The organism is Chryseobacterium sp. 1B4 (assembly GCF_036631475.1).
Taxonomy (GTDB): domain Bacteria; phylum Bacteroidota; class Bacteroidia; order Flavobacteriales; family Weeksellaceae; genus Chryseobacterium.
The window spans coordinates 230563-286188 of the sequence record NZ_JAPNUF010000009.1; the positions used below are offsets into that span (position 1 = coordinate 230563).

Below are 55626 nucleotides of genomic sequence, written 5' to 3' on the forward strand. Positions count from 1 at the left end.
CTCCTCAAAAAGATGCCCAAGGGAAAATCATAAAGGACAGCGAAGGTAATCCAATTATGGAAACCACCAGATTCTTAAGGTATATCAGAACCAATTATGGTAAAAACAGGGAAATTGCTCTCACTCTTGGAATGAACAAATCCTGGTTCAAAGACATATGGACAACCAATTATTCTGTCAATTTAGGATATATTACCTACAAAGGCGGAGTATTTGAAGATCCTACTGCCATGCCTGCCCCGGGAGAAACTGAAGTGATAGATCCTTATATCATTGATGTTAAAAACTATAATATGTCTGTAACCATCAATAATGTTATAAGACTCTCTTCTAAAAAAGACTGGTTCCTGGGAGTGAATTACTTCTTTGCCAGCCAGACCGCTATGGAAGCCGGGATGATAGGTGCAAGACAGAGCTTTGACTTCAGCCTGAAAAAAATTGCAGGGGACTGGACTATCGTAGCAGAAGTGAGTGACTTATTTAACCAAAGCTTCTACAGAGTTAAAGGAGTACAGCCCAACGGAAAATTTAACAATATCACCAACTTCAATTATCCAAGGTTGATGAGCATCGGGGTTACTTACAATTTCGGAAATCAGAAACTGAAAAAAGCAAGGGAAATGAAATCAGCTAATGATGCTGTAAAATCAAGAACCTAAACTATACAACTTATTTCACTAAATCCACTCTTAAATAAAACAAACATGAAACGTATAATTTTGTCAATGGCTATTGTATTCGGTACTTGTGCATTTGCTCAGGAGAAGAAATCTGATACGGCAAAAACAAAAAATATAGAAGGTGTAACCATCACAAAACAGGTTTTTAAAAAGCAAAGCGACCGTTTTGTATACGATGTGGCAGCATCCCCTGTTGCCAAAGGAAATACCACTTTTGACCTTCTGAAGCAGACGCCTTTATTATCTTCTACGGATGATAAAACATTGAAAATCGCAGGGAAAAATAATGCGCTGATCTATATCAACGGAAGAAAAAGCAATATGGATTCTGAATCTCTGGCTCAGTTCCTGAAAAATACTCCGGCTGAAAATATCCAGAAAATTGAAGTGATCACTGTTCCCGGAAGTGAATATCAGGTTGAATCTTCAGATGGAATCATCAATATCGTTTTAAAGAAAAAATGAGCGACGGTCTCAACGGAAATATGAGAATGTCTAATACAACCAATAAGTATAACGGAAGCCAGGCGAGTTTCTCGGCCAACTACAGAAAGGACAAGCTGGGAGTAAGCGCCAGTCTTAGTGGCGGTGAAAATATTGAAGCACAAACGTATACCCTCAGAAACGGTACAGCCAAAACATCCAATGAATCTACAGGTGATATTGATGATCCGAACAAAAATATCGGAGGGTATCTCAATATTGATTATCAGCTTAATGATAAAAGCAACCTTGCACTATCATGGAATACCTGGGCCAATAAAAGCTATAACTCAACGGTAGACTTATTTAATACCATAAAAAAAACAGATACGGAATATACATGGTCCAAAAACAGAGAAGATGCAAGGTCCTACAATAATTCTGTGAATTTAAATTATGAACTGAAAACAGATTCATTAGGCAGTAAACTGAATGTAAATGCAGCTTACCTCAACTATAGAAGATTCCAGTTTACAGATAATCAAACCTTTGCTTCAGACATCAACAGAAATGTGGGAGCAAGAACAACACAGGTGCTTCAGGATCTTCCGCAGATCATTAATAATTTCTCCGGAATGGTAGATTACAATCAGAAATTTAAAAATGATCTTACCGTTTCAGTTGGAGGAAATTATAATAAAACCAAAACAGACAACGATTCTAAAAACATTACTTACTCTTTTAATCCCCTGACATCCCCGGATTCAAGACCCAACCATTTTATTTATGATGAAAACATCTACGGAATGTATCTTACCGTTGAAAAAGATTTCTGACAAACTTTCAGGAAAAATAGGAGCCCGATATGAGATCACAAACAGTTTGGGAACTTCTGACAATGCCCCTACAGAAGCGCTTAAAAGGATTGAAAGAAACTACAATAACTTACTTCCTTATCTGAGCCTGAATTATGCGATTAATGATAAAAATAATATTTCATACTCTTTTTCAAGCAGAATGAGAAGACCGAGCTTCTGGGAACTTAATCCTGTAAGAAATATCCTGACAGAAGATAATTACACTCAGAATGACCCGTTTGTAAAAGCTTCCTCCACCTACAATCAGGAACTTACATACATGTACAGAAATTCATATTTCCTGATTTTAAACCATTCTTATATTCAGGACGTTATTACACAGGTTCCACTTCAGGGATATCCGGTATCACCGGATGGTAAGATCGGAGATAATCCGGCATTGAGATATATCAGAACCAATTTTGGGAACAAGCAGGAAATGTCTGCCATGGTAGGTATTCAGAAGTCGTTTTTCAAACAATACTGGACGACCAACTTTAATATCGGGGTGCAGCATAACATCAACAATGGAAGTCTTGATACCGATCCTACTACCGGAGACCGGTTTAAGAATGATAAAGGACCTAACGGAAATTTTATTACCTACACCAATAAAACGAATTCTACCAGCCTTCTGATTCAGACCAACAACACCATTCGTCTTGATAAAAAGAAAACATGGTTCTTCAGGAGTTAATTATTTCTTTGTAGACAAGCAGCAGATTGAGCTTGGTTCACTGAAAAACTTAATGAGCTTAGACCTCAGCCTTAAGAAAATGTGGAATGACTGGACTTTTGCAGTGAATGTAAACGATGTCCTGAATACCAACATCGTGAAAATTGAAGATTTTCAGGAAAACGGAAATTACAATTATATCCACCAAAACCGTTACAACAGAAGTTTAATTGTAAGCCTTACCTACAATTTCGGAAACCAGAAAGTGAAAAAGGTAAGAGACATCGAAGGGGCCTCAGATGCCATCAAAAGCAGAACAAGATAAAGATTATCTTTCTTCATATTTAATTATTCTTACGGTATCCGCTGATTCTTTTCAGCGGATTTTTTATATTTAATCATTATGAAAAGATATAAAAATATTTTGATATCCCTCAGTCTCCTTTTTCTATGGACAGGCTGCAAGAAAAAAAGATAAAGCTCAGAGATGATATCAATTTTGATAAAGAAGAAAATATTCATTATGGGAATAATGCTGACCAGGTTATGGATCTCTATATTCCATCTACACGAACAAATAAAGAAAAGGATGTTTTTATTATAATTCATGGCGGAGGCTGGAGAGCTGGGAATAAATCGCAATTAACCTTTTTCACGCTCTCTGTGATGCAGAAATTTCCCGATCATATTTTTGTTAATATGAACTACAGACTGGCTTCATCTACTGACTTTGGGCTTCCAAATCAAACTGATGACATTAAAAAAGTAACTGAATTATTAAAAATAAACTGGGCTACAATCCCGGTGTGATTTTATTAGGTAACAGCGCCGGAGGTCATTTATCTATGTTTTATGCTTATAAATTTGACGCTGATAAAAGAGTTAAAGCTGTGATTAATATTGTGGGCCCGGCAGATCTGTCTGATCCAGGTTTCAAAAATTATCAGGAATATTCTTTTGTGGAAAGCAGACTTGTGGATCCTGAAACAATTGAAACCGGAATATCAAAGATAGGTTTTGCCAGCCCTGTGAAATGGATAAAAAGTGATTCCCCTCCTACTTTATCTTATTACGGAAGTTTGGACCGTGTCATTCCGTCTACACAGGAAAAAGACTGGATTCAGCTTTGACAGCCAACCATGTTATCCATGAGTCTTATCAATTCAATGGAGGACATCTGGATTGGGACAAACAGCCACATGATGTATTTCTTATTGATAAAATTGAAACCTTCATTAAAAAAATTGACAAAAAATAACACGCTCTGATTCTTCAAAACGTGTTATTTTCTATTTTAAAATTGAATTTTATTCAGATTTTGCAACGGCTGTCCTTTCTGAGATCCCATTGGCATTGAAAGCTTCAATCTGAAAATAATAGGCATCCGTTCTGTCTGCTCCTGTAAAGAAATATTCATTCTTTCCGTATACCATAATGCTTCCGTACAATTTATCCGGAGACTTTCCAAAATAGATTACATAGCCGTCTGCTTCAGGATTCTGCTGCCATTTCATCCAGATACTTCTTCTTTCCCCATATTTTTTAGGGTCAGCTCTTAATGGCACAAAACCTTCCACTTTAGCAGGCTGTTTTCCTGCTCCTTTTCCAAATACCCTGAAACCGCTCAATGCAAATTTTCCGGTAGGCATTTTCAGGTTTTCCATTTTAAGGAAACGGGCTTTCGCTGGTTTTTCCATCTCAATATAATCATGAGGAACATCCTTTGTATTTTTACTTTTATCCACAATCACATTCCATTTCTTGCCATCATTAGAGCCATAGATTTTATACTGATGCATTTTCCCCAGTGTTTTCCCCATAAATTCTGCATCCTGATCCGCATAATTGATCTGAATGGCATTGATGGTAGAAACTTCCCCAAGATCCGTCTGGAACCATTCCCCGGAATTTCCGGTCTTAGCACTCCAATACGTTTTGATATCCTCATCTACCGCATAGTTAGGCTGATATCCACCTAAAGTAGATGAAACCTGAACCGGTTTATTATAATTCAACAGCATCCATCCGGCAAAAAGACCTTTCGTAAAATCTTTGCCCTGTGCATATTGCGGAAGGTAAGTAGGATAATCGCCATATGCCGTATTACAGTACATCACATCATCTTTATCAAAGCCTGCCGGCCATATTCCCAGCCTTCTTTCAAAATTATTTTTAGTAGAAATAAAAATTGTGGAAACGTGCCACCAGTTCTTGTAATTGTCTTCAAACGTTGCCCCGTGGCCTGCGCCTCTGGCAAAACCGCCCGGTTTATAAGAAAAAGGATTATGCTGCTGATATTCGAAGCCTTCCAAAGGATTTTTACTCACATATACTCCATCGGAATACCCACTGAATTCTGTTGCCGGAGCACCATACTGCATATAATATTTCCCGTTATGCTTTGTCATCCACGCTCCTTCTACAAAAGGCTGAAGAAAGACATTGTCATTGTATTCCCCGAAACGTTCCCATCCGTGATCTTCAGGTTTTAACTTAATAATAGGTTTTACGAAACCCTCGGACTGAAGGTTTTCACTTTTACTTCGGTCCCCAGCAACGGCCATTCGTTACTTGAGCCCCAGTACAGATACAGTTTATTCTTGTCTTCATCATAATGGAATGCCGGATCCCACGCTCCTACTTTTAAAGTATCCACAGCAATTTTCCAGTCATCTTTGGTAGGGTTGGTACTTTTCCAGATCGGAAAATCCTGTTCCCAGGTAGAGCCATACACGTATAAAGTATCTTTCATGGCCCAAACTGCCGGAGCATTAAGATCGTGGATATATTTGTTATCTCTTAGAAATTTCCTTTTTACAAACTTCCAGTCCAGCATATCGTCACTGTACCAGTACCCTTCCTGGTTGGTGGAAAAAAGGAAGAGTTTATTTTAAAGTTAACAATCACCGGATCTGCTGTAGCACGGTGCTTTCCCTGTTTGGAAAAAGCTTCGAAGGGAGTATAGCCATAATCAATATTAATAGGATTACAGAATGTTTTCTGCTGGGCCCCCGCAATCATTCCAAGAAAGATTGCTAATGACAGAAAATATTGTCTCATTTTCAGATTTTAAACGTTCCGGACAAAGTTAATTAACTTTTTTCGGTTTTCTCCAAATAAAACCGTCCAGAAGATAATGAGTAAGCTGCGGAACAACCAATAAGGGAACCAGAAATTGAAACAGATTTTCTGAGAGCATTACATTCAGGGAAAAGTGCTCATTCCAAACCAAAGTTTCCCATAAAATTCTTCCAGAAAAGCGAACAATAAAATAACGCCGATAAATAGAAATATTCGGAAAAAGATTTAAAAATCTGCAACCGGTTCAGCTGGTGATTTTCTTTTTGCTGTATTTCCCGGATATAAATCAATGCGATATAGGGAACCCCATGAGAAACCACGTTCAGAAAAGTAAATAAAAGATCATTATTGAAATGAACAATCCCGAAATACCAGGAAAGAAAAGTTCCGGTGATCAGTGCTGTTTTGGGAATGTTAATGTTTTTTGTTTTAAAAGTTCCAACAATTGTTTTAATAAACCAGATGATCAGAATTGTAAAATAGAATACAGTAAGTAACGGAACGTAATCCGGGAGATTCTGAAGCCAGTCAAACTCATTGTTTACAAACCATGTAAAAGCCCGGGGAGTTTTAAACCAATACAGCATCGGATAAATAGTTGCGGAGTAAACAGCAATCTCATCTATTTTTTTACTCCAGTTGTCCGGTTCAAAACGGGCATAGATTCTCATAAAGCCGTACTGCTGTCTTATAAAATGAAAAACGGCAATCAATGCCAGTACTGACCAGAAGGTCAGACTTCCAAACTGGAACAGGATCATTCCCAATATCCAGCTCAGAACAGGAATTCCCAGATAAAGCAGCTTATTTTTCTGTACTTCTCCTTTTACAAAATAGGTTTTAAACAGTGTGGAATAAACATGGGCAACATCCACAAAAACAATCAGGAAAAGCCATGTGTAAAAGGAATAATGATTTTCCAGTGCCTGAATCTGCTTCTGAAAAAGAAAGATAATCAGCAGCACCAAAAAAGGCGGAGATAAAATAAACCACCAGTCTGTTTTTGCATTATGTATCCACGGCTGTTTCATAATATTATTTTACATCATTTGTTCTGCAGTCCGGAGTCCCTGATAAAAGGCCTCTTCAAAAATAGATATTCCTGAAAGATCGGAATGGGCAAAGAAAATTTTACCTCCTATCGGTTCTTTTGCTTTTCCGGTTTCTTCTCCAAAAATCTGGTTGGGAACCGGAGCGATCATCGCATGCCCTATTTTATGAAACTGCATTTCCAGAATGAAATCTTCTATTAACGGATGTGCTTTCTTCAGATCATCTAAAACTAAATCTTTCAGTTCAGCCTCTTTCATGGCGTAAAGCTTTTTCCTTGCTTTTCTACAGTCTGAAGTTGAAAAGCTCTTATAGTGAGTAATCACCTTTTCACCAATAATCTGGTTGAGATTCTGATGTTGGTCAAAAATATAACCCAATCCCGAAGAACCATAGATCACATTATCCCAGGCCGGCGCTTCATCTCCCCCGAATTCATTTTTCAGCGTAATGGTGGTTAAAAGCCAGGGCACGTAATGAAAGGAAGATGCTTTTTTATGATTAAAAATTCTTTCATTCACAAATTGAGGTGTTGCAAATAACACTTTATCTGCAATAACCTTTTTGGTTTTCTTTTGAATATTGTCAAAACTTAATACCTCAACTTTATCATTGATTTTTATATCAAAAACCAGATTTCCCGGCATATGTTTTCCCTCCGTGTATTTTGAAAGATGTTTTGCCAGTCTTGCATTTCCTTCCGGCCATGTGAATACCTGATCTTTATATATTGTACTCCAGTTATTCTTTCTTCCGGCAAAATAATGAATTCCTGCCCATGCAGAAACATAATCTATTCCTAATCCGAAATCGTCCCTGCAGGAATAATCCAAAAGCCAGAGAAGTTCTTCCGAGTGGTAATTATTTTCTTTCAGCCAGTCTTTAAAAATGATTTTTTCAAGCTTTACTACCTCTTCTTCTCTGCTGGAATCATGTAACGGAATGGCAAACCAGTATTTTCCCCCGCATCTTTCTTTACACGGAACTCATCCATCAGTTTAAAAAAGCGGGTAAGCTCTTGCTGAGTTTGTGCTGAAATTCCTCTTTGCGGAACAATATCATTCTGCCAGGAATTTTTATAAAATAATCTTTCCTGCTGAGGAAATGTCATTTGGTATTCATCAAGGATGGGTTCTCCGTTTTCTTCTGTTCCAAGGCAGATTTTACATTCTTTCAGGAATTCGATGATTTCTGTATTCTCTTTGTTCGGTAACGGTAAATAATGAGCTCCTAAAGGAAATTTTGAAAAAGGGGTCTCTCCGTTGGAAGAATTGCCACCAAGATGGTTTTCCATTTCCAGAAGAAGATAATCATTTTCATGATGCTGACTGAAGGACCTACAAGCCGACAGTCCGGAAATTCCACCCCCGACAATAAGATACTTAGTGTGGATAACTTCTGAAAACTGTGGAAAATCTTTTGCCCACAGCTTATGCCCGAGAATGTGATCGGTACCTGTAATTTTCAGCAGCAATGATTTTACTTTCTTTCCGCAATACTGCAAAAAGGGAAGCATAAGACTACCTAAAAATATAGTTGTAAGAAAATCTTTTCTACTGTACTTTCCCCCACTCTTCATCAAAATAACGGACTAATATCTGGTTATCCAGACGGTTAACTTCTACGTCTTTCACCTTCATATCTTTATTGAAATAAGACATCTGTGAAAAATTGTAATCATAATATTTTAATCCAGGCAGCTTTCTGTAGATCCTGTTGTTGATGGGTTCAAATGAAGCCATAGAAAATCCCCATTCCCCAAAAGACGGAACATAGGTGTGATATGCTGCTGTGAAAGGAAAAATCTGATGGATTGTTTTTTCAATACACCAGAAAGATTTCGGAGCAAAATACGGAGAGGTAGTCTGAACTACAATCTTTGTATCAAGAGTTGTTAACCTTTCCAGTTCTTTATAAAACTGTAAAGAATAGAGTTTCCCCAGGCTGTAATTGGACGGATCCGGAAAGTCTATGATAATGACATCAAACTTCTTTTTGTTCTCTTTTACCCAAATGTAAGCATCTTTATTGATCACTTCCACTTTAGGATTGGAAAAAGAACTTTGATTAAGTCTGCGCATGGTTTCATTGGTTTTAAAAACCGGGTCATCTCGCCGTCAAGATCCACAAGCGTTATTTTTTTAACGTCTTTATATTTTAATACTTCCCTTGCTGCAAAACCATCACCGCCTCCAAGAATCAGGACATTATCTATATTTTTTGCCATGGACATCGCAGGGTGCACCAAAGCCTCATGATAACGGTATTCGTCTGTGGATGAAAACTGTAAGTTATTGTTTAAATATAAACGGAATTCGTGCGTATTTCTCGTTAACACAATTCTTTGGTACGGTGAGCTTTTGGTATACACTACATTTTCACCATATAATTTTTCTTCTGAATAGGATAAAATAGTATCTGAGAAAATGAAAAGCCCTAAAAGAAATGCAAATGCTGCAAGAGATTTTACTTTGAGCGATAGGGGTTTTGATAATTCCTTTGTAAGATAATAGCACAGGAATATCGCAATGGAGATATTAATCAATCCGAAAAACAAAGGGGTTTTGACAATTCCTAATTTTGGAATCAAAACCAACGGGAAAAGAATCGACGCCAGCAAAGCCCCGATATAGTCGAATGCAAAAACGTTTGAAACTAAATCTTTAAACTGTACCCTGTCTTTTAAAATATTCATCAGAAGTGGGATTTCCACTCCTACAAGACATCCGGTGAAGAAGACAAAGAGATAGAGAACACTTTCAAAATGGGCGAGTGTATTAAACAGAATAAAAAGCACAACAGAGCTGATTCCGCCTACGATTCCCACAAGGATTTCGATCTCAATGAACTTATCAATAAGATTTCCTTTGATGAATTTTGCAAGGTAGGAACCCACTCCCATTGAAAAGAGATACACTCCGATAATGAAAGAAAACTGCTTTACAGAGTCTCCTAAAAGATAGCTTGCCAGTGCTCCGGCCACCAGCTCATAAATCAGTCCACATGTAGCAATGACGAATACTGAAAACAATAAAAGCAGCTCAAGAGGAATCCTCTTCTTATCCATGAATTGCCGCGCTTATAATCATTGAAATTCCGATGATAAATGCCCCGAAGACAATAGCAATTGCTATATTTTTATTCTGGGCGATCTCATGCCATGTTTTTTCAGGAGTCAGTTTTTCAATAATGAAATAACATGCAAGCAAAATGGCGATTCCTAAAAATGAATAAAGAACCGAGTTTAATATGGGTAAGAAATTGATGTTGTCCATAGTTTTTATATTTTTATTTGTGATAGTATCTGTAGAATCCTACTCTGGAATGGCTTCTTGTGGTTCCGTCGCGGTATGTTTCCGTCTTGGCACAGTCGCATACCTGATTTCCCTGGTACGTAAGGTATACAAACCAGGTCAGGCAGAATCCTCCGATCAGGCAGAGTATCCAGTTTTTTCTTATGTAATTGGTTATATTAGTTATCATCATTTGCAGGATAAGGTGAGTTTGAACTATTCTTCCATTTATTTACATTAAAGTAATGTTTTCCTATCCACATTGCCACAAACACAGCAATCATTATGAATAAAATAATCCCAAAGTTCCAGAATGAAACGGGAAGCCAGGTTGCTTTGAGCTGTACATAGGTATTGCTTGAAATGGGATCTGTAGTAAGTCTAAGTGCTTCAGTATTAATCAGGGAGTCCAGCTTTTGAGTTCCGAACGATGCTTTGGCAAGTCTGGTTACTTCCGATGTATCTTTTTCCAGCGCCTGTCCGTCTGTAAAAGTTTTGGTCTGCACCTTGAATATATCAGTAACCTCAATTGTTCCTGATTTATCCCGTGATACCATGACCTTTGAATCAGGCGATGTAAGGCCTGAAAATGACGGCAAGCCTCCTTCTTTTTCAGCTGAAATAATGAAATGATATTTTCCGGAGCCTACTCCACACAGGTTAAAATCTTCAGACTGACTTCCTTCTGTCCAGCTTTCCCCTCCTTCGTAACCATGATACTGCTCGATATCTTTGGAAGTGTAGATAATTTCATTGGTATTCTCATTCACAAGGCTTAGCTGAACATTAGCCCAGGAATTATCAACACCTGAAAATGCACTCACTTTTAATGGGGCCGAACCTCCGGAAAGGGTAAAGCTTTTGCTGACCAATTCCTTATCTTTTACATCTGCAAAATTGATGGTTTCTGCAAAAACGGTTTCGTTGGTTCTTGAAGTGTAGACATACATCTGAAGCAGGCAAATCATTAATGCCGCCACACAAAAGATGTTCACAGCCTGTCTGATATCGAAATAATAAGGCTGAACGATCCCTATTCCTGTATAATACGGCAGATTAGCTATTTTAAAAGCTTTCTTTACTTCATATTTTGAAATGTGGACTCCATAGAAATACTGGCTTTTCCTGCTGGTCTTCTCCTGAGAGATCATACGGGTTCCGTTGACATATTCTTTGTAAGTAGCAATACTGAAATCCAGATGCTCATCAAAAAACCGGCTGCGGCTTCAATACTGCACTGAGAGTTTTCGTACCATCGATAGGTGCGCCCGAGATAGGTTGGGAATGCTGAATCTTTACTTTTAAAATCATCAGGATGTATAGGAATCAGGAAAACCCAATGCCCGTCACTTTCACTCAGGAAAGCATCATTTCCTTTACTGTCTTTTAAATAATATTCGCGCCAGAAAATACTGGAACCATATTTCCTGACGATAATGGCAGCAACAGTATATTCTACCTCTCCGATTTTTCCTTTTTGTCCGACATCTAAAACAACATTTTCCGTAGGGACTTTCAGATGTTTAATTTTTTTGTTTCCGGCAACATCAATGAGATAAGAGCAGGTACTGCAAACATATTCTTCAACAGGAAAGGTGAGATCTAATGTATTTTCTGATTCGCATGCTGGGCAGACATAGTGCATTTTTATCTGTAAATTTTGTGTTTCTGAATGGTATTAGCTTTAAAATACTGAACCACCTCATCTGCTATCTGCTCTACTTTCTCGGTATTGTCCTGAGTATAATTACAAAGGAATACATCAAAGGTAAGCTGTTTAAATTCCGGCCACGTGTGGATACAAAGGTGAGATTCTTTAAGGATCACTGCGGAAGTAAAGCTGTCATTTTCAAAAATATGATTGGTTACTCCTACAATTTCCACCTCTCTGGTTTTCAGAATTTCTTCTGTAAACATCAGAAACCCTTTGCTGTCTAATAACAAATCTTCTGACTCTGTTTGCAAAGTCAGAAGAATATGTAAACCTTTACTTGATAATGGGTTCAATTAATTTTTTTGGTAAATATATTATTTTTTTGGAAGAAAAACCTCAGCAAGCATACATCTTGCACTTCCTCCACCATTTACTTCAATGGTATTCAGGTCTGAATAGATAATTTCGCAGTATTTTTCAATAGCTGCCACCTGTTCTGGAGTGAGAGACTGATAAGCGGTCTGGCTCATCACCAAAAATTTCTCACCCTCTTTATTCTGAACCTGAAGCATGTTTCCCGCAAACTGCTGCATCTGTTCTTCTGAGATTTCGATGATTTCTTTTCCTGAGCCTTTAATGGTTTCCATTACTTTTTCCCTTTCCAGCTCGTCGTCAATACAATCAAGGCAGATTACGACAAATTTATCCGCCACACACATCATTACGTTGGTGTGATAGATCGGAAGCCTTTCTGTTCCTACGGTCTGGAATGAATGGAATACAACGGGAGTGAATCCATATTTTGTGCAGAATTCTCTGAACAGTTTTTCATCCAGCCTCAAAGAAACAGAACCATACGCAATTCTATGATCATGATCAAAAATCATACTTCCCGTTCCTTCCAGGAAATGTCCCTGGGTTTCAGGAAAAGACCAGTCATCAATTTCAGTAACTTCAAATCCCTGATCTTTGATACTTTCAATAATATCTTCCCTTCTTTCCACTCTTCTGTTGGAAGCGAACATCGGGTACAAAACCACTTTTCCGTCTTTATGGAAACTTACCCAGTTATTGGGGAAAATAGAATCCGGAGTATGCGGATCCGGAGTATCTTTTATGGTAATTACATTGATTCCTTTTCCTCTCAGCTTTCCTACAAAGGTATTGAACTCTGCCAAAGCTTTTGACTGGATGTCAGATCCCGTCTGTTCTACCTGAAAATAATTGTTTTTAGCTGTCTCTGCGTTGTAACCGAATGCAATCGGCTCTATCATTAATACTGTATCTGTTGTTTGCATTTTTTAAGTTTGAGGGTGTTAGTGTATGAGAGTTTGAGTGTCTGAACAGCGTTTTACAAATTATTATCTTCTTTATTCACCGAAGAAAAATGAACACCACTTTTCTGACTGGCTCATCATGTTAACTAACATCCCTATTATTTGGTTATACTTGTTGTGCAAATTATTATATTGCTCGTCATTCATATAATGGCAGGCAAAAGCAAACTAGAGCCATGTTTGGGTTTCTCTTGCTTCACCCTCTGAGTCTGTAAGCTTAGCAATGAAGGATTTTTCATATTTTCTTTTGCCCCAAGCCTCACTAATATTTGCCGTTACAGATCTTGATGATCTTCTTATCTGATCTGTAAGTGAGTAAAGTTCTTCTTTTGGAAAGGATTTTGAGAGTTCATAAATCAGCTGTGCTGTTTCAAATGATTGTTGATAAACTTTTAAGTCCTGATGAAATTTAATTGTCGACATACCCAAATATTTTTTTAAAATTAAAAAAATATTCAAACCCACCAACACTCTAACGCTCAGACTCTAAAACTCTCCCACTCAATTATTCTCTCACAAGCGGCATTGTAGAGCATCTCAATAAACCACCCATTTTGGAGATTTCTCTGTAAGGGATTTCTTCTACTGTCATTCCCCACTCGTTTCTAAGGTGGTTATTCATTCTTGTGAATGCTTTGTCTGAAACCACTACATCAGGAGAAATGGAGAAAATATTCGGGAACATTTCAAACATCTCTTCATCATTGATATGGAAACAGTTTTCTTCTCCGAAAATATCAATGATTAATCGGTAATCGCTTTCATCTACAAATCCGTTTTTATAAATGATACATTTGTCTTCTCCTACCGGATTAAATGTACAATCCAGATGCAGAATGCCTTCAAAAGGAACTTTATCATTTTTCTTCAGTTCCAGATCGATGATTCTTTTCTTCGGAAAATATTCTTTTAAGATTTCAATGGCATATTCATTGGTTCTTGCCGTCTTATAGTTTCGGTAATCTTCGCTGAAGCAGGTTCCAATGAAAAGGAAATCATTCCATACGATCACATCTCCTCCTTCAATATGTGCAGTTTCGGGAAGGTTGATGATCTTTCTCCATGCTACTTTTTCAAAAACACTTTTGTATGCCTCCTGTTCATCTGCCCTGTCAGCAATCACATTGGAAATGATCATCTTGTCATCAATTACAAAAGCTACATCTCTGGAAAAAACCTGGTTGTAGTCTTTGATGATGCTTGGGCGCAGTACTTCAACATCATACTTTTTAAAACCGCTTCAAAAGCGTTCATTTCTTTAATAATATCCTCTTCTTTAGGATAAATGTTGTGTTCGATTGAGTAATATGACTTTGCGTCATAACTTTCCTCTAGTGTGGGAACCGGCCCCAATGAATTAGGCTGGCCTAGAACTACTGACTTCAGCCTACCCGTTTCGTTTTTAATGTTTAGTCTCATAAAGATTTATGCAATACTACAAATATAAGTAAAGGTCTCTACCTGTAAAACTTTTGGATTATTTTATGCATTAAATTTGGTTCCCAAAACCAGCACCCTTCCACAAAATTTCCTTGCATTTTAGCCAACTGTAGTGAATAGTTCCAAAAACATCTACAACTTACTATTTTCCATCTGCATAAGAAAAGAAAAACAGATAATCATATTATTTAATTTCCTATATTAGTGATATAATTTTCGCGAAATTATAAACAATAAAAACTTAACTATTAACACCAAAAATCAAAGTCATGAACAAGAACAATCCGGTGCTGAAAAACGCACAAAAATTAGGAAGAGATCAACAAAAATCCGTAATGGGAGGCGCTCCCATCTCAACAGGCAGAAGATGCTGCGAATGGGATGATGCAGGAAATTGCTATATCTGGACATGTGACAGATGTGTATGTCCATAATAAAAAACGAAGACCTGCTTTTCAAGCAGGTCTTCTTATCTTGTTCTGTTTTCTTCTTCCGTCTTCTGGGTTTCTCTCACCTGATATTTTGAACTTCCTAGGGTATAACTGAGCGAAAATACAAGCCTGCTGCTGTCCCACCAATGTGTAAAACGGTTATCCATAATCTGTTTATGCCGGAATTCCAGTCGCTGATCATAAGAATCAAACAGATTATTAATCCCGATTTTTGTGTTCAGTTTATTATCAAACCATGCCTTTTGCAATGATACATCTACAGTGTATCGTGGTTTAATAGTATAGAGGCTGTTTCCTGTTTTGGATTCATAAGCACCAAATACATTTACAGTAAATCCTTTCGGAAGCGAAAATACCTGATTGATCCTCACTTCGTAATTATAAATGCTCAATGCAAAAACCTCATCCAGATAAGGTCTGAATTCATAATTATAATATCCGGCAATCTGAGTGGTGATATTCCACCATTTTGTAATTCGTACCGGAAAGCTTGTTTCCAGCATAGCAAAGTTCCGGTAGGGAAGATTCGTTCCTAAATATTCCAATACATTTGTTTCCGGATTGTAAAGGGGATACCGTGTCATCACATCTTTTTCTTTTCCGGCGGTAAAGCTTGTGACCCAGTTTTTATACCGATACATTGCTTTAATCTGGCTGGTAAAGGAAGGTAAGAGGTATGGATTCCCTATCCAGTAATTTAACGGACTGAAATAAAATCTGAACGGATTAAGCTGCGAAAATGCCGGCCTCGTTATTTTTCTGCTATAGGAAAGAGAAAATTCACTGGATTTATTAAAAGTATAGCTTACACTTAAAGACGGCAGCCATTTCAGATAGTTTCTAGAAACCAAGGAGTCCACAGTAATGGCGTTGGAAATACTGTTAGTGTTCTCGAATCTTAATCCTGCATTGATCTGAAAGTCCCCTATCTTTTGCCTGTACACAAGATAACCTGCCCAGATCTTTTCTTTGTATGAAAATATATTGCTTCTCGAAGGATCAAAAACGAATTGACTGCCAACAGATAATGTATCATACCTGATATTGTTATTCGTATCTGAATGACTGTATTTAAGCCCTGCTTCAATATCGGTCTCTTTTATTTTCTGAGATGCATCTATCTGTGCCGTATAAATGCCGATTTTGTTCACCAGATCAGATTTCCAGTATGACAAAACCTCAGCATTTGTCTGGTCTCTATTGATAAAATCATCATTCTGTTTATTTTTGACTGAAAGATAATTCCCTAAAAAAGCAAGCTTAAACCCCTTATTCTGAAAAGAATAATCGGCTGTCACCCCATAGTTACCCTGAGAATAATCTGTGGGATTTTCACTGGATGTATTGAATACCACCTGGGCTTCGCTTTTATCAGTTGTATAAAGAGATCCGCTGCGTATACGGTCATTATTCCGGAAATTACTTCTCAGATTAATACCAAGCCGGTTTTTATCATTCAGCTTAAAATCTGCACCCGCCTGAAAATTGTAAACTTTTCCAGCATCTTCCTGATAGGTTTGGGTACGCATGATATTGGTATTGCCCAATCGCTGCAGGGCGTGATAACGATAGGTTGAAATTCCTTCATTATAACCCGTCTGCAGATTGTATGTCACGCTCCCTGTATGATAAGATATATTGAATGCATTTTCCCGATAGCTGAATTTATTAACATAAATATTACCATTATAGCTTGCTTTCAAGCCAAGGCTGATATTCTTTTTTAGTTTGATATCAATAATTCCTTTAAATTCTGCATCATATTTAGAAGATGGATTGGTATTCACTTCCACCGATTCTACCATTTCGGGAGATAAAGACCGCAAATAGGCCTGCAGCTCCTGATTGCTCATAACAACGGGTTTCCCATCAATAAAAACAGCGGGAGTGATTCTACCTCCAATAAAAATTCCATCTTCCTGATCTACTGTAACCCCGGGTGTTTTTCTTAAAACATCAAGGAGATGCGTGGAAGTTTTAAAGTCTTTATTTCCGGCAACAGACAGTATAAGATTACCATCATTCAGTTTCATTTTTCGTGGCGCTGACTGAATAATAACTTCTGAAATATTCGTTGTTGAAGTTTTTGCCTCAGCCAGAGAATCCGTGGTTTTTCCTTTGACAGCTTCCTGAGCTTTTCCAAAATTGACAGGAACAGCAGAAGCAGCAAGAGCCATAATTTGAAGATCATAGATTTTAAATTTTATGACATCAAAAGTATTGGCCTGGGGCAGAAAAGCGGTTTTGAAATTAAAATTCCGCAGTACTGAATTATAAATTTGAACTCTGAAACCTTGATTCAGTAAGGGTTTGAGACTGCTTATACAAAAGAGGTGTTGTATTTTTAATTTTCTTGAACGTAGAAAAGAAAGTTGATTTGGAATTAAAACCTACTTCATATCCTATCTCTTCAATTTTTAAATAGGAGCCATTTTCTATCTTTTCACAGGCTTCATTAATACGATATTCATTGATATAGGTAGAAAAGCTTTTACCAAGATTATCATTGAGCAACTGGGAAAGCTGATGGGCAGAAATATTCATTCTGAATGCCACATCACTTAATTTAAGATTGGGATTTTTATAAAGCTCTTCAGTATTCATAAGGCGCTCCAATCTGACGAAAAGCTGTCTGCCTGTTTTTCAGAAATCTTTTTATTGGAATATCTTTCCGTTTCCTTTACCGGAAGCTGCTGATATTTTGTATTGAATAAAATCAAAAAATTGGCATACAGCACAAATGAAAATACAAGACTCCTCCCGCACAGTAGATCTGCACCCAACCTGTTGAGATCAGCTGATAGGTCAGAAAGATAATTATATTACTGATCAGAACCGGAAGAACAAATTGGTTTGGACTTTTAAGGTTCTGCCTGGAAAAGTAGTACTGATACACCGCAAGGAATACAAATGCAGACCAGACCGTATAAATAAAGGTTCCGAAATAATGTTCCCAGGTAACAGGGAAAAGCAGATACAATAAACCGACAGCCCCTAAAATTAATGTTAATATTCCGAACCATTTCCGGCAGTTCTTCCAATCAAACTGCTCCTGTTGAAAGGAAGATTTCACGTAATAATAAAGTGCCGGACCTGTAAAAAATAAAGCAGAGAGTCCTAAATGCGGAATAATTCTCGGCAGATCCGGGTAAAAGTAAATGCATACAGCAATGCCCACTCTGGTGCTCAGCATCAGCAAGAGAAGTCCGAGAAAAAATCCGGAGGTATTTCAGTTTCTTAACAAACAGCAGATAAATACCCAGCAGAAGTCCGTTGAATGCTCCTACTGCGCTGAAGAAAATAACATCTGTTGTCCGAAAGTCATAATAATTTATTTATTGTTTTATAACGATCCACCATTCGGCTTTGATTATATCAATAATTTCCTAAAAGTAAAATTAATAAATTATTGAATTCAATTTCAGCAACATATACATTTTTTCTAAGAAATATTGCAGATCATGATCTCTTTGCCATCCGCATATTCTTTGCCCCATTCACATAAGTTTTTCAGAATCGGAATAAGGTCCTGCCCTTTGTTAGTCAGTATATATTCTATCCCCACAGGAATGGTATCAGGAATTTCTTTAATGATAAGTTTGTGAGTTTCCAGTTCTTTAAGTTGCCTTCCCAAAACCTGTTCGGAAATATTAGGCAGTTCTTTCTTCAAAAGATGAAACCGGTTATTTCCCTCCGAAATTGAATAAATAATTTGTGATTTCCAGCGCCCGCTGATGATACTTACTGCCGAATTCAGTTCACAGATACCGAACAGAAACTGTTCGTTTGCCGCATTGGTTGAAGTTTCTTTTCTCATAATAATCACTCACAATTTTGTTCGTTATTGTAATTCACAGACAGCTTGCAGAAATTTACATTAAAATTACAAAATTATGTACACAAAAAACATTCTGTCGATTATTGGTCTTGTAATAAGCCTGCAGCTGTTCCAGGCACAGGAAAGATGGATTTTAAAATCCGGGTTTATGTCAAAACCGGATACGGTATTTATTTTTAAACCCCAAACCTATAAGAAGACAGAGAAATATCCATTAGTCTATTTATTACACGGGTATAGTGAAAATTACGGTCAATGGTCCCGGACAACAGACCTTCAGAAGTTCTCTGATCAATATAAAATGATTATTGTATGCCCGGACGGATTTACAACATGGTATGTAAACAGTCCTTATGATAAAGGGGCAAGAGCTGAAAATTTCTTTTTTAAGGAGCTGGTTCCCAAGGTTCATAAAAATTTCAGTATTGACAAAAAGAATATTTTCATCAGCGGACTGAGCATGGGAGGATATGGTGCTATCCGATATTTTTTACTTCATCAGGATTATTTTAATACTGCAGGAAGTACAAGCGGCGCATTTTCCCTGGATCCTGATATTATGAGGAATGCGAGCTTGCAATTCTTTAATACAGAAAGGATTACTGATGACCTGAACAAAATACTCGGTTCACCGGACGAATGGAAGCAGTATAATATTTCAACACTGTTAAAAACCTATAATAAAGGAAATCCTTTTTTAATAGACTGTGGTTCGGACGATATACTTTATCCTTCCACCATTGAAATCAGAGATATTGCCGATAGCCTGAAATTCCCATTACCTTTATTTCCCAACCCGGAAATCATAATACAGAATACTGGAGAAATTCCATTGAACATCATTTTATTTTTTCAGACAACATTTTAAATAAAAAAATCCCAAAGCGTGCTTTGGGATTTTTTATGATGTAAGCAAATATTATCTGCTTGCAATATCGATGTAATTTCTTTGCTGAGCACCTTGGTAAACCTGTCTTGGTCTTCCGATCGGATCTCCTTTCAATCTCATTTCTTTCCATTGAGAAATCCATCCGGAAGTCTTCCTAATGCAAACATTACGGTGAACATTTCTGTAGGAATTCCTAATGCTCTGTAGATGATACCTGAATAGAAGTCTACGTTTGGATATAGTTTTCTTTCTACGAAGTACTCATCTTCCAGCGCTACTCTTTCTAACTGCATTGCAATGTCAAGAGCTTTATCCTGGATTCCTAATGCTTTAAGGATATCGTCAGCAGCTTTTTTGATAATTTTTGCTCTTGGGTCGAAGTTTTTGTACACTCTGTGTCCGAATCCCATTAGACGGAAATTATCATTCTTATCTTTAGCTTTAGCAACATATTTAGCTACGTCACCACCATCTTTCTCGATAAGCTCAAGCATTTCGATTACAGCCTGGTTAGCACCACCGTGAAGTGGTCCCCAAAGTGCAGATACCCTTGCAGAGATAGAAGCGAAAAGACCTGTGTGAGCAGAACCTACCATTCTTACTGTAGAAGTAGAACAGTTTTGCTCGTGGTCTGCGTGAAGGATTAATAATTTATCTAAAGCATTTACCACAACCGGATCGATTTCGAAATCAGCGTTTGGTAATCTGAATGCCATTTTGTAGAAGTTCTCTACGTAGTTTAAGTTGTTATCCCCGTGGTTTAATGGTAAACCTTGAGTTTTTCTGTAAGTCCATGCACAAAGGTGAGAGAACTTCGCGATCATAAGCTCAGCAGCATGATCCATTTCTTCTTTAGAGTTTACATTAACGGCTTTCGGGTTGAAGGCTGTCAAAGCAGAAGTTAAAGAAGATAAAACTCCCATAGGGTGAGCAGAACGAGGGAAAACGTCGATGATTTTTTTCATCTCGTCTGCAATAAAGTTATATTTTTTAATGTTGTTTTCGAAAGAAGTATACTGATCCTGAGTAGGCAATTCTCCATGTAATAAAAGATACATTACTTCAGTGAAGTTAGATTTTTCAGCAATCTGCTCGATTGGATAACCTCTGTAGAATAATTCTCCTTTATCTCCGTCTAGTAAGTGATGTCGCTAATGGTAGCTCCTGTATTTTTGTAACCTAAATCCAGAGTGATCAAACCTGTCTGGTCTCTTAATTTTGAAATATCAATCCCTCTGTCTCCGATAGTACTATCCACAATTGATATTCATATGAATTACCTGCGTAATTCAATATTACTTTGTTGTCTGACATTATTTATTTTTTTAAATATACTACTTTCCATAAAATACGGCAAACAAAAATTATCGCTTGCCGTTATTTATAAATTCGATTATCTTTTGATTTTAAATGCGCCTAAACCAGGGAAAATGGCAGTCTCACCAAGAGCTTCTTCAATTCTTAACAGCTGGTTGTATTTTGCCATTCTGTCTGATCTTGAAGCTGAACCTGTTTTGATCTGTCCGCAGTTCATTGCTACTGCTAAATCAGCAATGGTAGAATCCTCAGTTTCTCCTGATCTGTGAGACATTACTGAAGTAAACTTGTTGTTCTGAGCCATCTGTACAGCAGCCATTGTTTCAGAAAGGGAACCGATCTGGTTTACTTTTACAAGGATTGAGTTGGCAATACCTTCTGTTACTCCTCTTGACAATCTGTCTACATTGGTTACGAATAAATCGTCACCTACCAGCTGTACTCTGTCACCGATTTTGTCTGTTAACATTTTCCATCCTTCCCAGTCATCTTCCTGCATACCGTCCTCGATAGAAATGATCGGATATTTAGCAGCCAGCTCAGCAAGGTAAGAAACCTGCTCTTCTCTTGATCTGTGAGCTCCTTTATCTCCTTCAAATTTTCTGTAATCGTAAGTTCCGTCTTTGTAAAACTCTGAAGCAGCGCAGTCTAATGCCAGCATAATATCATCTCCAGGCTTATATCCTGCTTTTTCGATCGCCTGAAGCAATGTATCCAAAGCATCTTCAGTTCCGTTGAAAGTAGGAGCAAAACCTCCTTCATCTCCTACTGCTGTAGAAAGACCTCTTCCTTTAAGAATTGATTTCAGGTTGTGGAAAATTTCAGTTCCTTTTCTCAATGCATGAGAGAAAGAGTCTGCTTTTACCGGCATAATCATGAATTCCTGAATGCGATAGGAGCATCTGAATGAGATCCACCGTTGATTACATTCATCATTGGAACAGGAAGCGTGTTGGCATTCACCCCACCAACATATTTATAAAGTGGCATCCCCAATTCTGCAGCTGCAGCTTTTGCCACCGCCAGAGAAACACCAAGAATAGCATTAGCACCAAGATTTCCTTTGTTAGCCGTTCCGTCAAGATCAATCATAATCTGATCGATATAATTTTGTTCGAAAACCGGCTGTCCAACCAAATTCTCTGCAATTACTTCTTTTACATTTTCAACAGCTTTCAGGACTCCTTTCCCCTGATATTCTGAACCGCCATCACGTAATTCTACCGCTTCGTGTTCTCCTGTAGATGCTCCTGAAGGAACTGCTGCACGGCCCATTGCCCCGCTTTCTGTAAATACATCTACTTCAATGGTAGGATTTCCTCTGGAATCTAAAATCTGTCTTGCTTCTATGTAAGAAATTGCACTCATTTTTATTTTTTTTAGTTTAGACAAATTTAATCAAAATTTAACTTTTAGGGGTATTTCACGGGATTTTTTTGAGATAATTCCAAGTTAAATTTTAGTTAATTTATATTATGATAATTGGTCAATTTCTTTGTGGGAATTCAATGGGTTAAAACGGGAGAATGCTGATATGAGAAAGTGCCGCACCTTAAAATGCCGGAGCTTTACGATTGATTTTAGGGCTGTCTGGTTTTCAGAATAATGTAAAAACCATTATTTTCTGGGTGAAGGTGACAGCAGCCCGGCTAAAGCACCTATTGCTCCCGAGGAAATGGTTGCAAAAATAGTGACCAGCTGGCTATCGGAGTTTTCCCATTACCCAGGAAAGATATAAGAATAAGACCGGTTATAATGGCAATAATGGCAAAGCCTAGCATAAGCACTATAATTCTGTAGATCCAGCAATCGGTGTCCTTCGGGCTTCTTATTTCTACCTCTTTAATAGCTTCTATGGGATTGGTCCTGAATTTTTCCTGAAGATCAGTGTCGTTTTTTAAAGCGGCTTCCAAATCTCCAATACTGTCATTAATAAGAGTTTTCATGGCTTTAATTTTATACACCAAATTTCCTTCTAAAAAGCAGAGCAGTCAATTACACAAAAGGGGTATTTACAGTATTATGTCTGAAAAGCAGGCAGGTTCCATGGTGTTCGTGTATCACGCTAAATTCATCGGACAATTCATTCATTCTTCTTCTCATATTTCTAAGTCCGTTACCTTCTTTCTGATCATCAGAAATACCGGTTCCATTGTCGGATATTTTCATTGAGAAGCTATTTTTTTCCTGTAAGAAAGAAAGTTTCAAAGTATCTGCATGGCTGTGTTTGTATACATTATTGACGGCTTCTTTTAAACAGAGAAAAAGATTACGCCTCATTTCTGTGGAAATGGGTGTTTCCGCTATGATATCTTCGCTTTCTGAGTACACCATTATTTTTGTTTTCTTTAAAAAATTTGTGGTATAAAGAATAGCATAGTCGATAAAGCTTCCCAGGGTATCATTTCCGGCATTCAGGCTCCAGAGCATTTCGCGCATGGAGATATTCATTTCTTCAGAAGTCTTCAGAAGCTCTTCGATATCGCTTTGCAGATCATCATTTTCTGCTTTCTGCTTCAAAAATTCTGCCTGAAGCTTCAATGCGGAGATTCCTGCCCCAAGGTCATCATGCATATCGTGGGAGATACGCTCCCGTTCCTGTTCAAGAATTTTTTGTTTTTCCAGTTCTTTCTGAAGGAGCTGATTCTGATGTTCTGCTTCTTTAAGCTGTTTCTCTTTCAGGTATAAAAGCTGTTTTCTATTGTACATCAATACAATGAAAACTGTAAAGGCAGCTAAAAGCACGACTAAAAGTAATGCAATTAAAAAAATAAGTTTTATTTCCGGAGGTAAAGACTTCATTTTTTATTCAGCAAATTATATTTATTCAAAGCAACATAGAATAAACCGCAGCTTATTATATTGATAATGTTCAAGAGTTGTTTCAAAAGCTTTAGGAACGGTTTATCTATTTCGTCCAGCAGATACATAGGAGTTATTCTAAATAAGAAAAAACAGCTCCATAAAAGTATCGATGTTGAAATCCAAAAGACGGGATCATCTGTAATTTTTGATTGATTGATATTGTTTAATTTATAGCTGCACCAGTACAGCACCTGCAATATATTGATGACGCAATACGTAATAGCAAGATTTAAGTTATATTTATCAACATAAAAAAGCTCAATATCCAATATTATTACTATTAAAACGATTGCTGACAGCGCAACAGCTATATTCCTGTTTTTAATGTATCTGAAATAAAAGATAATAAAATAAAAACTGTTGAAAACATTCAAATAATTATATTGAATGGATTTAGTTGCAATAAGATTAATCTCTGAAAAAGTCTACCGTAAAATTTACGAATAAATACAACAAAAAATAGTCTTGAGAGGACACTGTTCTTCCTCTCAAAACTATTATTCCTTTTATTAAAACAATAAAAGAAATTATATAGTAAACTGTAATAAGCATTTTATGGCTCCAAACTTCCCTGATCGTAATATGGAAAATCTGCGCTAAATAATTGTTTATTAGAATCTGCCGGCATAGTTGCAAGATATACGGATTCTTTTCCTGCTCCAAAACTTACCGTTTTCTTCTTTCCTATACACGGGATAAAATCGATTCTGATTACATTTTTTCCGAGGCAGCCTTCCAAATACATGTGTATCCTATCGATATATTGTTTCACCAGAATCAAATCATATCGTATAGAGTTGGCTACATAAGCATCACTGGATGCATCAGTAAGGGTTCTGCCTAAATTGGTCCCGTTGAAATCCCCAAGTTGATTAACATTAACCTCATAATAGGTATCCAGATTAAAAACAAAATAATGTTTATCCAATCTGGTTGTATCTGCTGCCTCATGAAAAGAAAGAGTTGCATATAAATATCCTTTTATACTTTTCAACAACAATTGGTTTTCTTCAGGCATCATTCTGGAAAAGTCACTAATTGTACTGTCTGTAATTTCTCTAAAAGATACCTTCATTATTGTATAGCCATCATTCAAATGACCTCGGACAAGCGTTTCAAATAAGCGGAAATCAATATACAATTCCTGGCTGAGGCCTGGAGCCCGCTGTTGAAATAACCCATTATTTACCCGGAATTCTTCATCACCTATAGGCTGGTTTACAAGAAAATCCACACCTGTTTTTGTGATATAGTCTTTTATCCATTGGTCCTTCTCGGTAAACTCTGTCATTTCATAGAAACTTTTAATCGTTCCAGCTTTTTGCATTGCAATGATGGTTGCTTCCAATGCACATTTAAAATCATACAGTTCTTTTTCCATGGTTCTTAGTTTTTTGATTGGTTAAATTTATTGACAGCCTCCACTTTGTTGTTCACGTGAAGTTTTCTGTAGATATTTCCGACATGCTTTTTCACAGTATCGATGCTGATGAATTTTTTGTCTGCGATTTCTTTGTACAGAAGCCCCTGCGAAAGAAGTTCAAGAATTTCCTTTTCACGTTCTGTAAGTTCATCAAAGCCTTTGATTTCCGGGAGTTTATTTTCGAAATGTTTCAGCACTCTTCTCGCAATAGAAAAACTCATCGGAGCACCGCCGCTATATACATCCCGTATCGAAGAAAGAATCTTATCCATGCTTTCCCCTTTTACAAGATATCCCATAGCACCAGCTTTCAAAGAATTGAAAATCTTTTCGTCATCATCAAAGCTGGTACACATAATAAACTGTGTCTCGGGCATTTCTTTTCGCAGTTTTTCTATGATCTCGATTCCAAGCATATCCTGTAACTGGATATCCATCATGACAACGTCAGGAGAAATGCCGGGCAGATGCATCATTGCGTCATTTCCATCAAAGAACTGAGCGATCACCTTCATATCCTTCTGATAATTGATGACCTTCTTCAACGCATTGTTGTAGTTTTTCTCGTCTTCTACTATGGCTATGGAAATGCTCATGTCTTTGTTTGTTTGAAGCAAATTTCAACAGAAAACAATTTGAAATCAATTACACCTTTGGGTAATATTAGGGGCTGAGTTTGTGGTTATGGTTCAGTTTTTTAGCTGCTATTAAATTTAATCAAATTTTCATTTTAAAAACAATATTTATATGAGTATTTTACAACAAATCAAAATAAATTCAAAAAAGTTGTTATAAATATTACAATATCAATTATTATTTCACAAGCTGATCAAGAATTGGATGGTCGATACCACTTATCTTATTATGAAATTTGATCTGTTCGAAGATCTGAATCTTGTTTCTGCCTTTTTCAACCATACACCGGGAATATAAAGTGTTTGCTGGGGGCCTGCTGTACTCCAGTATCGTCCTGCATTTCTTCCGTTGATGAAAACAATTCCTTTTCCAAAATTTCTCATATCAAGAAAAGTATCTCCCGTTTCATTAAGGGTAAATTCTGCTTCCTGAATTACAGCTGAGTGGTCTTCAATATCTTTATTTTTAAAATGATGTTTTGGAAAGGTATCAAAAGGCAGCGGAAGCATTTCCCAGCTTCCGGAAACTTCAGTTCCGTTTATTTTCACAGGGCTGATAATTCCTTTCAGATTATGAACGATCTCTGCTCCATAATTGATTCTCCCCATATTTTCAACCAGAATTTCCAGGCGGTCTCCGGATTTGATTTCAATATCCAGATCATACTTCTTATTTACCCTGTTCAGCTCCCCTTTCCATCTTCCGTTGATATAAACATTCGCGTAGTCACGCAATCCTTTTATCTCCAGTAATCCCTTCTGGTCTGTATCGAACTTTTTTCTGTAGAGTATATAGCCGTTTCCGGTATTCAGATCTTCGAACGTAAGTGGCTTATCATTCTTAACAGGTTTCATACGATCAGTAAGATCAAAAAGGCTGCTTACTTTTGAGAATTCAATTTCAGGAATTGTGATAACTTTTACCGGCTTTGGAACCTCCGGAAGCTTATTTTTACTTATTTTCTGAAAAATTGCTCTCAACGCATTATATTTTGGGGTAGCCCATCCTGCCTCACTGATGGGAGCGTCATAATCATAACTTGTAAGATCCGGCTGAATGTCATGGTCTTTATCGTAATTGGCACCGCTTGTAAATCCGAAGTTGGTTCCTCCATGGATCATATAGTAATTGAAAGAAACTCCATTTTCTACATACAGATTCGTTTGCTTTACGACTTCTTCCGTAGACACCTTAACAAAAGGTTCTGCCCAGTGATCAAGCCATCCCGGGTAATATTCTGCAACCATGTAGGGACCTTTGCCTCCATTATATTCATTGATACTTTTCTTTAAGACATTAATATCACTTTCTCCGTTTGCTGTTGGTAAAGCACCTTCAACAGAACCTCCTTTAAAAAGTGAACTTCCATCTGAAGTAAATAACGGCACCGAAATTCCGCTTTTCAGAAGCATTTCTTTGATCTTATGGCTGTATTTCCTGTGCTCTTCGAGAGAAATATCTTTTCTCTGAGCTACATAAGAACCAAATTCATTTTCCGCCTGTACCATAATCACCGGACCGCCGTCCGTGATCTGCATGGGTTTAATCTGTTTTGCCAGTTGATTGATATATTTCCTGCATTCTTCTAAGAAGGCTGTATTATATCTTCTTATTTCAAGCTCTTTATTTTTGAAGCCACCACGGATATCCGCCAAATTCCCACTCTGCACAAACATAAGGCCCGGGACGGATAATAACATATAAGCCTGTTTCCTGTGCTGTTTTTATAAACTTCTGCAGGTCTTTTTCACCAGAAAAATTCCACATGTCCGGAGCTTCTTCATGATAATTCCAGAAAACGTAAGTTGTAACCGTATTTAAACCCATTGCTTTCATCATCTCCAAACGATGCTTCCAGTATGCTGACGGAACTCTCGGGTAATGCATTTCTCCTGAATATATGGTAAAAGGTTTTCCATTTAAGAAGAAATGTCCATCTCTGATTTCAAATTTTCCTTTTGAGAAAACACAGTATTCAAAGAGAAAAATAAAAGGATTATGCTAAAATAACGGCTGAAATTTCTCATATTGTAAGGCATGATTTTTGTAAAATTTAAAATATAAAAATCAATTGAATATCAAATAATATAATCATGAAAAAGTCTTTTAGCACTAGGTGCTGTATTGGCACTGACATTAATCAGCTGCAAAAAAAGTGAAAGCGGGAACAAAAGTGTTATTAAAACAGACAGTTCAGAAACTGTAATTACAGACAACAACGGAAAGATAGATTCGGTAACACAAAGCTCTTCTACTGTAGACATCAACGGACAAAAAACAGAGAAAACAGATTTTGTTTATAAAGCTACTGACGGAACACTGGTGAAAGTAGTATTTAAAAACGATCCGAAAGAAAGTACGGTAGCCATCACCAGCAACAAAAAAACATTCACCTTGCCTAAATCAGAAACCAAAGGTGATGAAACCATTTACAAGAAAGATGATATGACTGCAAGGGTAAAAGGAGACAGCCTTCACCTGGAACAAGGAAACAATATTATTGAGCTGAAAAGAACTAAAATCTAAAATAAAAATGTCCCTCCAATGTTGAGGGAAGTGAATATGCATTAAATAAAAAACCATCCGGGATCCGGATGGTTTTTTTTTATCTATCTGAATGAATATTATTCTTCAGTTTTTTCTTCAGTAGTATCAGCTTTAGCTTCTTCTACTTTCTCTTCTACTGCCGGAGCTTCAGCAACTACTGCTTCAGCTTTTTTAGCCGTTGTAGATCTTCTGCTTCTTCTTGTAGCTTTTTCTCTTCAGCATTAGGGTTGTAAAGCTCATTGAAATCTACTAGTTCGATAAGAGCAGTATCAGCAGCATCACCTGGTCTGAATCCTGTCTTGATGATTCTTGTATAACCACCGTTTCTTTCAGCGATTTTAGGAGCTACAGTTCTGAATAATTCAGCAACCGCATATTTATTTTGAAGGTAAGAGAATACTACTCTTCTGTTGTGTGTAGTATCTTCTTTTGCTTTTGTTAATAGAGGCTCAACATATACTCTTAAAGCTTTAGCTTTAGCTACAGTAGTGTTGATTCTTTTATGCTCAATTAGAGAACAAGCCATATTAGAAAGTAAAGCACTTCTGTGAGAAGCTGTTCTTCCTAAGTGATTGAATTTTTTACCGTGTCTCATTATTAATTATTTATCAGCGTCTAACTTATATTTTGCAACGTCGAAACCGAAGTTAAGACCTTTTGAATGCACTAATTCTTCTAGTTCTGTCAAAGATTTTTTACCAAAATTTCTGAATTTCATCAAATCAGACTTACTGTAAGAAACCAATTCTCCAAGAGTTTCTACTTCAGCTGCTTTCAGACAGTTAAGGGCTCTTACAGAAAGATCCATATCTGCTAATTTAGACTTAAGAAGTTGTCTTGTGTGAAGAGTTTCTTCATCGTACTGGATAGATGCTTTTACAGCTTCAGTTTCAAGAGTGATTCTCTCATCAGAGAATAACATGAAGTGATAAATTAATATCTTAGAAGCTTCTGTTAAAGCATTCTGAGGGCTTATAGACCCGTCAGTTTCTATATCTAATACAAGTTTTTCGTAGTCTGTTTTTTGCTCTACACGATAATTTTCAATGCTGTATTGTACTTTCTTGATTGGCGTGAAAATAGAGTCAATAGCAATAGTACCTACAGGTGCATTGTTTGACTTATTTTGTTCTGAAGGAACATATCCTCTACCTTTTTCAATATTGAAAGTAATTTCGAAAGTTACATCAGTGTTTAGGTTGCAGATCACCAAATCCGGGTTCAGAACCTCAAATCCGTTGATAGACTTTCCTAAATCACCAGCAGTAATAACCGTTTGACCTGAAACTTTAGCAACAACCTGCTCGTTAGCCTGGCCTTCTGCTGCAGCTTTTAATCTTACCTGCTTAAGGTTAAGAATAATTTCGGTAACGTCTTCGATTACTCCTGGAATAGTTGAAAATTCGTGCTCTACACCTTCTATTTTGATAGATGAAATAGCGTATCCTTCCAGAGAAGAAAGCAACACTCTTCTCAAAGCATTACCGATTGTAAGCCCGAAACCTGGTTCTAAAGGTCTGAATTCAAATTGACCTTTAAATTCATCAGAGTTAAGTAAAATTACTTTATCGGGTTTTATGAATTGTAAAATTGCCATATTATTGGGTTGAGCAAAAATTTGATTAAAAAATTATTTAGAGTAAAGTTCGACGATAAGGTTTTCCTTAATGTCCTCCGGAATCTGGATTCTTTCAGGAGCAGAAACGAAAGTTCCTTCTTTTTTCTCATCGTTGAATTGTAACCACTCATAGTTTGACTTAGAAGCCAATGCATTGGTAACAACTTCAAGAGACTTAGACTTTTCTCTTACAGCGATTACATCACCAGCTTTTACCAAGTAAGAAGGGATATTAAGAATCTCTCCGTTCACAGTGATGTGTCTGTGAGAAACCAATTGTCTAGCAGCAGATCTTGTTTTAGCAAAACCGAATCTGTATACTACGTTATCCAATCTTGATTCACAAAGTTGTAATAGAACTTCCCCTGTTACACCTTTACTTCTGTGTGCTTTGTCAAATAAGTTAGCAAACTGTCTTTCTAAAATACCGTAAGTATATTTAGCTTTTTGTTTTTCAGCTAACTGAACTGCATATTCTGATTTTTTAGCACCTCTTCTTTTGTTAGGACCGTGTTGTCCTGGCGGTTGGTTTTTTCTTTTTCGAAGTTTTTATCATCTCCGTAGATTGCAGCACCAAACTTTCTAGCAATCTTAGTTTTAGGTCCAATATATCTTGCCATAATGGGTAAATTCTAAAAATTAAACTCTTCTTCTTTTTGGTGGTCTACATCCATTGTGTGGCATAGGAGTCACATCAATGATTTCGCTAACTTCAATTCCTGAATTGTGGATAGATCTGATAGCAGATTCTCTACCTGCACCTGGACCTTTCACAAACACCTTTACTCTTCTTAAACCAGCTTCGTGAGCTACAGCAGAGCAATTTTCAGCTGCCATCTGAGCAGCAAATGGAGTATTCTTTTTAGAACCTCTGAATCCCATTTTACCGGCAGAAGCCCAAGAGATAACCTCTCCGTTTTTATTTGTTAAAGAAATGATGATGTTATTGAAAGAAGCCTGAATATGAGCTTCACCAATAGCTTCAACTTTTACTTTTCTTTTCTTAACTACTTTAGTTTGTTTTGCCATAATTCCTAACGATTATTTACTAGCTTTTTTCTTGTTAGCAACAGTTTTTCTCTTCCCTTTACGTGTTCTAGAGTTGTTTTTCGTTCTCTGGCCTCTTAAAGGTAATCCAAGTCTGTGACGTATTCCTCGTTGGCATCCTATGTCCATCAATCTCTTGATGTTCAATTGCACTTCAGATCTCAATTCTCCTTCTACTTTTACGTTTTCAGAGATATATGTTCTGATTGCAGCCAATTCATCGTCATTCCATTCGTTGACTTTCTTGTCTTCGCTGATACCGGCAGCTTTAAGGATTTCAGAAGAAGTACTTCTTCCTACTCCATAGATGTAAGTTAAACCGATAACACCTCTTTTGTTTTTTGGTAAATCAATACCTGCAATTCTCGCCATAATTTAATGTTAACCTTGTCTTTGTTTAAATTTTGGGTTCTTCTTGTTGATTACGAACAGTACACCTTTTCTGCGTACGATTTTGCAATCAGCGCTTCTTTTTTAATTGATGCTCTTACTTTCATTTTGATAGTATTTATTTTTTACAAATGCCAAATGGAATGGGTATTCCATTTGGCTAATTGTTTTAATATCTAAATGTGATCCTCCCTTTTGTCAAATCATAGGGAGACATTTCTAGTTTTACCTTATCTCCAGGTAAAAGTTTAATATAATGCATTCTCATTTTGCCGGAGATATGAGCAATAAGGATATGCCCGTTTTCCAGCTCTACACGGAACATGGCGTTAGAAAGTGCTTCCACGATCACGCCATCTTGTTCAATATGTTTTTGTTTTGCCATAAATTAATATCCAGTCGTTCTTGATAATTTAGACTGCATTAAGCCATCATAATGATGGTTCAGCAGATAAGTATTAATCTGTTGAACTGTATCTAAAATTACACCCACCATAATTAATAGGGACGTTCCCCCGAAAAATAGGGCAAACGCATCTGTCTGAACAAAGCTTCCATGCACAATTGCCGGAAGGACTGCAAAGATAGATAAAAAAATTGCACCTGGCAAGGTAATTTTTGATAAAATATCATCTAAATAATCAGCGGTCTCTTTACCGGGTCTTACTTTCGGTACTAAACCTCCATTTCTCTTCAAGTCATCAGCCATCTGGTTTACCGGAATTGTAATCGCAGTATAGAAAAATGAGAAGATAATAATTAATAGCGCAAACAATACGTTGTACTGCCAGCTAAAAACATTCTTGAAACCTGCAAGAAAAGTATTAGACTCATCGAATTTTGTTAATAATCCTGGTACGAACATCAATGCCTGGGCAAAGATAATCGGCATTACACCAGCAGCATTTACTTTCAATGGGATCCATTGTCTTGCTCCCTGCATAAGATTTCTGTTTACACCTCCTCTTGCTTGAGCTCTGCTTACATACTGAATCGGAATTTTTCTAACAGCTACTGATAAGATTACTGCTAAAAGAACTACCAACATCCAGAATAATACTTCAATAAGGATCATGATAGATCCCATTCCTCCTTTACCGTTCTGCACGGCCATCTCCTGTACGAATGCTTCAGGTAATCTTGAAAGGATCCCCACCATAATAAGGATAGAGATACCGTTTCCGATACCTTTGTCAGTGATTTTTTCACCTAACCACATTGCGAATACTGAACCGGCAACCAGGATAACAATACTTGGCAGCCAGAACATGATAGAATTTGGCTCTACATAATATGCAGACTGGAACTGAGCATACGGTAAGAATAATTGAGTAATAGAAGTTAAGTAAGAAGGTGCCTGTACCAGACAAACTCCAATCGTTAACCATCTTGTAATTTGGTTCAATGTATTTCTACCTGACTCTCCATCTTTCTGAAGCTTCTGAAGATAAGGAATAGCCATCCCCATCAACTGAACAATAATAGAAGCAGAAATATAAGGCATGATTCCTAACGCCATTACGGAAGCGTGGCTGAAAGCTCCCCCGTAAACGACGAAAGCAAGCCAAGGAGACCTGCTCCTTGCTTGTTACCGCCTTGATTTTTATAATGCTCTAAGAGATCTCCCACCTCTGCAAGGTTAATTGCCGGAAGTGAGATATAAGATGCGAATCTATACACAAGGATAATACCTAAAGTAAAGAGAATTTTATCTCTAAGTTCTTTAAGACTCCAAATATTTTTAAGTGTTTGTATAAATTCTTTCATTAGTAAGTATTATAAGGTAATTGCTTTTCCACCTGCCTTAGCAATAAGCTCTTCAGCAGATTTAGTGAATTTGTCAGCAGAGATTGAAACCGCAGATTTCAATTCTCCTCTACCCATAATTTTCACTAATTCGTTTTTAGAAACTAAACCGTTTTCTACTAAAACTTCTTTCGTGATATCTCCGGTGATGGATTTGTTCTCGATTAAAGTTTGGATTGTATCAAGGTTTACTCCTCTAAACTCTTTTCTGTTTACGTTTTTGAATCCGAATTTAGGTAATCTTCTTTGTAAAGGCATTTGTCCACCTTCGAAACCGATTTTCTGAGAATAACCAGCTCTAGACTTCTGACCTTTGTGTCCTTTTGTTGAAGTACCTCCTTTTCCACTACCTTGACCTCTACCAATTCTCTTTGAGTTGAAAGTAGATCCTGCAGCAGGTTTTATGTTATTTAAATTCATTTTAATTTCTCTTTTATAAAATTATTTTTGAACTTCAAGTAAGTGGTTTACTGCAGCGATCATTCCTAAGATAGAAGGAGTAGCTTCATGTTCTACAACTTGGTGAAGTTTTTTTAATCCTAATGCTTCAAGCGTTCTCTTTTGGGTTTTTGTTCTACCAATAGCGCTTCTTACTTGCTTTACTTTAATTGTTGCCATTGTTTTAATTATTAACCGTTAAACACTTTACTTAGAGAAATTCCTCTCATTCTAGCGATTTCTTCAGGTCTTCTGATGTCTAATAACGCTTTGAAAGTAGCTTTCACCACGTTGTGAGGGTTAGAAGATCCTTTAGATTTTGAAAGGATATCGTGAATACCAGCAGATTCCAATACCGCTCTTACCGCACCTCCGGCGATAAGTCCTGTACCGTGAGAAGCAGGTCTTAGGAAGATATCTGCACCACCGTATCTAGCAGTAGTTTGGTGAGGAATAGTATGGTTCATTACAGGAACTTTCACAAGGTTTTTCTTAGCGTCTTCAACTGCTTTAGCAATTGCAGAAGCAACCTCTTTAGATTTTCCTAAACCGAAACCGATAACACCTTCTTCGTTTCCTACTACAACGATAGCAGAAAATCCGAAAGCTCTACCCCTTTTGTTACTTTTGTTACTCTGTTAACAGCTACGAGACGATCTTTTAATTCTAATCCTCCCGGTTTTACTCTTTCTATATTATCTAGTCCTAACATATTTTCCGAAATTTAATGATTAGAATTTAAGTCCACCTTCTCTTGCACCATCAGCTAGAGCTTTTACTCTACCGTGGTATACGAATCCGTTTCTGTCAAATACAATACTTTCGATTCCTGCAGCGATAGCTTTAGCAGCGATAGCTTTACCAACAGCAGCAGAAACTTCAGTCTTAGTACCTTTAGCGTCTACACCTTTCTCTCTTGAAGAAGCAGATACTAAAGTTTTACCATTTTTATCGTCGATTAACTGAGCGTAAATTTCCTTATTACTTTTATATACAGATAATCTTGGCAATTCAGAAGATCCAGAGATTTTCCCTCTTACTCTTCTTTTGATTCTTATTCTTTTTTCTAATTTACTTAATGCCATAATACTTATAATTTATTAAGCAGATTTACCAGCTTTACGTCTAACATTTTCACCAACGAATCTTACACCTTTTCCTTTGTATGGCTCAGGCTTTCTGAAAGAACGGATCTTTGCAGTAACCATTCCTAGAAGTTGCTTGTCATGAGACGTTAAAGTAATAATTGGGTTTTTACCTTTTTCAGTCAATGTATCAACTTTTACTTCATTTGGAAGTTCTAATACGATACCGTGAGAGAATCCTAAAGCTAATTCAAGTTTTTGACCTGAGTGAGAAGCTCTGTATCCTACCCCTACTAGTTCTAGTTTCTTTTCGAAACCTTCTGATACACCAACGATCATGTTAGCGATCAACGCTCTGTATAAACCGTGAAGCGCTTTGTGTTGTTTAGAATCAGATGGTCTGTTTACGTTAAGTTCACCATCTTTTTGTTCTAAAGTAATTCCTGCTGTAAGCTCCTGAGAAAGTTCTCCTTTAGCTCCTTTTACAGTTACTACACCATTGTTTTCAGTGATTGTAACTCCTGCTGGAATTGTTATAATTGCTTTACCAATTCTTGACATTTTCCTGTGATTAAAAATTAATAAACATAGCAGATTACTTCACCGCCTACTTTCTCTTCTCTAGCTTTCTTGTCAGTCATTACTCCTTTTGAAGTAGAGATGATAGAAATACCCAAACCGTTTAGTACTCTTGGAAGCTCAGCTGAACCTTTGTACTGTCTCAAACCTGGTCTAGAAGCTCTTTGGATAGACTTGATAGCTGGTTTGTTAGTTTGCTTATCGTACTTTAAAGCGATTTTGATCACTCCTTGAACAGCGTTATCTTCAAACTTGTAGTTTAAGATATAGCCCTGATCAAATAAGATCTTAGTAATCTCCTTTTTGATTTTCGATGCAGGAATTTCCACCACTTTGTGGCCTGCGCTTTGTGCGTTCCTTACTCTTGTTAGGAAATCTGAAATTGGATCTGTTACCATTTTTCTTTTATAAATTATTGGTTAAAGAACAATCAGTTTTGAAAAGACTTGAAGAGTAAAATATCAGACTTCAGAAATCTTCAGTCTGATATTTATTCTTTAGTATCTTGACAACTTAATTGTCCCGAGTTTTAATTAGTAATTATTACCAACTAGCTTTTCTTACACCTGGGATAAGACCGTTGTTTGCCATTTCTCTGAAAGTTACTCTGGAAATTCCGAACGTTCTCATGTATCCTCTTGGTCTACCTGTCAGTTTACATCTGTTGTGTAATCTTACAGGAGAAGCATTTTTAGGCAATTTTTGAAGTCCTTCGTAATCACCAGCTTCTTTAAGAGCCTGTCTTTTAGCAGCGTATTTAGCAACTAGTGCTTCTCTTTTGCGCTCACGCGCTTTCATTGATTCTTTAGCCATTTCTTAGTTCTTTTTAAATGGTAAACCGAAGTGAGTTAATAATGCTTTAGCTTCTTTATCTGTTTTCGCAGTAGTAACGAAAGTGATGTCCATCCCTTGGATTTTTTTCACTTTGTCAATTACGATTTCAGGGAAGATAATCTGCTCAGTAATACCTAAGTTGTAGTTACCTCTACCATCGAAACCATCAGCTTTGATTCCAGAGAAATCTCTGATACGAGGCAAAGCAGAAGAAGTAAGTCTGTCTAAGAATTCATACATCTGATTTCCTCTTAGGGTAACTTTTGCACCTACTGGCATCCCTTTTCTCAATTTGAAAGCAGCTTCGTCTTTCTTAGAGATCGTACCAACAGCCTTTTGACCAGTGATATTCGTAAGCTCTTCTACAGCATAATCAATGATTTTTTTGTCTGCAGTAGCATCACCTAAACCTTGTGATACAACGATTTTCTCTAATTTAGGTACTTGCATTACTGACTTATACCCGAATTCTTCCATCATTGCAGGAACAATTGTCTCTTTATATGCTTTTTTGGGTCTTGCTATATATTCCATGTGTTATTTAAAATTATAAAGTTTCACCCGTTTTTTTGTTGATTCTTACTTTCTTATCTCCTTCGATTTTATAACCTACTTTGATAGCTTTTCCGTCTTTACCAACTAAAGCTACGTTTGAGATATGAATAGAAGCTTCTCTTTCAACGATTCCTCCTTGAGGATTTGAAGCTGAAGGCTTAACGTGCTTTTTGATGATGTTAAGTCCTGCAACAACTACTCTAGGGTCTCTTCCTTCTTTCTTGATCACTTCAATAACTTCACCAGTCTTACCTTTGATATCTTTCTTACCAGTAGTAATGATTACGTTATCTCCTCTTTTTATTTTTAACTTTGACATTTCTTTAAAAAATTTTAAAAATTAAAGTACTTCAGGAGCTAATGAAATGATTTTCATATATTCTTTGTCTCTCAACTCACGAGCAACTGGTCCGAAAACACGGGTTCCTCTCATTTCTCCTGCTGCGTTTAGTAATACACAAGCATTGTCGTCGAACTTGATGTATGAACCATCTTTTCTTCTTACTGCTTTTTTAGTTCTTACTACTACAGCTTTAGATACCTGACCTTTTTTAGCGTTTCCTGATGGTGTAGAATCCTTGATAGTAACAACGATTTTATCACCAACTGAAGCATATCTTCTTCTGGTTCCTCCCAGAACTCTGATAACTAGTACTTCTTTTGCACCTGTGTTATCAGCAACTTTTAATCTTGATTCTGTTTGTAACATTATTACTTAGCTTTTTCAATGATTCTTACTAATCTCCATCTCTTGTTCTTGCTCAAAGGTCTAGTTTCCTGGATTAAAACTGTATCTCCCTCGTTGCATTCGTTGTTCTCGTCGTGTGCAGTATATTTTTTCGTTTTTAATACGAATTTACCATACATCGGGTGCTTCATTCTCATCGTTTCACTAACAACAATGGTCTTTTCCATTTTATTGCTGGAAACAACTCCGATTCTTTCTTTTCTTAAATTTCTTTCCATTGTAAAATGAAATTATTGTTTGTTAGTTAACTCAGTGTTTAGTCTTGCGATTGTTTTTCTCAAATCTCTGATTTGAATCGGGTTTTCAATTGGGCTGATAGCATGAGCCAATTTCAATTTAGAATATTGAGCTTTTGCTTCAGTTAATTGAGCTTGAATATCACCCGCGCTTAAATTTTTAATATCAGCTTTTTTCATTGTATTCAAAGATTATAGAGGTTTAACAAAATCGTTAGCAACGATGAATTTAGTAACTACCGGTAATTTTTGTGCAGCAAGTCTAAGAGCTTCTTTCGCTACTTCGTAAGGAACACCTCCCACTTCGAACATAATTTTACCTGGTTTTACTACAGCTACCCAATATTCAACAGCACCCTTACCTTTACCCATACGTACTTCCGCTGGTTTTTTAGTAATTGGCTTATCTGGGAAGATTTTGATCCATAGCTGACCTTCTCTCATATATCTTGTTGCAGCGATACGCGCAGCTTCAATTTGTCTGGCAGTGATCCAAGCACCTTCCGTTGCTTTAATCCCGAAAGTTCCGTAAGCAAGTTGACTACCTCTCTGGGCATTCCCCTTCATCTTCATCTTATGAACTCTACGGAATTTGGTTCTTTTTGGTTGTAACATAATTTCTAAATTTTAGATTTTAGATTTTAGATTTTAGATTTTTTTTTATTTTAAAAAAGTAACGGTAATTTAAAACTCAAAACTCTAATCTAAAATTTTAATTATTATTGTTATTGTTGTTGTTTTTTCTAGGTCTTCTGTTGTCTCTGTCTCCTCCTCTGTTTCCTCTTTCAGACTGACCTCCTTTTTTCTGTTGTCCCACTAGTGGAGAAAGTTCTCTTTTACCGTAAACTTCACCTTTCATGATCCAAACTTTTACCCCTAGTCTACCATAAGTAGTGTGAGCTTCTGCCCAGTGGTAATCGATATCAGCTCTGAAAGTTGACAATGGAATTCTTCCTTCTTTGAAAGATTCTGATCTTGCCATTTCAGCTCCGTTTAATCTACCAGAGATTTGAACTTTGATACCTTCAGCACCCATTCTCATAGTACTTGCCATTGCCATTTTAACAGCTCTTCTGTAAGAAATTCTGTTTTCAATTTGTTTAGAAATACTATCAGCAACCAATACAGCATCTAATTCAGGTCTTTTGATTTCGAAGATGTTGATTTGAATATCCTTACCAGTCAATTTTTTCAACTCTTCTTTCAGTTTATCAACTTCCTGACCTCCTTTACCGATGATAAGCCCCGGTCTAGCAGTAGTAATAGTTACTGTAACTAATTTTAAAGTTCTTTCAATATAAATTTTTGAAATACCACCTTTAGATAATCTAGCTTCAAGGTATCTTCTGATTTTGTAGTCTTCAGCGATTCTGTCTCCATAATCGTTTCCACCAAACCAGTTAGAATCCCATCCTCTGATGATACCTAATCTGTTACCAATTGGATTTGTCTTCTGTCCCATACCTTGATTAATTTTCTTTGTTACCTAAGATTAATGTAACGTGGTTAGATCTTTTTCTGATTCTATACCCTCTACCTTGTGGAGCTGGTCTTAGTCTCTTCAATTGTCTTGCACTATCCACAAATATTTCTTTAACGATAAGGTTTGCTTCCTCGATATCAGCACCTTCGTTTTTCACTTGCCAGTTAGCCATAGCAGAAAGAAGTAATTTTTCTAACTTGTTAGAAGCATCTTTCTTAGAATATTTTAGGATATAAAGTGCTTTGTCTACCTGCTCTCCTCTAATGATATCAGCAACTAATCTCATTTTTCTCGGAGAAGACGGGCAATTATTTAATGAAGCTTTTACAACGTCTTTGTTAGCTTCTTTTCTTGCGATTGAACTATCTTGTTTTCTTGATCCCATGATTATCTGCTTCCTTTGTTTTTGTTACCACCATGACCTCTGAAAGATCTTGTTGGAGAAAATTCGCCTAACTTGTGACCAACCATGTTTTCTGTAACATATACAGGGATAAAAGATTTCCCGTTGTGTACAGCAATAGTTTGTCCTACGAAGTCCGGAGAGATCATAGATGCTCTAGACCAAGTTTTGATAACTGTCTTCTTACCAGACTCTATATTTGCCTGAACCTTCTTATCTAAAGTATGATGAATGAACGGTCCTTTTTTAAGTGATCTTGCCATAATTATTTTCTTTTAGATACGATGTAACGGTTAGACACTTTGTTTTTCTTTCTAGTTTTGTAACCTTTAGCCGGTTTACCGTTTCTAGATCTTGGGTGACCTCCTGAAGAACGTCCTTCACCACCACCCATTGGGTGATCTACAGGGTTCATTACAACCGCTCTTGTTCTTGGTCTTCTACCTAACCATCTGCTTCTACCAGCCTTACCTGATACAGTTAATTGGTGATCTGAGTTGGAAACAGAACCAATCATTGCCATACATTCAGTAAGGATCATTCTTGATTCTCCTGAAGGTAACTTGATGATTGCATATTTACCATCTCTTGAAGTTAATTGAGCTGAAGAACCAGCACTTCTTGCTAAAATTGCCCCTTGTCCAGGTTTCATTTCAACACAAGAAATTACAGTACCCAATGGAATGTTTTTCAATTTCATTGCGTTACCTACGTTTGGTTCAACGCTTTCTCCTGATACTACTTTCTGATCTACTTTGATACCGTTTGGAGCGATGATATATCTCTTCTCTCCGTCTGCGTATTCTAATAAAGCGATAAATGCAGTTCTGTTTGGATCGTATTCTACAGATTTTACAGTAGCTTCAACGTTTGCTTTGTTTCTTTTGAAGTCAATAATTCTGTATTTCTTTTTGTGTCCACCTCCGGTGTAACGCATGGTCATTTTACCTGTATTGTTACGTCCACCTGACTTTTTAATACCAACTACTAGAGATTTCTCTGGCTTGTTAGTAGTAATTTCCTCAAAATTGTTTACAATTCTGAATCTCTGTCCCGGGGTGATAGGTTTTAATTTTCTAACAGACATTACTATTATTTATAATTAATAATTAATTTACAGCAAAAATATCGATAACCTCACCTTCAGCAAGCTTGATTACCGCTTTTTTCAATTTGTTTGTCTTTCCTACTTGAAGACCTTTTTTAGTGTATTTTGAAGAAACCTTCGGAGCATAAATCATTGTGTTAACGTCTGCTACTTTTACACCGTAAGCTGCTTCAACAGCTTTTTTGATCTCGATTTTATTCGCCTTAGGATTCACTAAGAAAGAATAAGAACCTCTTAAATCTGTAAGGTAATTAGCCTTTTCTGAAATAACTGGTTTAATAATAACTGACATGATTTATTTCTTTAAATTTTCCTGGAATTTTTCAACTGCACCTTCGAAGAAAATGATCTCACCAGCATTTACTAAATCGTAAGAACTGATTTCGTTGAAGTTCATTACTTTAGCTTTAGGTAAGTTTCTTGAAGATAAATATACATTCTTGTTAGCTTCAGGAAGAACGAATAAAGATTTTTTACCGTTAAGTTCCAATGCGTTTAATACATTGATGAAATCTTTAGTCTTAGGAGCAGCAAAGCTCATATCTTCTAAAACTTTAATGCTGTTGTCTCTCATTTTCTGAGATAATACAGATTTTTTAGCTAATCTCTTAAGAGCTTTGTTCAATTTGAATCTGTAGTCTCTTGGTTTTGGTCCGAATACTCTACCTCCACCTCTGAATACCGGAGATTTGATATCACCGTATCTGGCAGATCCTGATCCTTTTGCTTCTTAAGCTTTTTAGTAGAAGCCGTAATTTCGCTTCTTTCTTTTGCTTTATGAGTACCTTGTCTTTGAGCAGCAAGATACTGTTTAACTTCTAAGTAAACCGCGTGCTGATTTGGCTCAATTCCGAATACTGTTTCGTCTAGAGTTACTTTTCTTCCGGTCTCTTTTCCTGATGTATTTAATACTACTAGTTCCATTTTCTGATAATTACATAAGAATTTTTAGCTCCCGGAACAGCACCTTTTACTACTAAAAGATTTTGTTCTTGATCAACTTTTAACACTTGAAGGTTTTGAACAGTTACCTGCTTACCTCCCATTCTTCCAGCCATTCTCATCCCTTTGAATACTCTTGAAGGGTCTGAACCAGCACCGATAGAACCTGGAGCTCTAAGTCTGTTGTGCTGACCATGAGTTGCCTGCATTACACCTCCAAATCCGTGTCTTTTAACAACACCCTGGAAGCCTTTACCTTTTGAAGTTCCTGTTACGTCAACATATTCACCTTCTGCGAATAAATCAACTTTTACTTCTTCTCCTACTTTTACTTCATCAACGAATTCTCTGTAGAATTCAACTAATTTAGCTTTAGGAGCAGAACCAGCCTTTTTAAAATGACCAGCTAACGCTTTACCAACGTTCTTCTCACTCTTGTCATCGAAACCTAACTGAACAGCTTTATAACCGTCTTTTTCTAAGGTTCTGACCTGTAAAACCGAGCATGGACCAGCTTGGATAACTGTACAAGGAATGTTTTTTCCTTCTTCGTTAAACAAAGATGTCATACCGATTTTTTACCAATAATACCTGACATTGTTTATATTATAATAAAATTTATCCTTTATTTATCACCATTTTCCGGGAGTCTGAGGTAATTTCTACTTTTGATATAGGCATACCACGCCCCTAAAATGAGTGTGCAAATCTACGAATAATTTTGTAACTGACAAATATTTCGACTAAAATATTTTGATTTTTAATCATTTACAAAAAATCAGGTTGATCTCATCGCAATATTCATCATTGAAATTATTCCAGCTCAATCGGATTATAAGGCAAGGGTTTGGATTTAACTATCATTGGGCTTCCGTCTGCATTATAAGCCTTCCCATGAAAAATACCCGGGTTATCATGATAGTTTTTTTCTACCTCCCTGTATTTTTCTTTAGTGACATTCAGTATTCTGTCTTCACTTCTAAGATAAATAGGCAGATTTTTCTTGTCAATGGCAATGGCAACAAAATGAAATTCATTTCCTGTATCTGTCAGCTCAAGTATAAGCCCCGGCAGTCCTTCAAATTTATATGGCCCATTATTGGAAGATATTGAATCTGTGAACCAGGCAACATAATCCCTTCCTTTATATTTCACAGTTGCTTTTTTACAGGCATATCCTAAGATAGTTTTGGTACCCTTCTCCAGCTTCCATTTAAAATCAGGCTGTTCCTCCTGATATTGATATATTCCTTTTATTCTCCCCTGATACGTAATTTTTCTTTTCGAAATATCTTTTAAAATCACCGGATGAAAGACAACATTTATATTCATCAGTGCTTCCATCTCCTTTCCATTAATCTCTTTTTGGTGACTGTACTTTTCACTCAGCGAATCGGATTTAAGCTGCTTCACATCACTGAATTTCGAGTAATCCTTTCCTACCTGAAGAATACAGACACTTTCTTTTTTCAATTCTTTACGAGCAACATCAGGAACAAACTCTAACCGGTAATAAACATTGTACAAACTTGTATCATAATTTTCAACTTTGTAAGTAGATGTTTTCATAGAAAAGTTTGGATTATCAATGCGAAACTGAGCATGAAAAACCGAGGCTGTTAAAAAAAGAATAGTAAATAAAATTTCATATTTATAACATTATAAACAAAAGAATCGGAAGCATGAAGCAACCGATTCTATATTTTTTCTTTTAAACGGATTACGAACACTTTATTTCGGCAAAATGATGTACATCATCCCAGAATTCGTCTGTTGTAGCATAATCATTATAATCAAGGTAAAAAACAGCGCCGCAAGGTGTCACAATTGTAACCCAGTTATATGGCTTAAATGTGACTTTAAGAGTTTGAGTAACTCCCTGCTGATTCTTGCTTTCCACTAAGATGGTTTTCTCTTTTGCATTTTCAGCATTAACATCTTTAATTTCAGAGGTATTTGCACTTGCCATACCCGCAACAGCTAACGCTGCGATAAAAAACAGTTTTTTCATTGTTATTAGTTTTTGTTTATTAAACGTATCAAAAATAAAGACCAAAAAATAAAATACCAAATATTTTATGGAAAATATTGCAATTATTTTATTATGTTAAACAAATCCTTATCAGAAATTCATTATAAACTTAAAAAACACTAAAACAAAATCATTTAAACAATTACGGTTACCCCAATCTCTTCCAGGTTGTTTTTATCTTCCTCCAGAATCCCATCATCTGTAATAAGATAATCCACCTGATCTAAACTTGCAATCTTTCCGAATCCCTTCTTATTTAACTTTGAAGAATCCGCAAGGATTACCGTCTGGTCTGCACACTCCATCATAATCTGGTTCAAATGAGCCTCTGCTGCATTGGAGGTACTGATTCCGAATTCAGGATCAATTCCATCTACTCCCAGAAAAAGCTTATTGCAGGAAAACTGCTTCAGAATTCCTTCCGAAATAGAACCTACTATAGACGTAGAACTTTTCCTCACTTCGCCTCCCAGTTGTATAATATTAATGTTAGGATTATTACAAAGCTCAATTGCCACCCGTAAAGAGGATGTTAGCACTGTAAGCGGACCAAAATTCACCAGCATTCTCGCCAGATAATGCATTGTTGTTCCGGATGCCAATATAATACAGTCATTTTCATGAATCAATGATAACGCAGCCCTGGCAATAACCTGTTTTGCTTCCACATTGATGCTTTCTTTCTCACCTACATTCTTTTCATAAGCATACCTTACCTGCTTACTTGCCCCTCCATGATTTCTGAAAAGAAGCCCCAGACTTTCGAGATAGTTCAGATCCTTTCGGATCGTAACCGAAGACACATTGAGCTTTTCACACAGATCCTGCACAAGCACATGCCCTTTATCATCCAGCTCTTTAAGTATTTCATCCTGCCTTGGTAATAGCTTTTCCATTTTATTCGTTTCCTCAAAAATACCGATTTTTTCCGACATCTTAAAATTTCATTTATTTTCTTTTTGCTTTCATTTTTAATTTATATATTTGAAAACGAAACATAAACGAAACATTTATGAAACGAAACGAAGAACTCAGTACATTAACCCAGGTAAAAGAATGGGACTTTATTGTCATAGGAGGAGGAGCCAGTGGTTTAGGTTCAGCATTAGACGCGGTAAGCAGGGGATTCAAAACTTTATTGCTCGAATCTCATGATTTCGCAAAAGCAACTTCCAGCAGAAGTACCAAATTGGTACACGGTGGAGTAAGATATCTTGCCCAGGGAGATGTCGGATTGGTAAAAGAAGCATTGAAGGAAAGAGGACTTCTGGCAAAAAATGCAGCACATATCGTAAAAAATCAGTCTTTCATTATTCCCAACTATACATGGTGGGGAGGAATCTATTATAAGATAGGACTGTCAGTTTATGATTTCCTTGCCGGAAAATTAAGCTTAGGTAAAACAAAATATATCAGCAAATCAAAAACAGTGGAAAAGCTTCCTACTATTGAACAAAACCACTTAATGAGCGGTGTTGTTTATCAGGACGGACAGTTTGACGATGCAAGACTTGCGATCAACCTTACCCAAACTATCATTGAAAAAGGCGGAAGTGCAGTTAACTATGTAAAAGTAATCAATCTTTTAAAAGATGCTTCCGATAAAATAATCGGTGTTGTTGCAGAAGACCAGTTTTCTAAACAGCAATACCAGATCCATGGTAAAGTAGTTATCAATGCAACCGGCGTATTTACCAACGACATCCTGAATATGAACAATCCCAAGCATGGTAAACTTGTAGTACCGAGCCAGGGAATTCATCTTGTACTGGATAAATCCTTCCTGAAAAGCGATGATGCGATCATGATTCCGAAAACATCAGACGGCAGGGTTTTATTTGTTGTTCCATGGCATGACCGGGCTTTGGTAGGAACTACAGACACCCTACTGGAAAATGAAAGCTTTGAGCCCCGTGCACTGGAAGAGGAAATAAGCTTTGTTTTAAATACAGCAAGACAATATCTGGCTAAAAAGCCGACACGTGAAGACGTAAAATCAGTGTTCGCAGGACTACGTCCCCTTGCTGCTCCTAAAGACGGAAGCAAAAGCACAAAAGAAGTTTCCAGAAGCCATAAAGTCATTACTTCAGAAACAGGATTGATTTCCATTATCGGAGGAAAGTGGACCACATACCGTAAAATGGCGGAAGACACAGTAGATGAAGCTATGAAAGTTCACAGGCTGGGAAACAACCCATCAAAAACAGAGCATATGTCCATTCACGGAAATGTAAAACCTGAACAGGTAGACAGAACCAATCATCTGTATGTGTACGGATCAGATATACCAGCCATAAAAGCATTACAGGAAAGCAATCCCCGTTATGCACAAAAAGTCCATCCGGATCATCCTTTCACCGTAGCAGAAATCATATGGGCAGTGAGAGCAGAAATGGCAGAAACGATTGAAGATATCCTGGCAAGAAGAGTCCGTTTGCTGTTCCTGGATGCAAGAGCAGCAATAGACAGTGCTCATAATGTAGCAAGAATTATTGCTGAAGAAAAAGGATATTCTGAAGAATGGGCCCAGCAGCAGGAAAATGAATTCATTGAACTAGCAAAAGGGTATTTACTGACTCCTTATTCACCTAAAGTTATCAACCTAAATTAGCACTATATACATGAATGAAAAGCTTATCCTCGCTCTAGACCAGGGGACAACTTCCTCCAGAGCGATTCTCTTCAACCATAGTGGAGAAATCAAATATGTATCTCAGAAAGATTTCAGACAGATATTCCCTACTCCGGGATGGGTAGAACACGATCCGAATGAAATCTGGTCTTCACAGATCTCCGTAGCAGCAGAAGTTATAGCAAAAGCAGGAATCTCCGGACTGGAAGTTGCCGCTATCGGAATTACCAATCAGCGTGAAACCACCATTGTATGGGATAAAGAAACCGGTGAACCGATCTACAATGCCATTGTATGGCAGGACCGCAGAACTTCAAAATACTGTGACGAACTGAAAGAACAGGGACATGCAGAAACCATCAAAGAAAAACAGGTCTTGTTCTGGATGCTTACTTTTCAGCAACCAAATTAAAGTGGATTCTTGATCATGTAGAAGGAGCAAGACAAAAGCTGAAGAAGGAAAATTGTGTTTCGGAACTGTTGACACGTGGCTTGTGTGGAAACTTACCCGCGGAAAAATGTTCATCACAGACGTTTCCAATGCCAGCAGAACCATGCTTCTGAATATTCACACTCTGGAATGGGATAATCATTTATTAGAGCTATTTGATATTCCTAAAAACATCCTCCCGGAAGTAAAGCAAAGCAGTGAAATATATGGAGAGACCGCTACTACCCTGTTCTCTACCAAAATTCCGATCGCAGGTATTGCCGGAGACCAGCAGGCCGCCCTATTCGGACAGATGTGTACCACTCCGGGAATGGTAAAAAATACCTACGGAACAGGGTGTTTCCTATTAATGAATACAGGAACAGAAGCTGTTTCTTCTAAAAACAACCTTCTTACCACTGTAGCCTGGAAAATTAACGGAGAGGTTAACTATGCACTGGAAGGAAGTGTTTTTGTAGGAGGCGCGGCTATTCAATGGCTGAGAGACGGTCTTAAGCTTATTCATTCTTCCGAGCAGGTGAACGAACTGGCTGCTTCCGTAGAAGATAATGGCGGTGTTTATTTCGTCCCTGCATTAACCGGCCTTGGTGCCCCTTACTGGGATCAATATGCGCGCGGAACGATTGTAGGGATTACCCGTGGAACTACCGATGCCCATATCGCCAGAGCCACCCTGGAGGGAATTGCATTTCAGGTTTATGAAATTGTAAAAGCAATGGAAGCAGATTCCGGAAGAGCCAGCCTTGAATTAAGAGTGGACGGAGGTGCCTCCGCAAGTGATCTTCTGATGCAGATTCAGTCTGATCTTTTCGGATTTAAAATTACAAGACCAAAAACATTGGAAACTACTGCTCTTGGAGCAGCCTACCTTGCAGGACTTGCAGTAGGATATTGGAAAAGTATAGACGAAATCCAGGAACAATGGATTGTAGACAAGGACTTCCACCCTCAACTGGACAGAGAAAAGGTAAATAAAATGACCCACTTCTGGAAGAAAGCTGTAAAAAGCGCTCAAAGCTGGATTGAAGATTAACTCACTTATCAAAAAAACTTATATGACCCCATTTATTGCAGAAGTTATCGGCACGATGCTTCTTATATTGTTAGGCAACGGTGTTGTAGCCAATGTTGTCTTAAAAGATACGAAAGGAAATAATTCCGGATGGATTGTTATTACTACCGCATGGGCACTGGCCGTTTTTGTGGGAGTAACCGTTGCAGGGCCAATAAGTGGGGCCCACCTGAACCCGGCAGTAACCATTGGTCTTGCTGTTGCAGGAAAATTCTCATGGGACCTTGTTCCGTCTTATATCGCAGCGCAAATGATCGGAGGAATGCTGGGTGCATTTTTAGTATGGCTGTTTCATAAGGATCATTTTGCTATCACAGAGGATGAGGGTGCGAAACTGGCATGCTTCAGTACTGGTCCGGCGATCAGAAAAACATCTTCCAATCTTATCAGTGAGATCATCGGAACATTTGTACTAGTATTCTGTGTATTTTATTTTGCTGGTCCCAGTATTTCTTTACAGGCAGATCCGGCAGCTAAAGTAGGCCTCGGATCTATCGGAGCCATCCCTGTTACCTTTGTCGTTTGGGCTATCGGTTTATCTCTGGGAGGAACTACAGGATATGCTATTAACCCGGCGAGAGATCTTGCTCCAAGAATCATGCATTCCATCTTACCCGTAAAAGGAAGCAGTGACTGGGGGTATGCGTGGATTCCTATAGTAGGTCCGATTACAGGAGCTATTATCGCAGCAGTATTATATGGATTTTTAAAATAAAACAAATGATGAGAAAAATCTTAAAGGGAATCTTCGTTCTTGCTTTAGGCACAGGAAGGTTATTTTCACAGGAAAGCGGTGAAACCAAGGAAACCCAAGAAGGAAGACTTGATTTTACAGCCAACATCCAGAACAATCACTTATGGAGAGGACTAATTATTACGGATAAACCTGTCGTGATGGGGAATCTTTCCTACGCCCTGGATGCAGAGAAGAAATGGAAGGTAGGAATCTGGGGTGCCTCTGCATTAGCTGATGATAAGGACAACACCCATTATAAAGAGATCAACTATTATGTCCAATATTCTGACGGGCGTTTTTATATCGGATTATGGGATCTTTATAATTCCAGGAATATCAATACTGCAGTGGCAGCAGATGACATTTTCAGTTATTCACGGAGAAGAACCGCCCATATTATTGATTTAAGAACCAATTATACTTTCGGGCCTTCATTCCCGATTAATATTGAGGCTGATATCATGCTGTACGGAGGTGCCAATGCCGGAGAAGTTATTCTGGAATCCGACGGAAGCTATAAGAAAAACAGATACTCCACTTATGTTCAGGCAAGCTATCCTGTTATTAAGGGGCAGAAAGTAAATCTGGACGCATTTGTAGGAGCCGGGTTTGCTCTCCATGATAAAACCTTTTTGTATGGTAACGGTAAAAACAGTTTCGATATCGTTAATGTAGGAGTAAAAGCAGGAAAAGTAGTAAAGATTACTGATCATTACAGCCTTCCCGTATCCATGATGGCGATGTGGAATCCTTCCAATAGATTTGCTAGAATTCAGCTTGCGGCAACTGTTTTTTAAACAGATTTAAACACAATCATAAAAAGCCACTTCTTTTAGGAGTGGTTTGTTTTTATAAGAAACATGCATCAAATCAAAATTCACAACTCATGTTATCAAAGAGATTTCTTTTACAATTTTTTAATTTTAAACAACAGTGTTTTTACGGTGAATGCTTTGCTTAAAAATTTTTACTTTTGAAAAAAATAGATATGAAAAAGTTTTTCAGTTTAATGGTTCTGTGCATCAGTATTTTTACATGGGCACAACAGACGGATGTTCCTTTTATCGGATATAGGAATTTTGATATTTTGAAAGGATATAGCGGCACCGGTACTCCTCATTATTATCTGGATGTAAAAAGTAATGGTGATGTACATTTTGGCTATGTTCAGATCAATCAGGCCAACGGGGAAGAAACAACGGAAGAAATCAATGCAGGGAAATATGCACCTAATAAAGTAATGAAAGTGGTCTTTAAAAAATATGAGGAAACCTTTTTCGTGAAATTCGACAAAGAAAAAATCTACCTTACCGATGAAAAGGGAAATGTGAAGAATCTTGATGGCTGCTGTTCATCTACTGAGAGCATCACTAAAGAAACCTGCACCTGTGAAAGTGAATTTTTTAAGTAGTGAAATAATATCTATAGAAAAAGCCACTCTATTTTGGGGTGGTTTTATTATTATTTGTCAAAACCACCCCGTCAAATTATCAATTTGACACCTCTCCATAGGAGGGGAATAGTTATACAACCTACTGCATTTGAACAAATCATACTATCACAATACAAATTTCTTTGCTTATCTACCTATAATTGCCAATCACCGGGATTTTACGGTTTATATTCTGCCAAAATATCTTTAATTTTGAAAGGTCATTTGCACCAATGAAAAATTTTAAAATTTTATTTCTATTCCTTCTCTTTCTTATGGTATCATGCAGCAGGAAAGAGAATCATCCTTATACATTTTATTACTGGAAAACCAAACTAAAGCTTGACCATGCAGAAAAGAAAGCACTGGAGAAAGCAACGGTTCCTTATTTATATACAAGATTCTTTGATGTAGATAAAGTCAATGGGAAATTTCAGCCGGTAGCAGTGATTACCAAAGACGTGAGTTTTCAGACAGGAAAACAGATCGTTCCTACGGTTTTTATTACCAATCAGGCTTTGCTGGGCATTTCTGCAGAAGAAACCAAGTTTCTGGCTGAAAGTATTCACCTTTTAATTCAAAAGAAAGCGGAAGAATATAAACTGAAAACCAATAATGAAATTCAGATCGACTGTGACTGGACCGCTGGGACAAGAAATGATTATTTTAAATTTCTGAAGGAACTGAAAAGGATTTCCGGAAAAGAAATAACCTGTACACTTCGCCTTCATCAGGTTAAAGATAAAACAAACCGGTATTCCTCCTGTAGAGAAAGTATATCTCATGTGCTATTCTACATCATCACCATTGGAAAAATCTGATAAGAATTCAATTCTGGATGTCAATATCCTGAAAAGCTATCTTTCAAAAATGGAAGACTATCCGATCAAAAAAATTGAAGTGGCACTTCCTATTTACTCCTGGGGAATTATCACGAACCATTTAGGCAAACACAAACTGATTAATGCTTTATCAAAACAAGATCTGGAGAACCCTGATTTTAAGAGGATATCTGATCATGAAACTGAAGTTCTGAAAGACGGTTTCTACTTTGGAAGCTATTTAAACAAAGGCTTTACAATAAAGGTTGAGGAAATATCTGAAGAACAGCTTAACGATGTTATTAAGTTTTTACAGAAAAAAATACCACATTTTAATATTATTTATTATCAATTAGATAGTAAATTTGTGTCAGACCGTAAATTTTAATCTCCAGCAGATGGAGATCAGCCTGCCTGAACCCTATCATACCATATTATAAACTAAAAAAACACGACAAACCCTATGAAAAAGTATATTCTTTCACTTGCGGTTATATCACTTTTCTATACCCAATCCGAGGCCTGCGCATGGTCGGATCCTGATTATGATTACTTCAACCTTTTTACGCAAACAATCATTAAGGACAAAGCTTACCTTCCTTTTCTGCACAACTATTCAAGCAGGTTTTATGGGGGATACAACCCTTCACTGATTCCTGATGACAATGTTGAAACATGGAGAAAGTTCTTTAATAATCAGCTCAGCTATTCTGAAACCCAGAATCTGGTATATAAAGTGAGCATGAATGACCTGAATGCCTTAAAGAACGGAAATCCGACCAATCCTCTTTTACAGAAGCTGGGATCCGGATTTTATCAGAAGTACAAGGAAGGCATTGATTATTTAATTGAAGCCAAATATCTTGAGCCTTACATGAGCATCAATTATATCGAAAGTGAAAATTCATTTTACTACGACAGAGATGCCAACAGGAAAAATGCAACAGCTCTTGATTACAATAAAACCATTGCTGCTTTAACGTCTTTATATAATGCAGCGCGAAATCCTGAAATCAAGCAGCGCTATGGATACCAGCTGGTACGTCTGAATCATTACACCCGAAATTACGACTCTGCAGTACAGGCTTTCAAAACTTATGTTGCCCCTGTCAAATTAAAAGGAACAGTATATTTCATGTCCCTTGACCAGCTTGCCGGTGCACAAGAGGACTTGAAATGAACAGTGATGCCAACTGGAATTTCTTTCAGGTATTCATGAACAGTAAAGACCGCAAAGAATCTGCATTTGTTTCTATGAAGCTTTCTGATACTGCCTCTTTCAGCAATATCATGAAAAGAGCCAGCACCAATGAGGAAAAGAATATGGCATACTTTCTTTTAGGATATGAGGATTTCAACAACCCGATTCCAACCATGGAAAAGATGTATGAGATCAATCCTGATTCTGAAATCCTGAAGGTAATGGCTGCAAGGAGCATCAATGAACTGGAAAGAAGTTATCTTCCGGTGTATTATTACAATTCTGATGCTGCTAAAAGTCCTTACGTACAAAGAGGAAAAGCAGATAAAAATGCCTCTTCAAAGGATGCCCAACCTTCTGCCACAACTGAAGTAAAGGAAGAAAAGCTTTCTTTCTGGCAAAAAATTGTGAGATTCTTTAAAAACCTCTTCGGGGGATCTAAAAAAGAATCCGCTGATGGGAGTAAAACAGATCAGAGTGATGATGAGTTACTGGACAATCCAAACAGGATTCCGTTCTACACGACTTCCGGTTATGGGTATGATGATAAAATGAAGGATTATCTTGATGATCTTCAGAAGTTCACTGACAAAACCAAAGAAAAATCTAAGGATGAGTTCTGGCAGATTGCAGATGCTTATCTTAAATTCCTTAAAAAAGACTACAAAGGAAGTACGGAAATCCTGAGTGAAATTAAAACGACCAATCCTGAATATCTGGAAGAGATCAAAAGAATGCAGGTTCTGAATGATATCGTTTCACAGCCAAGAATTGATGCAGCATATGAAGACCGGCTGATGAAAGATTATTCGGAATATTTTGTAGAGAAAAAGGTAGAAAAGGATACTGCCACAACTGATAATTTTGATTATTATGGTGAAGTGCCGTCTACGGCTGATTTCCTTAAAGATGTTCTTGCCAACCGTTATTTCCTTCAGGGTGAAGATGGAAAATCATTCCTGATGAACAATAAGCTTTCGGATCTGCAATATAACCCTAACTCGAGTCTTGTGAAGAGTGTGGAAGCGTTTTACAGAAAACCTAATAAAACCCGGTTTGAACAGCAGATCATTGCCAAAAACATGGACAGCGTAGGCAATATTGATGCTTTCTTCAATATCATTTATGGAGACAGAGCCATGAGACTTGCTGACTTTGAAAAGGCAAAATCTTATTATGAAAAAGCAAAAAACTTTGCCGGTATTCCAAGACAGAATTATGAATGGACAGAAAAGGAAGGACAGACTGTTACAGCCAAACAGTATGCACCTGCTGAATACAATGGATTTAAAAACATTTCAAATCTTGTATTCGGGCATAATGTATGGGAAAGTTTTGGAAGTCCTGAAAACGAAAGTATGGAAGCAGAAAACTATACAGATTTCCCTTTCATCAAAACAAGTATGGATAAACTTGAGCTTGCAGATGCATTGATTCAACTTAAAAAGATTGGATCCGGTACGGGTGAAAAAGCCGCAAAAGCCAATCAGCTTATCGGAAACCTGTTGTACAATACTTCTATTTTAGGATATTACCGTCAGTTATTTGTGATGGATATTGACAACAGCAACGGAGGTAAATACGACTTCTGGAATACAGACAGAAAAAATCCTTACCAGTATTATTATAAAAACTTCCTCGATACTTCCTATATTGAACCTGATAATTTTGATCTGTCTATCCATTATTATCAAAAAGCCCTTAAGCTTTCAAATAACAAGGAAGAAAAAGCAAGGATCCTGTTCCAGATGGCAAGTGCCGAGCAAGGTAAATATTACCAGTATGAAGCGAAGGCTCCAAAAGATTTTGATTATTCTGATCCGAAATGGTCTGAGAAAGAAGATGCCCGCCAAAAGGAAATGGATCAACTTAAAAATCAAAAGTACAGAACCTATTTTGCCCAGCTGAAAGCGCAGTATTCCGATACTGAAACAACGAAAAACCTGATGGGAAGCTGTAGTTATTTCAGCTATTTCATGAGATAATATTATTCATAAAAAACCTCTGATGACTCAGAGGTTTTTATTTTATCTTTTATTGAACTATTTTTTAACAAACTTAATTGTGTTCTTTTCGTCTTTATTATTAATTGTAATAAAGTAGATTCCTTTTACAAGAGCACTGACATCAATTTTACCGTCTCCAATAGCTCCTTTTGAAATTAACTGCCCTGGAGCATTGAAAATTTCATACGATGCATTTGAAGAAACATTCAGAACATTCAACACCTCTTCTACAGGATTTGGATAAATCTTAACTGATTTTACCTCATTTTTTGCTTCAGAGACAGCCATTGTACCGGATACTACAGCTTGTTTCACTGCATAAAATACATTTCCAATAGCTGACACCCTCAAATGAATCGTTTTACCCGCCAATGACGCAGGAATGAAGACACTGGCTGAGCCGTTATTCGGAACTGATGCTGCAAGATCATTCCAGGTTAATCCGCCATCTTCTGTATAATCAATTTTAACATTGGCTGCATTGTATGGAGCGACTGCAGTTCCGGAAACCGTCCATGTAATAGTAGAATTCACATTCGGGGTAAGTGATGTTGTATTAACAGTAAATGCAGCTGCGGATCCTACTACAATAGTTTGTGTTGCATAAGCAGTCTGCGCCTGTCCGCCAGGTTTGTTATCTCTTACCGTTACTCTGAAAGCAGTGGTTCTGGCCACCGTACTTGCTGCTTCAAAATCAGCTGTATTTTTTACAGCCCCTCCCAAAACAGTTGTCAGTTTAGGGAAATATCTTGTAGGGCTAGTAGTAGGAGCCCATGATCTGAAATTTGCTCCCGTGGATGTATTTCCGATATTACTTTTGGTAATACCGCCCGGTAAACTGCTTGAGTTCACTTGTTCCCAGCAATAGGTCAATACATCTCCATCCGGATCCGTTGCCGAAGCTGTCAACACAAAAGCTGTGGATTTTGGAATTGTATAAGTTGTATTCATCGCAGTTACAACAGGCTGATTGTTAACAATGGGTGTTTCTACATCTGCTGTTACTGTTGCAAGATTAGCCTGTACCTGATCAATACTTACACTATGGAAATAAACATCAGAATGTTTCTGAACATCTTTATCCGGGCCGATAATCCCCGCATATCCCATAATCGTAGATCCTGAACCTGGTTCCACATAAGTATTAGAACCGGTACCTTCATCACTGCTATAAGTATGATTATCTCCCAACTGATGCCCCATCTCATGAGCTACAAAGTCAATATCAAAAGTATCTCCGCTGGGTGGTAATTGAGCCGTACTGTTTTCGTCCCATGTACCACTAACATAATAATCAATTCCCGGGGAGGTAAATCCGCTGCCCTTATAATTATTTGGATATGGTGAATCTTCACAAAGAGGATCGATACTTGTAGATATATCATTACTTCCTATGCACCCAATACAGCCGGCACGCCCGCCACCGCCTGTTGCTCCAAACAAATGCCCAATATCAAAATCTGCATCTGTAACACCATACGCTCCTCCATGCAATGTATTCATCAGTTCATTA

General features: G+C 37.2%; 66 protein-coding genes and 13 pseudogenes (2 of these 79 cut by a window edge). 19 read left to right on the forward strand and 60 right to left on the reverse strand.

Features of this window, described 5'->3' with window-relative positions; translation table 11 throughout:
- The 7 genes and pseudogenes from OWR28_RS20315 to OWR28_RS20345 all read left to right on the forward strand — a co-directional run.
- On the forward strand, positions 1-659 hold the end of the coding sequence (locus OWR28_RS20315; protein WP_332388265.1) for an outer membrane beta-barrel family protein. Its footprint begins 1138 nt before the window's first position; the window shows 659 of its 1797 coding nt (coding positions 1139-1797); its start codon lies beyond the left edge, outside the window; it ends in the stop codon at positions 657-659.
- Positions 660-704: 45 nt separating this feature from the next.
- Positions 705-1145, forward strand: coding sequence for a hypothetical protein (locus tag OWR28_RS20320; RefSeq protein WP_332388266.1), 441 nt, complete (start codon positions 705-707; stop codon positions 1143-1145).
- Positions 1146-1171: 26 nt separating this feature from the next.
- Positions 1172-2657: pseudogene (locus tag OWR28_RS20325) on the forward strand (outer membrane beta-barrel family protein).
- On the forward strand, positions 2623-2961 hold the full coding sequence (locus OWR28_RS20330; protein ID WP_332388267.1) for an outer membrane beta-barrel protein: 339 nt from the start codon (positions 2623-2625) through the stop codon (positions 2959-2961). The pseudogene OWR28_RS20325 and the gene OWR28_RS20330 overlap by 35 nt, the downstream one beginning before the upstream one ends.
- Before the next feature lie 125 nt (positions 2962-3086).
- A complete protein-coding gene (locus tag OWR28_RS20335) occupies positions 3087-3446 on the forward strand; it encodes a hypothetical protein (protein ID WP_332388268.1) in 360 nt (119 codons plus the stop codon).
- Positions 3443-3766: a hypothetical protein gene (locus OWR28_RS20340; protein WP_332388269.1), complete on the forward strand. Its 324-nt coding sequence runs from the start codon at positions 3443-3445 to the stop codon at positions 3764-3766. The genes OWR28_RS20335 and OWR28_RS20340 overlap by 4 nt, the downstream gene beginning before the upstream one ends.
- Positions 3763-3894 (forward strand): hypothetical protein, encoded by a 132-nt coding sequence (locus OWR28_RS20345; protein WP_332388270.1) that lies wholly within the window; start codon positions 3763-3765, stop codon positions 3892-3894. Before OWR28_RS20340 ends, OWR28_RS20345 begins: the two co-directional genes overlap by 4 nt.
- A 49-nt stretch (positions 3895-3943) precedes the next feature.
- Here OWR28_RS20345 and OWR28_RS20350 read toward each other — a convergent pair whose 3' ends face one another.
- The 16 genes and pseudogenes from OWR28_RS20350 to OWR28_RS20425 form a co-directional block, all read right to left on the reverse strand.
- Complete coding sequence (locus tag OWR28_RS20350) at positions 3944-5200, reverse strand: discoidin domain-containing protein (RefSeq protein WP_332388272.1); 1257 nt, start codon at positions 5198-5200, stop codon at positions 3944-3946.
- A complete protein-coding gene (locus OWR28_RS20355) occupies positions 5143-5472 on the reverse strand; it encodes a hypothetical protein (protein ID WP_332388273.1) in 330 nt (109 codons plus the stop codon). Before OWR28_RS20355 ends, OWR28_RS20350 begins: the two co-directional genes overlap by 58 nt.
- Positions 5451-5696 carry a hypothetical protein gene (locus OWR28_RS20360; RefSeq protein WP_332388274.1) on the reverse strand — a complete coding sequence of 82 codons (246 nt, stop codon included), beginning with the start codon at positions 5694-5696 and terminating at the stop codon, positions 5451-5453. The genes OWR28_RS20355 and OWR28_RS20360 overlap by 22 nt, the downstream gene beginning before the upstream one ends.
- A gap of 158 nt (positions 5697-5854) precedes the next feature.
- Positions 5855-6748, reverse strand: coding sequence for a hypothetical protein (locus OWR28_RS20365; protein ID WP_332388275.1), 894 nt, complete (start codon positions 6746-6748; stop codon positions 5855-5857).
- A 9-nt stretch (positions 6749-6757) separates the two neighbouring features.
- Positions 6758-7600, reverse strand: coding sequence for a hypothetical protein (locus OWR28_RS20370; protein WP_332388276.1), 843 nt, complete (start codon positions 7598-7600; stop codon positions 6758-6760).
- Positions 7601-7674: 74 nt separating this feature from the next.
- Complete coding sequence (locus tag OWR28_RS20375; protein WP_332388277.1) at positions 7675-8283, reverse strand: NAD(P)-binding protein; 609 nt, start codon at positions 8281-8283, stop codon at positions 7675-7677.
- Positions 8284-8320: 37 nt separating this feature from the next.
- Positions 8321-8848, reverse strand: coding sequence for a spermine/spermidine synthase domain-containing protein (locus tag OWR28_RS20380; protein ID WP_332388278.1), 528 nt, complete (start codon positions 8846-8848; stop codon positions 8321-8323).
- Positions 8800-9834, reverse strand: coding sequence for a spermine/spermidine synthase domain-containing protein (locus tag OWR28_RS20385; protein ID WP_332388279.1), 1035 nt, complete (start codon positions 9832-9834; stop codon positions 8800-8802). The genes OWR28_RS20380 and OWR28_RS20385 overlap by 49 nt, the downstream gene beginning before the upstream one ends.
- Entirely contained in the window at positions 9827-10042 is a 216-nt protein-coding gene (locus OWR28_RS20390; protein WP_142725356.1) for a DUF350 domain-containing protein, read from the reverse strand. Before OWR28_RS20390 ends, OWR28_RS20385 begins: the two co-directional genes overlap by 8 nt.
- A 13-nt stretch (positions 10043-10055) precedes the next feature.
- Positions 10056-10253, reverse strand: coding sequence for a hypothetical protein (locus OWR28_RS20395; protein WP_332388281.1), 198 nt, complete (start codon positions 10251-10253; stop codon positions 10056-10058).
- On the reverse strand, positions 10240-11211 hold the full coding sequence (locus tag OWR28_RS20400) for a hypothetical protein (RefSeq protein ID WP_332388282.1): 972 nt from the start codon (positions 11209-11211) through the stop codon (positions 10240-10242). Before OWR28_RS20400 ends, OWR28_RS20395 begins: the two co-directional genes overlap by 14 nt.
- Positions 11208-11705: a DUF4178 domain-containing protein gene (locus tag OWR28_RS20405; RefSeq protein WP_332388283.1), complete on the reverse strand. Its 498-nt coding sequence runs from the start codon at positions 11703-11705 to the stop codon at positions 11208-11210. The genes OWR28_RS20400 and OWR28_RS20405 overlap by 4 nt, the downstream gene beginning before the upstream one ends.
- Positions 11706-11707: 2 nt before the next feature.
- Positions 11708-12067 (reverse strand): S-adenosylmethionine decarboxylase family protein, encoded by a 360-nt coding sequence (locus OWR28_RS20410; protein WP_332388284.1) that lies wholly within the window; start codon positions 12065-12067, stop codon positions 11708-11710.
- Positions 12068-12088: 21 nt separating this feature from the next.
- On the reverse strand, positions 12089-13012 hold the full coding sequence (gene ctlX, locus OWR28_RS20415; protein WP_332388285.1) for a citrulline utilization hydrolase CtlX: 924 nt from the start codon (positions 13010-13012) through the stop codon (positions 12089-12091).
- A 207-nt stretch (positions 13013-13219) separates the two neighbouring features.
- Positions 13220-13474: a four helix bundle protein gene (locus OWR28_RS20420; protein ID WP_332388286.1), complete on the reverse strand. Its 255-nt coding sequence runs from the start codon at positions 13472-13474 to the stop codon at positions 13220-13222.
- Between the two features lie 82 nt (positions 13475-13556).
- A pseudogene (locus OWR28_RS20425) lies at positions 13557-14470 on the reverse strand (dimethylarginine dimethylaminohydrolase family protein).
- Positions 14471-14760: 290 nt separating this feature from the next.
- Between OWR28_RS20425 and OWR28_RS20430 the strand changes: the two are divergent.
- Entirely contained in the window at positions 14761-14925 is a 165-nt protein-coding gene (locus OWR28_RS20430; protein WP_162800874.1) for a hypothetical protein, read from the forward strand.
- Between the two features lie 35 nt (positions 14926-14960).
- Here the strand turns inward: OWR28_RS20430 and OWR28_RS20435 are convergent, their stop codons facing one another.
- The 4 genes from OWR28_RS20435 to OWR28_RS20450 all read right to left on the reverse strand — a co-directional run bounded on the left by OWR28_RS20435 (position 14961) and on the right by OWR28_RS20450 (position 18760).
- Entirely contained in the window at positions 14961-17120 is a 2160-nt protein-coding gene (locus OWR28_RS20435; RefSeq protein ID WP_332388287.1) for a TonB-dependent receptor domain-containing protein, read from the reverse strand.
- 94 nt (positions 17121-17214) lie between these two features.
- A complete protein-coding gene (locus OWR28_RS20440; protein ID WP_332388288.1) occupies positions 17215-17547 on the reverse strand; it encodes a helix-turn-helix transcriptional regulator in 333 nt (110 codons plus the stop codon).
- Positions 17548-17659: 112 nt separating this feature from the next.
- Positions 17660-18136, reverse strand: a complete 477-nt coding sequence (locus tag OWR28_RS20445) for a hypothetical protein (RefSeq protein ID WP_332388289.1) — start codon at positions 18134-18136, stop codon at positions 17660-17662.
- 249 nt (positions 18137-18385) lie between these two features.
- On the reverse strand, positions 18386-18760 hold the full coding sequence (locus OWR28_RS20450; RefSeq protein ID WP_332388290.1) for a helix-turn-helix domain-containing protein: 375 nt from the start codon (positions 18758-18760) through the stop codon (positions 18386-18388).
- 76 nt (positions 18761-18836) lie between these two features.
- On the opposite strand from OWR28_RS20450, the gene OWR28_RS20455 reads away from it, so the two are divergent.
- Positions 18837-19649 (forward strand): alpha/beta hydrolase-fold protein, encoded by an 813-nt coding sequence (locus OWR28_RS20455; RefSeq protein WP_332388292.1) that lies wholly within the window; start codon positions 18837-18839, stop codon positions 19647-19649.
- A 51-nt stretch (positions 19650-19700) separates the two neighbouring features.
- Here OWR28_RS20455 and OWR28_RS20460 read toward each other — a convergent pair.
- The 8 genes and pseudogenes from OWR28_RS20460 to OWR28_RS27230 all read right to left on the reverse strand — a co-directional run.
- Positions 19701-20984: pseudogene (locus OWR28_RS20460) on the reverse strand (citrate synthase).
- 79 nt (positions 20985-21063) lie between these two features.
- Positions 21064-22355, reverse strand: a pseudogene (eno, locus tag OWR28_RS20465) (phosphopyruvate hydratase).
- Between the two features lie 290 nt (positions 22356-22645).
- Positions 22646-22933 carry a hypothetical protein gene (locus OWR28_RS20470; protein ID WP_332388293.1) on the reverse strand — a complete coding sequence of 96 codons (288 nt, stop codon included), beginning with the start codon at positions 22931-22933 and terminating at the stop codon, positions 22646-22648.
- 49 nt (positions 22934-22982) lie between these two features.
- Positions 22983-23789, reverse strand: a complete 807-nt coding sequence (locus OWR28_RS20475) for a histidine kinase (protein ID WP_332388294.1) — start codon at positions 23787-23789, stop codon at positions 22983-22985.
- 616 nt (positions 23790-24405) lie between these two features.
- Positions 24406-25233 carry a hypothetical protein gene (locus tag OWR28_RS20480; RefSeq protein ID WP_332388295.1) on the reverse strand — a complete coding sequence of 276 codons (828 nt, stop codon included), beginning with the start codon at positions 25231-25233 and terminating at the stop codon, positions 24406-24408.
- Between the two features lie 5 nt (positions 25234-25238).
- Positions 25239-25871: a response regulator transcription factor gene (locus OWR28_RS20485; protein WP_332388296.1), complete on the reverse strand. Its 633-nt coding sequence runs from the start codon at positions 25869-25871 to the stop codon at positions 25239-25241.
- A 258-nt stretch (positions 25872-26129) separates the two neighbouring features.
- On the reverse strand, positions 26130-26765 hold the full coding sequence (locus OWR28_RS27225; protein ID WP_494168503.1) for a hypothetical protein: 636 nt from the start codon (positions 26763-26765) through the stop codon (positions 26130-26132).
- A gap of 165 nt (positions 26766-26930) precedes the next feature.
- A pseudogene (locus OWR28_RS27230) lies at positions 26931-27798 on the reverse strand (beta-galactosidase); the annotation flags it as partial.
- Between the two features lie 237 nt (positions 27799-28035).
- Between OWR28_RS27230 and OWR28_RS20500 the strand changes: the two are divergent.
- Positions 28036-28437, forward strand: a complete 402-nt coding sequence (locus OWR28_RS20500; RefSeq protein WP_332388299.1) for a hypothetical protein — start codon at positions 28036-28038, stop codon at positions 28435-28437.
- 98 nt (positions 28438-28535) lie between these two features.
- Here the strand turns inward: OWR28_RS20500 and rplQ are convergent.
- The 31 genes and pseudogenes from rplQ to OWR28_RS20655 form a co-directional block, all read right to left on the reverse strand.
- A pseudogene (gene rplQ, locus OWR28_RS20505) lies at positions 28536-29053 on the reverse strand (50S ribosomal protein L17).
- Positions 29054-29059: 6 nt separating this feature from the next.
- Complete coding sequence (locus OWR28_RS20510; protein WP_002983269.1) at positions 29060-30055, reverse strand: DNA-directed RNA polymerase subunit alpha; 996 nt, start codon at positions 30053-30055, stop codon at positions 29060-29062.
- Between the two features lie 33 nt (positions 30056-30088).
- Positions 30089-30696 (reverse strand): annotated as a pseudogene (gene rpsD, locus OWR28_RS20515) (30S ribosomal protein S4).
- Positions 30697-30715: 19 nt separating this feature from the next.
- The gene (gene rpsK, locus OWR28_RS20520) at positions 30716-31105 is read right to left on the reverse strand and encodes a 30S ribosomal protein S11 (protein WP_002983263.1); all 390 of its coding nucleotides are present in this window, start codon (positions 31103-31105) and stop codon (positions 30716-30718) included.
- A gap of 12 nt (positions 31106-31117) precedes the next feature.
- Positions 31118-31495, reverse strand: a complete 378-nt coding sequence (gene rpsM, locus OWR28_RS20525) for a 30S ribosomal protein S13 (protein WP_002983260.1) — start codon at positions 31493-31495, stop codon at positions 31118-31120.
- 9 nt (positions 31496-31504) lie between these two features.
- Positions 31505-31620 (reverse strand): annotated as a pseudogene (gene rpmJ / locus OWR28_RS20530) (50S ribosomal protein L36).
- Positions 31621-31682: 62 nt separating this feature from the next.
- Positions 31683-31898, reverse strand: coding sequence for a translation initiation factor IF-1 (gene infA, locus OWR28_RS20535; protein WP_002983257.1), 216 nt, complete (start codon positions 31896-31898; stop codon positions 31683-31685).
- A gap of 3 nt (positions 31899-31901) precedes the next feature.
- Positions 31902-33280, reverse strand: a pseudogene (gene secY, locus OWR28_RS20540) (preprotein translocase subunit SecY).
- 9 nt (positions 33281-33289) lie between these two features.
- Positions 33290-33739: a 50S ribosomal protein L15 gene (gene rplO, locus OWR28_RS20545; protein ID WP_002983250.1), complete on the reverse strand. Its 450-nt coding sequence runs from the start codon at positions 33737-33739 to the stop codon at positions 33290-33292.
- Between the two features lie 21 nt (positions 33740-33760).
- Positions 33761-33937 carry a 50S ribosomal protein L30 gene (gene rpmD, locus OWR28_RS20550; RefSeq protein WP_002983247.1) on the reverse strand — a complete coding sequence of 59 codons (177 nt, stop codon included), beginning with the start codon at positions 33935-33937 and terminating at the stop codon, positions 33761-33763.
- 11 nt (positions 33938-33948) lie between these two features.
- A pseudogene (gene rpsE, locus OWR28_RS20555) lies at positions 33949-34469 on the reverse strand (30S ribosomal protein S5).
- Between the two features lie 19 nt (positions 34470-34488).
- Entirely contained in the window at positions 34489-34842 is a 354-nt protein-coding gene (rplR, locus tag OWR28_RS20560) for a 50S ribosomal protein L18 (RefSeq protein ID WP_002983242.1), read from the reverse strand.
- A 15-nt stretch (positions 34843-34857) separates the two neighbouring features.
- A complete protein-coding gene (gene rplF, locus OWR28_RS20565; protein ID WP_002983238.1) occupies positions 34858-35403 on the reverse strand; it encodes a 50S ribosomal protein L6 in 546 nt (181 codons plus the stop codon).
- A gap of 17 nt (positions 35404-35420) precedes the next feature.
- Positions 35421-35819: a 30S ribosomal protein S8 gene (gene rpsH / locus OWR28_RS20570; protein WP_002983236.1), complete on the reverse strand. Its 399-nt coding sequence runs from the start codon at positions 35817-35819 to the stop codon at positions 35421-35423.
- Positions 35820-35964: 145 nt separating this feature from the next.
- Positions 35965-36234 carry a 30S ribosomal protein S14 gene (gene rpsN, locus OWR28_RS20575; RefSeq protein WP_002983233.1) on the reverse strand — a complete coding sequence of 90 codons (270 nt, stop codon included), beginning with the start codon at positions 36232-36234 and terminating at the stop codon, positions 35965-35967.
- 3 nt (positions 36235-36237) lie between these two features.
- Entirely contained in the window at positions 36238-36789 is a 552-nt protein-coding gene (gene rplE / locus OWR28_RS20580; protein WP_065400324.1) for a 50S ribosomal protein L5, read from the reverse strand.
- A 13-nt stretch (positions 36790-36802) separates the two neighbouring features.
- A complete protein-coding gene (gene rplX, locus OWR28_RS20585; RefSeq protein WP_002983229.1) occupies positions 36803-37129 on the reverse strand; it encodes a 50S ribosomal protein L24 in 327 nt (108 codons plus the stop codon).
- Positions 37130-37150: 21 nt separating this feature from the next.
- Complete coding sequence (rplN, locus tag OWR28_RS20590; protein WP_002983226.1) at positions 37151-37519, reverse strand: 50S ribosomal protein L14; 369 nt, start codon at positions 37517-37519, stop codon at positions 37151-37153.
- Positions 37520-37521: 2 nt separating this feature from the next.
- Positions 37522-37776: a 30S ribosomal protein S17 gene (gene rpsQ, locus OWR28_RS20595; RefSeq protein WP_002661338.1), complete on the reverse strand. Its 255-nt coding sequence runs from the start codon at positions 37774-37776 to the stop codon at positions 37522-37524.
- Between the two features lie 12 nt (positions 37777-37788).
- On the reverse strand, positions 37789-37974 hold the full coding sequence (rpmC, locus tag OWR28_RS20600; protein ID WP_027381309.1) for a 50S ribosomal protein L29: 186 nt from the start codon (positions 37972-37974) through the stop codon (positions 37789-37791).
- 12 nt (positions 37975-37986) lie between these two features.
- A complete protein-coding gene (gene rplP, locus OWR28_RS20605; RefSeq protein ID WP_332388309.1) occupies positions 37987-38409 on the reverse strand; it encodes a 50S ribosomal protein L16 in 423 nt (140 codons plus the stop codon).
- Between the two features lie 97 nt (positions 38410-38506).
- Entirely contained in the window at positions 38507-39256 is a 750-nt protein-coding gene (rpsC, locus tag OWR28_RS20610; protein WP_002983216.1) for a 30S ribosomal protein S3, read from the reverse strand.
- Positions 39257-39263: 7 nt separating this feature from the next.
- On the reverse strand, positions 39264-39662 hold the full coding sequence (gene rplV, locus OWR28_RS20615; RefSeq protein ID WP_002983214.1) for a 50S ribosomal protein L22: 399 nt from the start codon (positions 39660-39662) through the stop codon (positions 39264-39266).
- Between the two features lie 2 nt (positions 39663-39664).
- Positions 39665-39943 (reverse strand): 30S ribosomal protein S19, encoded by a 279-nt coding sequence (gene rpsS / locus OWR28_RS20620; RefSeq protein ID WP_002983209.1) that lies wholly within the window; start codon positions 39941-39943, stop codon positions 39665-39667.
- A 2-nt stretch (positions 39944-39945) separates the two neighbouring features.
- Entirely contained in the window at positions 39946-40767 is an 822-nt protein-coding gene (gene rplB, locus OWR28_RS20625; RefSeq protein ID WP_002983208.1) for a 50S ribosomal protein L2, read from the reverse strand.
- 22 nt (positions 40768-40789) lie between these two features.
- Positions 40790-41080 carry a 50S ribosomal protein L23 gene (rplW, locus tag OWR28_RS20630; protein WP_002983204.1) on the reverse strand — a complete coding sequence of 97 codons (291 nt, stop codon included), beginning with the start codon at positions 41078-41080 and terminating at the stop codon, positions 40790-40792.
- 3 nt (positions 41081-41083) lie between these two features.
- Positions 41084-41712: pseudogene (rplD, locus tag OWR28_RS20635) on the reverse strand (50S ribosomal protein L4).
- Positions 41703-42328: pseudogene (rplC, locus tag OWR28_RS20640) on the reverse strand (50S ribosomal protein L3). The pseudogenes rplD and rplC overlap by 10 nt, the downstream one beginning before the upstream one ends.
- Positions 42329-42543: 215 nt before the next feature.
- Positions 42544-43374, reverse strand: a complete 831-nt coding sequence (locus tag OWR28_RS20645) for a GLPGLI family protein (RefSeq protein WP_332388458.1) — start codon at positions 43372-43374, stop codon at positions 42544-42546.
- A 76-nt stretch (positions 43375-43450) separates the two neighbouring features.
- Entirely contained in the window at positions 43451-43741 is a 291-nt protein-coding gene (locus OWR28_RS20650) for a hypothetical protein (RefSeq protein WP_332388310.1), read from the reverse strand.
- 155 nt (positions 43742-43896) lie between these two features.
- On the reverse strand, positions 43897-44658 hold the full coding sequence (locus OWR28_RS20655; RefSeq protein ID WP_332388311.1) for a DeoR/GlpR family DNA-binding transcription regulator: 762 nt from the start codon (positions 44656-44658) through the stop codon (positions 43897-43899).
- A 116-nt stretch (positions 44659-44774) separates the two neighbouring features.
- Here OWR28_RS20655 and OWR28_RS20660 point away from each other — a divergent pair, with 116 nt between their 5' ends.
- The 9 genes and pseudogenes from OWR28_RS20660 to OWR28_RS20700 all read left to right on the forward strand — a co-directional run bounded on the left by OWR28_RS20660 (position 44775) and on the right by OWR28_RS20700 (position 54092).
- The gene (locus OWR28_RS20660) at positions 44775-46373 is read left to right on the forward strand and encodes a glycerol-3-phosphate dehydrogenase/oxidase (RefSeq protein ID WP_332388312.1); all 1599 of its coding nucleotides are present in this window, start codon (positions 44775-44777) and stop codon (positions 46371-46373) included.
- Between the two features lie 10 nt (positions 46374-46383).
- Positions 46384-47878: pseudogene (glpK, locus tag OWR28_RS20665) on the forward strand (glycerol kinase GlpK).
- Between the two features lie 22 nt (positions 47879-47900).
- Positions 47901-48632 carry an MIP/aquaporin family protein gene (locus OWR28_RS20670; RefSeq protein ID WP_332388313.1) on the forward strand — a complete coding sequence of 244 codons (732 nt, stop codon included), beginning with the start codon at positions 47901-47903 and terminating at the stop codon, positions 48630-48632.
- Positions 48633-48637: 5 nt separating this feature from the next.
- The gene (locus tag OWR28_RS20675) at positions 48638-49450 is read left to right on the forward strand and encodes a hypothetical protein (RefSeq protein ID WP_332388314.1); all 813 of its coding nucleotides are present in this window, start codon (positions 48638-48640) and stop codon (positions 49448-49450) included.
- A 191-nt stretch (positions 49451-49641) separates the two neighbouring features.
- A complete protein-coding gene (locus tag OWR28_RS20680) occupies positions 49642-50064 on the forward strand; it encodes a hypothetical protein (protein ID WP_332388315.1) in 423 nt (140 codons plus the stop codon).
- Positions 50065-50318: 254 nt separating this feature from the next.
- On the forward strand, positions 50319-50906 hold the full coding sequence (locus tag OWR28_RS20685) for a hypothetical protein (protein WP_332388316.1): 588 nt from the start codon (positions 50319-50321) through the stop codon (positions 50904-50906).
- The gene (locus OWR28_RS20690; RefSeq protein WP_332388317.1) at positions 50869-51294 is read left to right on the forward strand and encodes a hypothetical protein; all 426 of its coding nucleotides are present in this window, start codon (positions 50869-50871) and stop codon (positions 51292-51294) included. Before OWR28_RS20685 ends, OWR28_RS20690 begins: the two co-directional genes overlap by 38 nt.
- Positions 51295-51369: 75 nt before the next feature.
- Entirely contained in the window at positions 51370-52086 is a 717-nt protein-coding gene (locus OWR28_RS20695) for a hypothetical protein (protein WP_332388318.1), read from the forward strand.
- A complete protein-coding gene (locus OWR28_RS20700; protein ID WP_332388320.1) occupies positions 52083-54092 on the forward strand; it encodes a hypothetical protein in 2010 nt (669 codons plus the stop codon). The genes OWR28_RS20695 and OWR28_RS20700 overlap by 4 nt, the downstream gene beginning before the upstream one ends.
- Before the next feature lie 57 nt (positions 54093-54149).
- On the opposite strand, the gene OWR28_RS20705 is transcribed toward OWR28_RS20700, so the two are convergent.
- Positions 54150-55626: the 3' portion of a reprolysin-like metallopeptidase gene (locus OWR28_RS20705; RefSeq protein ID WP_332388321.1), read on the reverse strand. The gene runs 761 nt beyond the window's last position; 1477 of the gene's 2238 nt are visible here — the last part of the coding sequence; its start codon lies off the right edge, out of view — the gene reads right to left on this strand; its stop codon occupies positions 54150-54152.

Bases quoted from the DNA above. Each gene is read 5' to 3' on its own strand.
- rpmC (WP_027381309.1), bottom strand. From the start codon at position 37,974: ATGAAAAAAGCTGATATTAAAAATTTAAGCGCGGGTGATATTCAAGCT.
- OWR28_RS20430 (WP_162800874.1), top strand. From the start codon at position 14,761: ATGAACAAGAACAATCCGGTGCTGAAAAACGCACAAAAATTAGGAAGA.
- OWR28_RS20675 (WP_332388314.1), top strand. From the start codon at position 48,638: ATGATGAGAAAAATCTTAAAGGGAATCTTCGTTCTTGCTTTAGGCACA.
- OWR28_RS20450 (WP_332388290.1), bottom strand. From the start codon at position 18,760: ATGAGAAAAGAAACTTCAACCAATGCGGCAAACGAACAGTTTCTGTTC.
- OWR28_RS20335 (WP_332388268.1), top strand. From the start codon at position 3,087: ATGGACAGGCTGCAAGAAAAAAAGATAAAGCTCAGAGATGATATCAAT.
- OWR28_RS20365 (WP_332388275.1), bottom strand. From the start codon at position 6,748: ATGAAACAGCCGTGGATACATAATGCAAAAACAGACTGGTGGTTTATT.
- rplX (WP_002983229.1), bottom strand. From the start codon at position 37,129: ATGTCAAAGTTAAAAATAAAAAGAGGAGATAACGTAATCATTACTACT.
- rplE (WP_065400324.1), bottom strand. From the start codon at position 36,789: ATGGAATATATAGCAAGACCCAAAAAAGCATATAAAGAGACAATTGTT.
- rpsM (WP_002983260.1), bottom strand. From the start codon at position 31,495: ATGGCGAGAATTGCAGGTATTGATTTACCAAAAAACAAAAGAGGTGTT.
- OWR28_RS20355 (WP_332388273.1), bottom strand. From the start codon at position 5,472: ATGCTGGACTGGAAGTTTGTAAAAAGGAAATTTCTAAGAGATAACAAA.
- OWR28_RS20390 (WP_142725356.1), bottom strand. From the start codon at position 10,042: ATGGACAACATCAATTTCTTACCCATATTAAACTCGGTTCTTTATTCA.
- rplR (WP_002983242.1), bottom strand. From the start codon at position 34,842: ATGGCATTAAGTAAATTAGAAAAAAGAATAAGAATCAAAAGAAGAGTA.
- OWR28_RS20485 (WP_332388296.1), bottom strand. From the start codon at position 25,871: ATGAGCATTTCCATAGCCATAGTAGAAGACGAGAAAAACTACAACAAT.
- OWR28_RS20480 (WP_332388295.1), bottom strand. From the start codon at position 25,233: ATGGAAAAAGAACTGTATGATTTTAAATGTGCATTGGAAGCAACCATC.
- rpsN (WP_002983233.1), bottom strand. From the start codon at position 36,234: ATGGCTAAAGAATCAATGAAAGCGCGTGAGCGCAAAAGAGAAGCACTA.
- OWR28_RS20360 (WP_332388274.1), bottom strand. From the start codon at position 5,696: ATGAGACAATATTTTCTGTCATTAGCAATCTTTCTTGGAATGATTGCG.
- OWR28_RS20385 (WP_332388279.1), bottom strand. From the start codon at position 9,834: ATGGATAAGAAGAGGATTCCTCTTGAGCTGCTTTTATTGTTTTCAGTA.
- OWR28_RS20375 (WP_332388277.1), bottom strand. From the start codon at position 8,283: ATGCTTCCCTTTTTGCAGTATTGCGGAAAGAAAGTAAAATCATTGCTG.
- OWR28_RS20695 (WP_332388318.1), top strand. From the start codon at position 51,370: ATGAAAAAGTATATTCTTTCACTTGCGGTTATATCACTTTTCTATACC.
- OWR28_RS20470 (WP_332388293.1), bottom strand. From the start codon at position 22,933: ATGAAAACTCTTATTAATGACAGTATTGGAGATTTGGAAGCCGCTTTA.
- rplW (WP_002983204.1), bottom strand. From the start codon at position 41,080: ATGTCAGTTATTATTAAACCAGTTATTTCAGAAAAGGCTAATTACCTT.
- OWR28_RS20475 (WP_332388294.1), bottom strand. From the start codon at position 23,789: ATGAAGTCTTTACCTCCGGAAATAAAACTTATTTTTTTAATTGCATTA.
- rpsH (WP_002983236.1), bottom strand. From the start codon at position 35,819: ATGGTAACAGATCCAATTTCAGATTTCCTAACAAGAGTAAGGAACGCA.
- OWR28_RS20400 (WP_332388282.1), bottom strand. From the start codon at position 11,211: ATGATCTCTCAGGAGAAGACCAGCAGGAAAAGCCAGTATTTCTATGGA.
- rplO (WP_002983250.1), bottom strand. From the start codon at position 33,739: ATGAATTTAAATAACATAAAACCTGCTGCAGGATCTACTTTCAACTCA.
- rplV (WP_002983214.1), bottom strand. From the start codon at position 39,662: ATGGGATCAAGAAAACAAGATAGTTCAATCGCAAGAAAAGAAGCTAAC.
- OWR28_RS20690 (WP_332388317.1), top strand. From the start codon at position 50,869: ATGTGCTATTCTACATCATCACCATTGGAAAAATCTGATAAGAATTCA.
- OWR28_RS20435 (WP_332388287.1), bottom strand. From the start codon at position 17,120: ATGGCTCTTGCTGCTTCTGCTGTTCCTGTCAATTTTGGAAAAGCTCAG.
- OWR28_RS20650 (WP_332388310.1), bottom strand. From the start codon at position 43,741: ATGAAAAAACTGTTTTTTATCGCAGCGTTAGCTGTTGCGGGTATGGCA.
- OWR28_RS20700 (WP_332388320.1), top strand. From the start codon at position 52,083: ATGAACAGTGATGCCAACTGGAATTTCTTTCAGGTATTCATGAACAGT.
- infA (WP_002983257.1), bottom strand. From the start codon at position 31,898: ATGGCAAAACAAAAACATATTGAACAAGATGGCGTGATCGTGGAAGCA.
- rpsQ (WP_002661338.1), bottom strand. From the start codon at position 37,776: ATGGAAAGAAATTTAAGAAAAGAAAGAATCGGAGTTGTTTCCAGCAAT.
- rpsK (WP_002983263.1), bottom strand. From the start codon at position 31,105: ATGGCAAAACAAACTAAAGTAGTTAAGAAAAGAAAAGTAAAAGTTGAA.
- OWR28_RS27225 (WP_494168503.1), bottom strand. From the start codon at position 26,765: ATGAAACCTGTTAAGAATGATAAGCCACTTACGTTCGAAGATCTGAAT.
- OWR28_RS20395 (WP_332388281.1), bottom strand. From the start codon at position 10,253: ATGATGATAACTAATATAACCAATTACATAAGAAAAAACTGGATACTC.
- rpmD (WP_002983247.1), bottom strand. From the start codon at position 33,937: ATGGCAACAATTAAAGTAAAGCAAGTAAGAAGCGCTATTGGTAGAACA.
- OWR28_RS20350 (WP_332388272.1), bottom strand. From the start codon at position 5,200: ATGGCCGTTGCTGGGGACCGAAGTAAAAGTGAAAACCTTCAGTCCGAG.
- rplP (WP_332388309.1), bottom strand. From the start codon at position 38,409: ATGTTACAACCAAAAAGAACCAAATTCCGTAGAGTTCATAAGATGAAG.
- OWR28_RS20680 (WP_332388315.1), top strand. From the start codon at position 49,642: ATGAAAAAGTTTTTCAGTTTAATGGTTCTGTGCATCAGTATTTTTACA.
- rpsS (WP_002983209.1), bottom strand. From the start codon at position 39,943: ATGGCAAGATCACTTAAAAAAGGACCGTTCATTCATCATACTTTAGAT.
- rplN (WP_002983226.1), bottom strand. From the start codon at position 37,519: ATGTTACAAACAGAATCAAGATTAAAAGTTGCTGATAACACAGGTGCA.
- OWR28_RS20660 (WP_332388312.1), top strand. From the start codon at position 44,775: ATGAAACGAAACGAAGAACTCAGTACATTAACCCAGGTAAAAGAATGG.
- OWR28_RS20405 (WP_332388283.1), bottom strand. From the start codon at position 11,705: ATGCACTATGTCTGCCCAGCATGCGAATCAGAAAATACATTAGATCTC.
- OWR28_RS20445 (WP_332388289.1), bottom strand. From the start codon at position 18,136: ATGCTGAGCACCAGAGTGGGCATTGCTGTATGCATTTACTTTTACCCG.
- OWR28_RS20655 (WP_332388311.1), bottom strand. From the start codon at position 44,658: ATGGAAAAGCTATTACCAAGGCAGGATGAAATACTTAAAGAGCTGGAT.
- ctlX (WP_332388285.1), bottom strand. From the start codon at position 13,012: ATGCAAACAACAGATACAGTATTAATGATAGAGCCGATTGCATTCGGT.
- OWR28_RS20420 (WP_332388286.1), bottom strand. From the start codon at position 13,474: ATGTCGACAATTAAATTTCATCAGGACTTAAAAGTTTATCAACAATCA.
- OWR28_RS20455 (WP_332388292.1), top strand. From the start codon at position 18,837: ATGTACACAAAAAACATTCTGTCGATTATTGGTCTTGTAATAAGCCTG.
- OWR28_RS20320 (WP_332388266.1), top strand. From the start codon at position 705: ATGAAACGTATAATTTTGTCAATGGCTATTGTATTCGGTACTTGTGCA.
- OWR28_RS20685 (WP_332388316.1), top strand. From the start codon at position 50,319: ATGAAAAATTTTAAAATTTTATTTCTATTCCTTCTCTTTCTTATGGTA.
- OWR28_RS20440 (WP_332388288.1), bottom strand. From the start codon at position 17,547: ATGAATACTGAAGAGCTTTATAAAAATCCCAATCTTAAATTAAGTGAT.
- rpsC (WP_002983216.1), bottom strand. From the start codon at position 39,256: ATGGGACAGAAGACAAATCCAATTGGTAACAGATTAGGTATCATCAGA.
- OWR28_RS20670 (WP_332388313.1), top strand. From the start codon at position 47,901: ATGACCCCATTTATTGCAGAAGTTATCGGCACGATGCTTCTTATATTG.
- OWR28_RS20510 (WP_002983269.1), bottom strand. From the start codon at position 30,055: ATGGCAATTTTACAATTCATAAAACCCGATAAAGTAATTTTACTTAAC.
- OWR28_RS20380 (WP_332388278.1), bottom strand. From the start codon at position 8,848: ATGCGCAGACTTAATCAAAGTTCTTTTTCCAATCCTAAAGTGGAAGTG.
- rplB (WP_002983208.1), bottom strand. From the start codon at position 40,767: ATGTCTGTTAGAAAATTAAAACCTATCACCCCGGGACAGAGATTCAGA.
- rplF (WP_002983238.1), bottom strand. From the start codon at position 35,403: ATGTCAAGAATTGGTAAAGCAATTATAACAATTCCAGCAGGAGTTACA.